We start from the raw sequence: 57,671 nt of genomic DNA, 5'->3' as shown, positions 1-57,671 counted from the left end.
GACCACCTTCGGGCGCCGCACCGTCGCCGTCGGCGGCAACGCCGAGGCCGCCCGGCTCGCCGGCATCGACGTACGCCGTCAGCGACTGTACCTCTACCTGCTGTCCGGACTGTGCTGCGGCATCGCGGCCTTCCTGCTGATCATCCTGTCCGGCTCAGGGCAGAACACCAACGGCAATCTCTACGAACTCGACGCCATCGCGGCCGCGATCATCGGCGGCACCCTGCTCAGCGGGGGGCGCGGCACCATCATCGGCTCCGTGCTCGGCGTCCTGATCTTCACCACGATCACCAACATCTTCGCCCTGAACAACCTGCAGAGCGACGTCCAGCAGATCGCCAAGGGCGCGATCATCGTCGCCGCCGTGCTGGTCCAGCGCCGTACCGCGAGCACGAACTGAGGAAAGGGTTCACCGCCATGCCAGAGCCGACGACTTCTCACAGCCGCTCCACCAGTCGCAGAGGACTGCTCTTCGGGACCGCCGCCGTCTCGGCCGGCGTCCTCCTCGCGGGTTGCACCAGCAACGAGTCCAGTGACGACGAGCCGGCGGCGAACGACCAGCCGGCCGCCGAGGACAAGCCCGGCAAGGAGGTCACCATCGGCTTCGCCGGCCCGCAGGCCGACCACGGCTGGCTCAACGCCATCAACGACAACGCCAAGAAGCGGGCCGGGAAGTACTCCGACGTCACCCTGGAGATCACCGAGGGCTCCAACGACACCGCCCAGCAGATCGGTCAGATCGAGACCCTCATCAACAAGAAGGTCGACGTCCTGGTCGTGCTGCCCGCCGACGGCAAGGCGCTCACCCAGGTCGGCCTCAAGGCGATGCGGGCGGGCATCCCGGTCGTCAACCTCGACCGGATCTTCAACACCCCGCAGGCGTACCGCTGTTGGATCGGCGGCGACAACTACGGCATGGGCCTCAGCGCCGGTCACTACATCGGCGAGAAGCTCAAGGGGAAGTCCGGTGCAAGGGTCATCGAACTGGCCGGCCTGGACAACCTGGAACTCACCAAGCAGCGCACCCAGGGCTTCGACGACGCGCTGAAGAACTACCCCAACGTCCGGAAGGTGGCCCGCCAGGCGGCCGACTTCACGGTCGAGTCCGGGCAGGCCAAGATGGCCCAGCTCCTGCAGGCACAGTCGACGTTCGACGCGCTGTGGAACCACGACGACGACCAGGGCGTGGGGGCGCTGCGCGCCATCGAGCAGGCGGGGCGCGACGACTTCCTGATGGTCGGCGGCGCGGGCGCCCTGTCCGCCTTCCAGGCCATCAAGCAGGACAACGGCGTCCTGAAGGCGACCGTCCTCTACCCGCCGACCATGGCCGCCTCCGCGATCGATCTCGCCCGCGCCCTGGGCCAGACCAAGGGCGTGAGCGGCCTCGCCGAGTACGAGATCCCGGCCTCGATCACGCTCTACTCGGCCGTCGTGGACAAGGACAACGTCGACCAGTACATGTCCACCGGCTTCAAATGAGGCGTCCCGCCGAAGGGGCCCGGTTCCTCGACGGTCCGGGCTGCACCCCCCACCGCGCCACCACGACGAGGAGGACACCGCGTATGGCACAGCCGCAGCAGTCAGCAGGGGCGGAGGAGAACGGGCCGGACAGGGCCGGGGCCCGGAACCCGGCGCCGGCCGGGGCGGAGCGCCTGGAGGGTGCCGAGGCCGGAAAGCCGGCGCTGCGCGTCGGCATGGTCGGTTACGCCTTCATGGGCGCCGCCCACTCCCAGGGCTGGCGTACCGCGGGCCGCGTCTTCGACCTGCCCCGCATCCCGGTCCTGGCCGCGCTGTGCGGACGGGACGCGGTGGCCGTCCGTGCCGCGGCCGACCGGCACGGCTGGGCGTCCACCGAGACCGACTGGCGTGCCCTGATCGCGCGGGACGACATCGATCTCGTCGACATCTGCACCCCCGGCGACAGCCACGCCGAGATCGCCCTCGCCGCCCTGGCCGCCGGCAAGCACGTGCTGTGCGAGAAACCCCTCGCGAACACCGTCGAGGAGGCCGAGGCGATGACCCGCGCGGCGGACATCGCGTATGGGAACGGTCAGTTGGCCATGGTCGGCTTCAACTACCGTCGGTTGCCCGCCACCGCGCTGGCCCGCTCGATGGTCGCCGGCGGCCGCCTCGGCACCCTGCGGCACGTGCGGGTGACGTACCTTCAGGACTGGCTGGTGGACCCTCAGTTCCCGCTGACCTGGCGCCTGCGCAGGGAACTGGCGGGCTCGGGATCACTCGGCGACCTCGGCGCGCACATCGTCGATCTCGCCCAGTACCTGGCGGGGGAACCGCTGGCCGGGGTCTCCGCCCTCACCGAGACCTTCGTACGGGAGCGTCCGCTGCCCGGCGGCCCCGGCAGCGGCCTGTCCGCGACGTCCGCCGTCGGCAGCCGCACCGGTCAGGTCACCGTGGACGACGCCGCCCTGTTCACCGGACGCTTCACCTCCGGCGCCCTCGCCTCCTTCGAGGCCACCCGGTACGCCACCGGCCGAAAGAACGCCCTGCGCATCGAACTCAACGGCGAACACGGCTCACTCGCCTTCGACTTGGAGCGCCTCAACGAACTCGCGTACCACGACGGTACGGAGCCCGCGGCGCACGCCGGCTTCCGCCGCATCCTCGTCACCGAACCCGACCACCCCTACCTGGACGCCTGGTGGCCGCCGGGCCACGGTCTCGGCTACGAGCACACCTTCGTCCACCAGGCCCGCGACCTGGTCCATGCCATCGCCGAGGGCCGCCGGCCCGAACCCTCCTTCGCCGACGGGCTCCAGGTGCAGCGCGTCCTGGCGGCGGTCGAGGAGAGCGCCGAGAAGAACTCCGTCTACACGCCCATAGCGGCCTGAGGAGGCCCCGCGACATGCCGCGCACCTTCACGCTCTTCACCGGCCAGTGGGCCGACCTGCCGCTCGAAGAGGTCTGCCGCCTCGCCCGCGACTTCGGCTACGACGGTCTCGAACTCGCCTGCTGGGGCGACCACTTCGAGGTCGACAAGGCACTCGCCGACCCGTCGTACGTCGACTCGCGTCACCAGCTCCTCGACAAGTACGGCCTCACCTGCCGGGCCGTCTCCAATCACCTCGTCGGCCAGGCGGTCTGTGACGCCATCATCGACGAGAGGCATCAGGCCATCCTGCCCGCCCGCATCTGGGGCGACGGCGACGCGGAGGGCGTACGGCGGCGGGCCGCGGCCGAGATCGCCGACACCGCCCGTGCCGCGGCCGCCTTCGGAGTCGACACCGTCGTCGGTTTCACCGGGTCGTCGATCTGGCACCTGGTCGCCATGTTCCCGCCCGCGCCGGCCTCGATGATCGAGCGCGGCTACGAGGACTTCGCCAGGCGGTGGAATCCGATCCTCGACGTCTTCGACGCGGAAGGTGTGCGGTTCGCGCACGAGGTCCACCCCAGCGAGATTGCATACGACTACTGGACGACTGTATGCGCGCTGGATGCGGTCGACCGTCGACCGGCTTTCGGCCTCAATTTCGACCCGAGCCACTTCGTGTGGCAGGACCTCGACCCGGTCGGCTTCCTCTGGGACTTCCGCGACCGCATCTACCACGTCGACTGCAAAGAGGCCCGCAAGCGGCTCGACGGCCGCAACGGCCGCCTCGGCTCCCACCTTCCCTGGGGCGACCCGCGCCGCGGCTGGGACTTCGTCTCCGCGGGCCACGGAGACGTCCCCTGGGAGGACGTCTTCCGGATGCTGCGCTCCATCGACTACCAGGGCCCCGTCTCCGTGGAGTGGGAGGACGCCGGCATGGACCGGCTGCAGGGCGCACCCGAGGCCCTGGCCCGTCTGAAGGCATACGACTTCGAGCCGCCGTCGGCCTCCTTCGACGCGGCGTTCGGCGGCAACGAGTAGCCGGCCGCGTTGCCCCCGCCATGACTTCCGGGATGACGGCGCATCCCGGCGCACCACACCCGCACGTACAACCGGCCCCATTCTGGAGGCACCCGTGCACGGGAACGACAGCACCACCAGCACCGACAGAATCGAGACCCACAGACGACGCCTGCCGTTCCGCAAGGCGGTCGCCCTGCTCAGCGGGGTGCTGCTGGCTGGTGCGTCCCTCACCCTCACCGCGCCGCAGGCCGGCGCAGCCGTCGCCGGCCCGGGAGCCGCGCCGGCCCCGCCGGCCGCCTCCGCCGCCGAGGACTTCCAGCAGGTCACCCTCGCCAAGGGCGAGCCGGAGGTCGGCGAGCCCATGTCGCTCGCCGTCCTTCCCGACCGCTCGGTCCTGCACACCTCGCGCGACGGCGAACTCCGCCTCACCGACGCGGCGGGCAACACCAAGCTCGCCGGCAAGCTCGACGTCTACTCCCACGACGAAGAGGGCCTCCAAGGCATCGGCGTGGACCCCGACTTCACGAGCAACCGCTTCATCTACCTCTACTACGCGCCCCCGTTGAACACCCCCGCGGGCGACGCCCCCGAGACCGGCACCGCCGCGGACTTCGCGCCCTTCGACGGCGTCAACCGGCTCTCCCGGTTCGTCCTGAACACCGACGGCACCCTCGACGCCGCCAGCGAGAAGAAGATCCTCGACGTCCCGGCCTCGCGCGGCCTGTGCTGCCACGTCGGCGGCGACATCGACTTCGACGCGGCGGGCAACCTGTACCTGTCGACCGGCGACGACACCAACCCGTTCCAGTCGGACGGCTTCACTCCCATCGACGACCGGGACGGCCGCAACCCCGCCTTCGACGCCCGGCGTTCGTCCGGCAACACCAACGACCTGCGCGGCAAGATCCTGCGCATCAAGGTGAACGCCGACGGTTCGTACACGGTCCCCGACGGCAACCTCTTCGCGCCCGGCACCGACAGGACGCGGCCCGAGATCTACGCGATGGGCTTCCGCAACCCGTTCCGCTTCAGCGTCGACAAGAAGACCGGCATCCTCTATGTCGGTGACTACGGCCCCGACGCCGGCACCGCCGACCCGGCCCGCGGACCGGCCGGCCAGGTGGAGTTCGCCCGGGTCCCCGGCCCCGGCAACTTCGGATGGCCGTTCTGTACGGGCGACAATGACCCGTACATCGCATACGACTTCGCGACCGGTGTGTCCGGTGCGCCGTTCGACTGCAGCGCCCCGAAGAACACCTCCCCGCACAACACCGGTCTGACCGACCTGCCGCCCGCCCAGCCGGCCTGGATCCCGTACGACGGCGGATCCGTGCCCGAGTTCGGCACCGGCTCCGAGTCCCCGATGGGCGGGCCGGTCTACGACTACGACGCCTCGCTCGACTCGCCGGTGAAGTTCCCCGAGGCCTACGACGGTGACTTCTTCGCCGGGGAGTTCGGCCGCCGCTGGATCAAGCGGATCACGAGCGACGCCGACGGCACCGTCCAGTCGATCAACGACGTGCCCTGGACCGGTACCCAGATCATGGACATGGCCTTCGGCCCCGACGGCGCGCTGTACGTCCTCGACTACGGCGTCTCCTGGTTCGGCGGCGACGAGCACTCGGCCCTGTACCGCATCGAGAACGCCACCGACGGCCACTCCCCGGTCGCGCAGGCCGCGGCGAGCCGGACCTCGGGCCAGGCGCCGCTGCGGGCGAGCTTCTCCTCCGCGGGCACCTCCGACCAGGACGGCGACGCCCTCACCTACAGCTGGGACTTCGGCGACGGCGCCAAGTCGACGGCGGCCAACCCGACGCACACATACAAGAAGAACGGCACGTACACCGCGACCCTCACCGCCAAGGACCCGAGCGGCCGCACCGGCAGCGCGAGCGTGCAGATCGTCGTCGGCAACACCGCGCCGAAGGTGACCCTCGAACTCCCGCGTGACGGGCAGCTGTTCAGCTTCGGCGACGCGATCCCGTTCAAGGTCCGTGTCACCGACCCCGAGGACGGCAGGAACATCGACTGCTCGAAGGTCAAGGTCACCTTCATCCTCGGTCACGACACCCACGGTCACCCGCTGACCTCCGCCAACGGCTGCACCGGCACCATTCAGACCAGCGCCGACGGCGGCCACGACGAGGACGCCAACATCTTCGGTGTGTTCGACGCCGAGTACACCGACGGCGGGGGCGGCGGCCAGGCCCCGCTCACCACCCACGACCAGAACGTCGTCCAGCCCGAGCACCGCCAGGCCGAGCACTTCGGCGCCGCCTCCGGCGTCTCCGTCGTGGCCAAGGACACCGCTCACGGCGGGAAGACGGTCGGGGACGTGCACAACGGCGACTGGATCTCCTTCACGCCCTACGCCCTCGGCAACGCCGAGAAGATCACGGCCCGCGTGTCCTCGGGCGGCACGGGCGGCACGCTCGAGATCCGCGCCGGATCCGCGAGGGGCACGCTGCTCGGAAAGGCGACCGTGCCGGTGACCGGCGGCTGGGACACCTACCAGGACGTCGGCGCCGACCTGTCCCGCGCCCCGCGCGGCACGACCACCCTGTACCTCGTCTTCAAGGGCAGAGGCACCGGGGCCCTGTACGACGTGGACGACTTCACCTTCACGACCGGCTGAGAGGAGGCGATCGAGATGCGACCAACCAGGCGACTGTGTACCGCGGTTGTCGGCGCGGCGCTGCTCCTCGGCTGCGTCTCCGGGCCCGCCGCCTCGCACTCCGAGGACGACGAACGGGTGCTCGTCTTCTCCAAGACGGCAGGTTTCCGGCACGACTCGATCCCGGACGGCGTGGCGGCGGTCCGACAGCTCGGGCAGGCCGAGGGCTTCGAGGTCGATGCGACGGAGGACGCCGGCGCGTTCACCGCACGCAACCTGCGGCGGTACGACGCGGTCGTGTTCCTGTCCACGACCGGAGACGTCCTCGACGCCACCCAGCAGGCGGCGTTCGAGGGCTACATCCGCCACGGCGGCGGCTACGTCGGTGTGCACGCGGCCGCCGACACCGAGTACGACTGGGAGTTCTACGGCGGCCTCGCCGGCGCCTACTTCCAGTCGCACCCGGCGATCCAGCCCGCGACCGTCACCGTCGAGGACCGCGCGCACCCGGCGACCTCGGACCTGGCGAAGACCTGGGAACGCACCGACGAGTGGTACAACTACCGCTCGAATCCCCGGGAACGGGCCCATGTCCTCGCCTCGCTCGACGAGTCGTCGTACACCGGCGGCACCATGCACGGCGACCACCCGATCGCCTGGTGCCAGACCTATCAGGGCGGCCGCGCCTTCTACACGGGCGGCGGGCACACGAAGGAGTCGTACGCGGATCCCGTATTCCGTAGGCACCTGGCCGGCGGAATCCTGTATGCAACAGGCGAGGTCCAGGCGGACTGTCGACCGGAGACCGGATACCGTCCGCTCTTCGACGGCAGCTCGACGGCCGGCTGGAGCCAGGCCGGACCGGGCTCCTTCACCCCGGGCGACGACGGCACGATCACCTCGTCGGGCGGGATGGGGATGCTCTGGTACGCCGACCGGGCCTTCGGGGCGTACTCGCTGAAGCTCGACTGGAAGATGGCCAGTGAGTCAGGCGACGACAACTCCGGGGTGTTCGTGGGCTTCCCGCCCTCGTCCGACCCCTGGTCGGCGGTGAACAACGGCTACGAGATCCAGATCGACGCCAGCGATGTGCCGGAGAGGACCACCGGCTCCGTCTACGGGTTCCGGTCCGCCGACGTCAAGAAGCGCGACCGCGCGCTGAACCCGCCGGGGGGGTGGAACACGTACGAGATCCGGGTGGAGGGCGAGCGTCTGCGCGTCTGGCTCAACGGCGTGAAGATCAACGACTTCACCAACACCGATCCGGCCCGCAGTCTCAGGGACGGCCACGTCGGCATCCAGAACCACGGAGCCGACGACCGGGTGTCCTTCCGCGACATCCGGATCAAGGAACTGACCGCGAAGTCCCCGGCACCCACGGCTTCGCAGGGCGACTGAGCGGCGGCGGGCGGGGGACGCCGGACCCCCGCCCGCCGCCTTTCCCCCCACCGCGAGCTCCGTACGACCGCCGGCTGTGCGTACGGCTCAGGCCTACGGCTCGGGCCTACGGCTCGGGCCTTCGTACGACGGCTTCGCGCGACGGTTTCGTGCGACCTCGCGCGGCTTCATACGACTTCATCCGGCTTCGTACGGCGTGTTCGATCAAGGAGGCTGCCCATGTCCGCGTCCGTTTCCGCATCGCGCGTCGGTGTATGGCTGATCGGGGCGCGCGGCTCCGTCGCCACCACGGTCGTCGCCGGCTGCGCCGCACTGAGCGCGGGCCTGCACCCACCGAGCGGCCTGGTCACCGAGACACCCGCGTTCGCCGACAGCGGCCTGCCGGCCCTGGGCGACCTGGTCTTCGGCGGTCACGAGACACTCGACTGCCCCCTGCCCAAACGCGCGGAGGCGCTGGCGGCCGACGGTGTCCTGCCGTACGGCCTCCCTGCGGCGATCGAGGCCGAACTGAGCGCCGCGGACCGGGAGATCAGGCCCGGCGGACCCGTCCCGGGCGACACCCGGAGCGAGGACGAGCTGATCACCGCCTTCACCGCGGACATACGGGACTTCGTCCGGCGGCGCTCCCTGGACCGGGCAGTCGTGGTGAACGTCGCCTCCACGGAACCGGCGGCACCCGGCACCGACCTGCCCGCCAGCTCCCTCTACGCGGCGGCGGCCCTGCGCGCGGGCTGCCCGTACGTGAACTTCACCCCGTCGACCGGCCTGCATCACCCGGCGCTGGCGCCGCTCGCCGAGTCGTCGGGGCTCCCGTACGCGGGCCGGGACGGCAAGACCGGCCAGACCCTGCTCCGCTCGGTGCTGGGCCCGATGTTCGCGCAGCGGGCGCTCACCGTGCGGGCCTGGTCCGGGACCAATCTGCTGGGCGGCGGCGACGGCGCCTCCCTCTCCGACCCGGCCGCCGCCGCGGCGAAGAACGCGGGCAAGGAGCGGGTCCTCGCCGACACCCTCGGCGCGGTCCCCGAGGGCGAGGTCCACATCGACGACGTTCCCGTACTCGGCGACTGGAAGACCGCCTGGGACCACATCGCCTTCGACGGTTTCCTCGGCGCCCGCATGATCCTCCAGACCACGTGGCAGGGCTGCGACTCCGCCCTGGCCGCGCCCCTGGTCCTCGACCTGGCCCGCCTGGTCGCCCGCGCCCACGAGCGGGGCCTGTCCGGCCCGCTGGCCGAACTCGGCTTCTACTTCAAGGACCCGGTGGGCACGGGGCCGTCGTCCCTGGGGGAGCAGTACGCGGCACTGGTGGGATTCGGGCATCGGCTGGCGGCCGGGGCGCTGCGATGAACGGCCCCGAGACGCGAGCGGCCTGGGCCGAACTGCTGCGTCTCCCGGCGCTGTTCACCGTTCCGGGCGACGCCCTGGCCGGTGCGGCGGCAGCCGCCCCGCACCCGAACTCCCGCACCCTGCTCGCCGTCTGCTCCTCCCTCTGCCTGTACGAGGCCGGCATGGCCCTCAACGACTGGGCCGACCGGGACGAAGACGCCGCCGAGCGCCCGCACCGGCCCCTGCCCTCCGGCCGCGTCCGCCCCACCGCGGCGCTCGCGGCGGCCTGCGCCCTCACCGGCACCGGCTTGTCCCTGGCCGCGCGCGCCGGCCGCCCCGCTCTTGCCGTCGCGACGACCTTGGCGGCGACCGTCTGGGCGTACGACCTCGCCCTGAAACGCACCGCGGCGGGCCCTGTGGCCATGGCGGCGGCACGCGGCCTGGACCTGCTGCTCGGCGCCACGGCCACGACGAGCGCGCGGGCGTTCGGGCAGGAGCAGACGACGCCGGCCACGGGCACCGCGAGCGGCATCCGCCGGGCCCTTCCGTCCGCCGCCCTCCTCAGCGCACACACCCTCACGGTCACGACCGTGTCGCGCCGGGAGACCCGAGGCGGCGCACCCCTGGTCCCGCTGGCGGCCCTGGCCGCGACCACCGCCCTGACCCGGCTTCTGACACGTCCGTCCGAACAGCCGGGCGTGCCCGGGCCCCCATGGGAAGCCGCCCTGCGCACCGCGCTCGCCGCCGGCTACGCGACGACCGCCGCCCGCCCCTACTTCCACGCCGCTCTCAACCCGTCACCCCCGCTCACCCAACGAGCCGTCAGCGGCGGCATCCGCGCCACGATCCCCTTCCAGGCCGCCCTCTCCGCCCGCTCCGGCGCCCCCGTCACCGCGCTGCTCACGGCCGCCCTGGCGCCGCTCGCCGGGAGATTCGCGAGGAAGGTGAGCGTGACATGAGCCCCGATGCCCTCCGCCCGCCGACCGGCAGGGCCGGCACCCGAACCGCCGGAGACACCCGGCCGCACAGCCCCGCAGCCATGCCCCACCCGCACAGTCCCGCCCTCACCCCCCACCCGTTCGACCCCTCAACCAGCTCGCCCTCCTCCACCCCCCGCCCTCTCCGTTTCGGCTACGGCACCAACGGCCTCGCCGACCTCCGCCTCGACGACGCCCTCGGTCTCCTCGCCGACCTCGGTTACGACGGCGTCGGGCTGACCCTCGACCACATGCACCTCGACCCGTTCGCCCCGGACCTGGCCGCCCGCACACGCCGCCTCGCGCAACGGCTGGACGTGCTCGGGCTGTCGGTCACCGTGGAGACGGGCGCCCGCTATGTGCTCGACGCCCGGCGCAAACACGGCCCGTCCCTGCTGGACCCCGACCCGGACGACCGCGCCCGACGTGTCGGCCTTCTGATCCGCGCGGTCCAGGTGGCCGCCGACCTCGGTGCCCACGCCGTTCACTGCTTCAGCGGGATCACACCGGCGGCCACGGACGCGGACACGGCATGGAAACGTCTGGCCGAGGCACTCGCCCCCGTCCTGGACGCCGCCGCCCGTGCCGGCATCCCCTTGGCCGTCGAACCCGAACCCGGTCACCTCCTCGCCACCCTCGCGGACTTCCACCGGCTCCGCCGTGCCCTTGGCGATCCGCAGCACCTCGGCCTGACCCTCGACATCGGCCACTGCCAGTGCCTGGAGCCCTGGTCTCCCGCCGAGTGCGTACGCGCCGCCGCCCCCTGGCTGCGGCACGTCCAGATCGAGGACATGCGCCGCGGCGTCCATGAACACCTCCCTCTGGGCGACGGGGAGATCGACTTCCCGACGGTGCTCGCCGCCCTGTCCGCGAGCGGCTACCAGGGCCTGACCGTCGTGGAGCTGCCCCGCCACTCCCACGCCGGCCCCCACTTCGCCGAACTGTCCCTCCCGTTCCTCCGTCACGCGGCGGCGCCCTCCCCAGGGAGCACCTCATGACCCACACCGACGCCGACCCGGCGACCCCGGCGGCAGACATCCAGGGCGCCACCCTCGCCCGCACCCCGCCGCCCGACCTGCACAGCCGCGTCGTCGCCGCCCTCGGCGGAGCCGCCCGGGCCTGGCTCGACCAGGCCCTCGACGAGGCCGCCGCACACCCCGGCAGGCACGGGCCCATCTCGGTGTGGGAGCTGCGTCTGGCCGAGGCGGGACGCCGCTGCGGCTCCGCGTACGCCGACGCCGTCCGCGTCCTCATCCTGCACGCGGCCCGTGCCGACACGGACGCGCTCACCCGCGTCTACAGGCAGGGCACCGCCGCCGAACGCCGAGCCGTCCTGCACGCGCTGCCCCACCTGCTGCCCGGTCCGGACGCCCTTCCACTCGTCGAGGACGCCCTGCGCACCAACGACTCCCGCCTCCTCGCCGCCGCGGTCGGCCCGTACGCCGCCCGGCACCTGCCTGCCCAGCACTGGCGCCACGCCGTCCTGAAGTGTCTCTTCACCGGTGTGCCCGTCGATGCGGTGGCCGACCTGGACCGCCGGGCGGACGGAGACGCGGAACTCGCCCGCATGCTCCGCGACTACGCCGCCGAACGCACCGCTGCCGGCCGCCCCGTCCCCGGGGACCTGTACCGCGTCCTGACCCTGACCGACCCCACGGCCGCCCCGCCCGCCGAGAAGGGCGGTCCGGGCGGCGACGGCGAGGAGTTCTGATGCGCATCTTCGACCCCCACATCCACATGACGTCCCGCACCACCGACGACTACGAGGCCATGCGCGCCGCCGGTGTCCGTGCCGTCGTCGAGCCGTCCTTCTGGCTCGGCCAGCCCCGCACCTCACCCGCCTCCTTCCTCGACTACTTCGACTCGCTCCTGGGCTGGGAGCCCTTCCGTGCCGCCCAGTACGGCATCGCCCACCACTGCACGCTCGCCCTCAACCCGAAGGAGGCCAACGACCCGCGCTGCGTGCCCGTCCTCGACGAACTGCCCCGGTATCTCGTCAAGGACCAGGTCGTGGCCGTCGGCGAGATCGGCTACGACTCGATGACCCCCGCCGAGGACACCGCCCTCGCCGCGCAACTGCAGCTCGCCGCCGACCACCGTCTGCCCGCCCTCGTCCACACTCCGCACCGCGACAAGCTCGCCGGTCTGCGCCGCACCCTCGACGTCGTCCGGGAGTCGGCGCTGTCCCCGGAGCGTGTCCTGGTCGACCACCTCAACGAGACGACCGTCGAAGAGGCCAAGGACAGCGGCTGTTGGCTCGGCTTCTCCGTCTACCCGGAGACCAAGATGGACGAGGAGCGGATGGTCGCGATCCTCCACGCGTACGGGCCCGAGCGGGTGCTGGTGAACTCCGCCGCGGACTGGGGCCGCAGCGATCCTCTCAAGACGCGCAGGGTCGGCGACCTGATGCTGGCCGAGGGCTTCACCGAGGACGACGTCGACCGGGTGCTGTGGCGCAACCCCGTCGCCTTCTACGGCCTCAGCGGCCGTCTTAACCTGGAGGTCTCCGCGCCCGACGCCACCCACGAGGGCAACTCCGTACTGCGCGGCGGGGAGTGAGCGATGCGCTTCCGCCACCCCGACGGCTCCACCGTCCACCTCGCCTACTGCACCAACGTCCATCCCGCCGAAACCCTCGACGGAGTCCTCGCCCAGCTCCGGGACCACTGCGAGCCCGTCCGCCGGCGCCTCGGACGCGACCGGCTCGGCATCGGCCTGTGGCTCGCCAAGGACGCCGCCGACGCTCTCGTCACCGACCCGTCCGCCCTGCGCGCGCTGCGCACCGAACTCGACCGGCGCGGCCTCGAGGTCGTCACCCTCAACGGCTTCCCCTACGAGGGCTTCGGCGCCGAAGAGGTCAAGTACCGCGTGTACCGGCCGGACTGGGCCGACCCCGAACGCCTCGACCACACCACGGCCCTGGCCCGGGTCCTGGCAGGCCTCCTCCCCGACGACGTCACCGAGGGCAGCATCTCCACGCTGCCGCTCGTCTGGCGCACCGCTGTGCCCTCCACCGACGGCTCCGTGACGGCGGACGGCACGTCCACGGCAGCGCGTGCCGAGACGGCCCGCACCGCCCTGCTCGCCCTCGCCGGACGACTGGACGCCCTGGCGGAGCTGACCGGCCGCTCCATCCGCGTCGGCCTCGAACCCGAACCCGGCTGCGTCGTCGAGACCACAACCGACGCCCTCGCCCCGCTCACCGCGATCGGACACGACCGCATCGGCATCTGCGTCGACACCTGCCACCTCGCCACCTCCTTCGAAGACCCGCACACCGCCCTGGACGCGCTCGCCCGGGCCGGCATCCCCGTCGTCAAGTCCCAGCTCTCGGCCGCCCTGCACGCCGAACACCCCCATCTCCCCGAGGTCCGTGCGGCCCTGGCCGCCTTCGACGAACCCCGCTTCCTGCACCAGACCCGCACGGCCACCGCCGCAGGCCTGCGCGGCACCGACGACCTCGGCGAGGCCCTCAAGGGCGACACGCTGCCCGACGCGGCCCCCTGGCGTGCCCACTTCCACGTCCCGCTGCACGCGGCCCCCGCCGCACCCCTCACCTCCACGCTCCCCGTCCTGAAGGCCGCCCTGACCCGGCTCGTCGGCGGACCGCACCCGCTCACCCGCCACCTGGAGGTCGAGACCTACACCTGGCAGGCGCTCCCGCCCGAGCTGCGGCCCCGCGGCCGGTCCCAGCTCGCCGAGGGCATCGCCGCCGAACTCACCCTGGCCCGCGACCTGTTGACGGACCTCGGCCTGAAGGAGCTCCCATGAGCACCCACCGGACCACTCAGTGCCCGACCCCCCTCCTCGTCCTCGACGTCGTCGGCCTCACCCCCCGTCTCCTCGACCACATGCCCCACCTCGAGGCGCTCGCCCGGTCCGGATCCCGCGCGCCGCTCGGCACCGTCCTGCCCGCCGTCACCTGCGCCGCCCAGTCCACCTTCCTGACCGGCACCCACCCCGGCGAGCACGGCATCGTCGGCAACGGCTGGTACTTCCGCGAACTCGGCGACGTACTCCTGTGGCGTCAGCACAACGGACTGGTCGCCGGAGACAAACTCTGGGACGCCGCCCGCCGCGCGTACCCCGGCTACACGGTCGCCAACATCTGCTGGTGGTACGCCATGGGCGCCGACACCGACATCACCGTCACCCCCCGTCCCGTCTACTACGCCGACGGCCGCAAGGAACCCGACTGCTACACGCGGCCCGCCGCCCTCCACGACGAACTCACCGAGAAACTCGGCACCTTCCCCCTCTTCCACTTCTGGGGGCCCGGCGCGGACCTGGTCTCCAGCCGCTGGATCATCGACGCGACCCGCCACATCATCCGCACCCGCCACCCCGACCTGACGCTCTGCTACCTCCCCCACCTCGACTACGACCTGCAGCGCTTCGGCCCCGACGACCCGCGCTCCCTGAAGGCGGCCGCCGACCTGGACGCGGCCCTGGCCCCGCTGCTGGACGACGCCCGCGCCGAGGGCCGTACCGTCGTCGCGCTGTCCGAGTACGGCATCACCCGCGTGGACCGGCCCGTCGACATCAACCGCGCCCTGCGCCGCGCAGGGCTGCTGGAGGTCCACACCCAGGACGGCATGGAGTACCTCGACCCGATGGCCTCCCGCGCCTTCGCCGTCGCCGACCACCAGATCGCCCACGTGTACGTCCGCCGGCCCGAAGACCTCGACGCGACCCGGGCCGCCCTCGACGGCCTGCCCGGCATCGGGCAACTGCTGGACGACCAGGGCAAGAAGGCCCACCACCTCGACCATCCGCGCTCCGGCGAGTTCGTCGCCGTCGCGGAGCCGGACGCCTGGTTCACGTACTACTACTGGCTCGACGACGCCCGCGCGCCCGACTTCGCGCAGCTGGTCGAGATCCACCGCAAACCCGGCTACGACCCGGTCGAACTGTTCATGGACCCGCTCGACCCCTACGTGAAGGTGAAGGCGGCCACGGCACTGGCCCGCAAGAAACTCGGCATGCGTTACCGCATGGCGGTCGTGCCGCTGGACCCCTCACCTATTCGCGGCAGCCACGGCCGCCTTCCCGCGAGCGACGACGACGGTCCGCTCCTCATCTGCTCCACCCCCCGCGCTGTCGGCGACCGCGTGGCGGCCACCGACGTGAAAGCACTGCTGCTCCACCTGTCCGGTCTGTCCTGACTGGTCACCAGTGAAGCACTCACCACTGACAACGCCCTCCCACCACGAGGAGTTCCAGATGAGCCGCACACCCCGCACCACCGCGACGAGCAAGGCGCACGACCCGGAACTCACCCACCGCCTCACCAGACGAGGCATGCTCGGCGTGGCCGCCGGAACGACCGCCGCCGCACTGCTCGGCGCCGCGGCGGCCCCCGCCACCGCCGCCACCACCGCCGCGACGGGTACCGCGACCTCCGCCGCGGGCCGGGGCCGCCCCGTCCTGCCGCCCGGGCGGCTCGGGATCCAGCTGTACAGCCTGCGCGACAAGGTCTCCACGCTGGGCTTCGCCCCCGTCTTCGCCGAGCTGGAGAAGTACGGCTACGACGAGGTCGAGTTCGCCGGCTACACCCAGGGCTCGGCCGGTCCGATCACGCTCGCCCAGCTCAAGCGGCTGGCCAGGAACCACGGCCTGAACCCGATCGGCAGCCACGTCGGCTACTACTCCAGCGACCCGAACGCCTACACCTTCGCCCAGAACCTCACCAAGGTCCTCGACGACGCCCAGGCCCTCGGCCTCAAGCACATCGGCACCGCCGCCGGCCCGTTCCGCTACGGCTCCACCGTGGACGCCTGGAAGCGCGCGGCCGAGGACTTCAACACCTACGGTGCGGCGGCCAGGGCACGCGGCATGAAGTTCTACCAGCACAACCACTCCGAGGAGTTCTCCTTCGCCACCGACAACCCCAAGGTCCGGCTGTACGACGTGCTGCTCGCCGAGACCGACCCCGACCTGGTGTTCCTGGAGATGGACATCTTCTGGGCGTACTCGGGCCAGTTCCGCTTCTCGAAGCGGCCCGACGGCACGCCCGCGCCCTTCGAACCCCTCGACTACGTCCTCAAGCAGCCCCACCGTTACCCGCTCTTCCACGTCAAGGACGGTGAGAGCGACCCGGCGAACCAGTACGGCTACCGCATGACCGACGTCGGTGACGGCGACATCGACTACCAGCGGTTCATCTCCGCCGTGACCCGGCTGCGCGGCCAACGGCTCGCCCACCACTGGCAGGCCGAGCACGACAACCCGACCGAGTCCTTCACGTTCGCACGGCGTTCGAGCGCGCATCTGCACTCACTGCGCGAGAAGTGCTGACGGCGCTCGCACCCGCGTGAGGCGGCCCTCCCCGGTCCCGGGGAGGGCCGCCTCACGTGTGCCGCCTCATCCGTCGCTGCCGCGGTGCCGCGCCGTCCGGTGCGACGGGGCCGGCCGTCACGTCACGCCATCTCCTCGCCGAGCGGGTGCGGGTTGGGAGCGACGCGCCGGGCCTGCGGCCTGCCCGGTGCCTTCAGGAAGAGGGCCAGTACGGCGGAGGCCAGACCGATGCAGCCCGCTATGACGAACGCGCCCTCGTAGCCCCACACGTTGACCACGACCGCGCCCATCCCGGATCCCACGAGCCCCGAGATCAGCTTCGAGCTGTAGACCATGCCGTAGTTGGACGCGTTGTTGTTCTCCCCGAAGTAGTCCGCGGTCATCGCCGCGAACAGCGGGAAGATCGCGCCGCCGCCGAAGCCGGAGACCATGGAGCAGAACAGGAAGAACGGCATGCTGCCCATCTGGCCCGAGATCAGCACCCCGAACTGCGCGGTCCCCAGCACCAGACACACGATGATCAGCGTGTTGCGGCGCCCGAACTTGTCCGAGATCCAGCCGATGACTCCGCGCCCGGTGCCGTTGACGATGGCCTTCAGGGACATCGCCGTGGCCACGATCCCGCCCGCGAAGCCCATGTCCTTGCCGAACGGCACCTGGAAGGCGATACCGAAGATGTTGATGCCGGCCGTGCACAGCAGGCAGAACCACATCATCCACAGCACGGGGGTGCGGGCGGCCTCCTTGGGGGTGTACTGCTTGACCGCGGGCGGGTTCTTCTCCAGTGCCCGGCGGATCTTCGGGTCGTCGGTCTGCCGCAGCGGGTCGACGTTCGCGGGCCACCAGTTCTTCGGCGGGTCCTTGAAGAACCAGCCCGCGAACGCGACGACCGCGCAGCAGACGACACCCACCATCACCAGGACGACCTCGTAGTTGCTCAGGTCCATGTACGAGGTGAACAGGAAGACGAAGGGCACCGACCCGTAGGCGAAGCCACCGTTGACCATGCCGGTCTTGCCGCCCTTGCGCTCCGGATACCACTTGCCGACCATGTTCACGCAGGTCGCGTAGACGAGGCCGGCGCCGATGCCGCTGAACATGCCGAAACCGATGTAGGCGACGATCACGTGCGGCGCGAACGCCAGCGAGATGTAGCCGCAGATCGTGCCGAACCCGCCGAGCATCATCGCGTACCGCGCGGGGAGCCTGCCGCTCTCCCGCAGCTGCCCGGCGGGGAAGGCGACGGCGGCCTGGAAGAACACCCAGACGCCCATCAGCCAGAAGATGTGCCCGTTGTCCCACAGGTGGGCCTCGTGCAGGGTGTCCTCGGCGGAGGTGAACGCGTACTCCGAGGAGCTGATGCCCATCATGCCGATCCACGGGAAGAGCACCATGGTCCATCGTGGCCGGCCCATGATGTCCCGGTCGGTCTCGCCGATCCGGTACAGACGGCCGTTGCGGTCCGTCACCTCCCGGTAGGGGACGGAGGTCGAGAAGTCGGTGGTTGTCATGTGTGTCGCACCCCTTGCGTCGAAAGATCTGGCCAGCGCCCCCTGTCCAATGCCTTTCGTGTGCGCACGGGCCCCGGGGCCGGCCGACGCGCACCGTCGCCCGGCCCCCGCACCGGCTCACCTCATGAACCGCCCCCCAACAGTCCCGCCGCCCGTGCCCAGCGGTACTTCGCGCCGAGTACGGCCACCGGCTTCTCGGTCGTGTACGGGTACGCCACGACCCCGCGCTCGTAGAGGTACTGGCAGGCCTCCTCCACCTCGACGTCGCCCGCGAGGGACGCCACCACCGGCTTCTCGATGCCGCGCTCCCGGAACTCGGCCACCACGCGCGCGGTGAGTTCCGCGAAGACCATCGGGGGAGTGACGATGGTGTGCCAGTAGCCGAGGACCAGCGCGTGGACGCGCGGGTCCTTGAGACCCAGCCGGATCGTCGCCTCGTACGTCGACGGCGGCTCGCCCCCGGTGATGTCCACCGGGTTGCCCGCGGCCCCGAAGGGCGGGATGAACGTCCGGAAGGACGCGTCGAGGTCCGGCGGGATCTCCATCAGGGTGAGGCCGTCGTCGGTCACCGCGTCGGACAGCAGCACTCCGCTGCCGCCGGCCCCGGTGATGATCACGACGTTGTCCCCCTGAGGGGTGGGAAGCACCGGCAACGCGCGCGCGTACTCCAGCATGTCGTTCAGCCCGGGCGCCCGGATGACACCGGCCTGCCGCAGGATGTCGTCGTACACGGCGTCGTCGCCCGCCAGCGCCCCGGTGTGCGAGCCGGCGGCCTTCGCGCCGGCCGCGGTACGTCCCGCCTTCAGGACGACGACCGGCTTCTTCGGTACGGTCGCCCGCGCGGCCTCGACGAAGGCGCGCCCGTCCTTGAGGTCCTCCAGGTGCATCGCGATGCACTCGGTGTGCGGGTCCTCGCCGAACCAGGTCAGCAGGTCGTCCTCGTCCAGGTCCGACTTGTTGCCGAGGCCGACGATCGCCGACACGCCCGTCTTGGTGGTCCGGGCGAAGCCCAGGATGGCCATCCCGATGCCACCGGACTGCGAGGTCAGCGCCACCCCGCCCTTGACGTCGTACGGTGTGCAGAACGTGGCGCACAGGTCCTGCCACGTCGAGTAGTAGCCGTAGATGTTCGGCCCGAGCAGCCGGACCCCGTGCCGTTCGCCGATCGCCACGATCTCGTCCTGGAGTTCGTGCTCGCCGGTCTCCGCGAAGCCGGAGGGGATCAGCACGGCGTTCGGGATCTTCTTGCGTCCCACCTCCTCCAGGGCCGTGGCCACGAACTTGGCGGGGATCGCGAAGACCGCCACATCCACCTCACCGGGAACGTCGGTGACACTCTTGTACGCCTTGCGGCCGAGAATGTCATCGGCCCTGGGGTTCACCGGATGGATCTCCCCGGCGAAGCCGCCGTCGATGAGGTTGCGCATCACGGAGTTGCCGATCTTGCCCTGCTCGTTGGAGGCACCGATCACGGCGACCGAACGGGGCTCCATCAGCCGGCGCATGGAGGTGAGGATCTCCTCGCGCGTGTACTTCGGCCGGGGCTTGGGCATCGACTCGGCGAGGATGACCCTGATGTCGGCCGCGACCGCGCTGGTCGGCGTGGCGATCACCGGGTTGAGGTCCACCTCGGCGATCTCCGGGAAGTCCGACACCAGTTGGGACACCCGGCGGATCTGCTCGGCGATCGCCCACCGGTCCACGGCGGGCGCCCCGCGCACCCCGCGCAGGATCTCCGCCGCACGGATGGAGTCCAGCATGGACAGCGCCTCGTCGGCGTCCAGTGGTGCGAGCCGGAACGTGACGTCCTTGAGGACCTCGACCAGCACCCCGCCGAGCCCGAAGGCCACCACCTTCCCGAAGGTCGGGTCGGTCACCGCGCCGACGATGACCTCCTGCCCCTCGGGCAGCAGTTCCTGGATCTGCACGCCCTCGATGCGGGCGTCCGCGCTGTACGCGCGCGCGTTGTCGACGATCGTGTGGAACGCGGCGCGTACGTCGGCCGAGCCCTCGACGCCCACGATCACGCCGCCGGCGTCGGTCTTGTGCAGGAGGTCGGGCGAGACGATCTTCATCACCACGGGCCCGCCGAAGCGCGCCGCGTACGCCACCGCCTCCTCGACGTCCCGCGCCAGCTCCTCACCCGGTACGGCGATCCCGTACGCGTCGGCGATCACCTTGCCCTCGGGCGCGGTCAGCGCCGTCCGGCCCTCGGCCCGCACGGTGTCGAGCAGCGTGCGCACCCTCAGGTGGCGGTCTTCGGCCATCACGTCAGATCACTCCGTTCGACTTGAGCAGGCGCAGTTCCTCGTCGCCGAGACCGAGCTCGCCGACGTAGACCTGTTCGTTGTGCTCGCCCAGCAGCGGTGAACTGCTCACCTCGACGGGGGAGTCGGAGAGCTTCAGCGGGCTGCCCACGGTCACGAACTCGCCCCGCTCGGGGTGCGGCACGGTGACGACCATCTCGTTGGCGACCAGCGACCGGTCCTCGATGATCTCCTTGGTGGACAGGATCGGCCCGCACGGGATGTTGTGCGCGTTGAGCTTCTCCAGCACCTCCCACTTCGGGAGCGTGGCGGACCACTCCTCGATCAGCTGGAACATCTTGCCCAGCTTGGGCAGCCGGGCCTCGGGCGTCGCCCACTCGGGGTCGCCGGCCAGCTCGGGCCGGCCGATAAGCTCGCTGAGCGGCTGCCAGCCGACGGGCTGCACGATGACGTACACGTAGTCGTTCGGCCCGCCCGGCGCACACTTGACGGCCCACCCGGGCTGGCCGCCGCCGGAGGCGTTCCCGGACCGGGGAACCTCGTCGCCGAAGTCGTCGTTGGGATATTCGGCGAGCGGGCCGTGTGCCAGGCGCTGCTGGTCGCGCAGCTTCACCCGGCAGAGGTTGAGCACAGCGTGCTGCATGGCCACATTGACCCGCTGACCGCGCCCGGTGTTCTCCCGCTGGTACAGCGCCGCGAGAATCCCCGCCACGGCGTGGACGCCCGTGCCCGAGTCCCCGATCTGGGCCCCCGTCGCCAGCGGCGGCCCCTCCTCGAACCCGGTGGTCGACATCGACCCGCCCATGGCCTGAGCGACGACCTCGTACGCCTTGAAGTTGGTGTACGGGCCGTCCCCGAACCCCTTGATGGAGGCATAGACGATCCGCGGATTGATCTCCTGGATGCGGTCCCAGGTGAAGCCCATCCGGTCGACCGCGCCCGGTCCGAAGTTCTCGACCATGACGTCCGAGCGCCGGATCAGCTCGGTGAGGATCTCCTTGCCGCGCTCGGTCTTGGTGTTGAGGGTGATGCTCCGCTTGTTGCAGTTGAGCATCGTGAAGTAGAGGGAGTCGACGTCCGGGAGGTCGCGCAACTGCTTGCGCGTGATGTCACCGGTCGGTGCCTCCAGCTTGACGACGTCCGCGCCGAGCCAGGCGAGGAGTTGGGTCGCGGAGGGTCCGGACTGGACGTGCGTCATGTCCAGGACGCGGACGCCCTCGAGTGCCTTGGTGGTCACCTGGGTCACCTCACTTGTACATCGTCTGGTTCATGGTTCCGGGGGCGTACGCGTCCGGGTCGACCCAGACGTTGATGAGCGACGGCTTGCCCGACTCGCGGGCGCGCCGGAGCGCGGGGCCGATGTCGGCGGGGTCGCGGACCTCTTCGCCGTAACCGCCCAGCATCTGGGCGAACTTGTCGTAGTGGACGTCGCCGAGGGTGTTGCCGACCCGCTCGCGTTCCGGGCCGTACTTGGCGGCCTGGCCGTAACGGATCTGGTTCATCGAGGAGTTGTTGCCGACGATGCCGACGAAGGGGAGGTCGTAGCGGACGAGGGTCTCGAAGTCCCAGCCGGTGAGGGAGAACGCCCCGTCGCCGAAGAGGGCGACGACCTCCTTGTCGGGCCGCGCCTGCTTGGCCGCGAGCACGAAGGGGACGCCGACGCCGAGGGTGCCCAGCGGCCCCGGGTCCATCCAGTGGCCCGGCGACTTGGGCTGCACGACCTGCCCGGAGAAGGTGACGATGTCGCCTCCGTCGCCGATGTAGATGGAGTCCTCGGTGAGGAAGTCGTTGATCTCGCTGACCAGCCGGTACGGATGGATGGGCGAGGCGTTTGACTTCAGGCTCGGCAGCCGCTTCTCGATCGCGGTCTGCTCGGCGACCCGCAGCTCGTCGAGCCACTCCTTGCGCTTCGACGCGCCCCCGTTGAGGCGTCCGGAGGCCGCCTCGGTCACCGACTTCAGCACCAGCCCGGCGTCGCCCACGATCCCGAGGTCGATGTCGCGGTTCTTGCCGACGGTCCGGTAGTCGAGGTCGATCTGCACGACGGTCGCGTCCGGTGAGAGCCGCTTGCCGTACCCCATGCGGAAGTCGAAGGGCGTGCCGACGATGACGATGACGTCGGCGTGGGAGAAGGCGTACCGGCGCGACAGCTGGAAGTGGTGCGGGTCGCCGGGTGGGAGGGTGCCGCGGCCGGCGCCGTTCATGTACGCCGGGATGTTGAGCGTCCGTACGAGGTCGATGGCCGACTCGGTGCCGCGTGTCGTCCACATCTGGCTGCCCAGCAGGATCGCCGGTTTCTCGGCGTGCACGAGCAGGTCGGCGAGCTTCTCGATCGCCTCGGGATCACCGGCCGAGCGGGTCGAGGCGCGGTAGCCGCCGGGCTGAGGCACGCGCGCCTTGGCCACCGGCACCTTGGCGTCGAGGACGTCGCGCGGGATCTCCAGGAAGGAGGGACCGGGCGCGCCGTGGTAGCACTCGCGGAACGCCATCGAGACCATGTCCGCCGCGCGTGCCGTGTCCGGCACGGCCGCCGCGAACTTGGTGATCGGCGTCATCATGTCGACGTGCGGCAGGTCCTGCAGGGATCCCATCTTGTGCTGGGTGAGGGCCCCCTGGCCGCCGATCAGCAGCATCGGGGACTCCGCGCGGAAGGCGTTGGCGACGCCGGTGACGGCGTCGGTCGTACCGGGGCCCGCGGTGACGACCGCGCAGCCGGGCTTGCCGGTGATGCGGGCGTAACCGTCGGCGGCGTGGGCGGCTACCTGCTCGTGCCGGACGTCGACGACCTCTATGCCCTCGTCGACGCAGCCGTCGTAGATGTCGATGATGTGGCCGCCGCACAGGGTGTAGATGCGGTCGACCCCCTCGGCCTTCAGCGCCTTGGCAACGAGATGACCACCGGAAATCACGTCCTGGGTGTCGTCGGGCATGGCGAAGTCCTGTCCCTTCGTAGGGGGTTGGAACGCTCTCGCGGTACATTGCATACAGTCGACGAATACTGTATGAAGCTTGTTATCCCGCATCCGGTGGGTGGTGTCCAGGGGGCGTGCGGCACTTTCAGGCAGGAGCCGGAATGGACCTGTACGAGTACCAGGCAAGGGAACTCTTCGAGGAACACGGCATCTTGGTGCCGAGGGCGGAGGTCACCGACTCACCCAAAAAGGCGCGCGAGACCGCCCGCAGGCTGGGCGGTCGCGTCGTGGTGAAAGCCCAGGTGAAGACCGGTGGCCGGGGCAAGGCGGGCGGGGTCGAGCTCGCCGCCGATCCCGCCGCCGCAGAGCTGACCACCCGTCAGATTCTGGGCATGGACATCAAGGGCCACACGGTCCGCAAGGTGATGCTGGCCCAGCCCGTGGACATCGAGAGCGAGTTCTACGTCTCCTACGTCCTCGACCGCGCCGCCGGCCGCTTCCTCGCGATCGCCTCCGCCGAGGGCGGCATGGAGATCGAGGAGATCGCCGCCAGTCGACCGGAGGCGGTCGCCCGTATACACATCGACCCGGCCGAGGGAGTCACCTCGGCGAAGGCGGCCGAGATCGCCGAGGCCGCCGCACTGCCACCGCAGACCGTCGACGTCCTCGTGCGCCTGTGGGAGGTCCTGGTCCGCGAGGACGCCGTCCTCGTCGAGGTCAACCCGCTCGTCCGCACCGGGCAGGGGCAGTTCCTCGCTCTGGACGGCAAGGTCACCCTCGACGACAACGCCCGCTTCCGGCAGGCCCGTTGGGGCGCCGAAGGCGCGGTGCACGACGACCCGCTGGAGGCGGCGGCCGCCGCCAAGGGCCTCAACTACGTCAAGCTCGACGGCGAGGTCGGCATCATCGGCAACGGCGCCGGCCTCGTCATGTCGACCCTCGACGTGGTCGCCGGCTGCGGCGCCCGCCCCGCCAACTTCCTCGACATCGGCGGCGGGGCATCCGCGCAGATCATGGCCGACGGACTGTCGGTCATCCTCTCCGACCCGGCCGTGAGGTCCGTCCTCGTCAACGTCTTCGGCGGGATCACCGCCTGCGACGCCGTCGTCGACGGCATCGTGCGCGCCCTGGACACCGTCCAGCTGACCAAGCCGCTCGTGGTCCGCCTCGACGGCAACAACGCGGCGCGCGGCCGCGCCCTCCTCGACGAGCACGCGCACCCGCTGGTCCAGCAGGCCACGACCATGGACGGCGCCGCGCGCCGCGCAGCCCAACTCGCCACCACAGCCTGAGGAGACGGGACATGGCGATCTATCTCACCAAGGAAAGCAAGGTCCTCGTCCAGGGCATGACCGGCGGCGAGGGCATGAAGCACACCCGGCGCATGCTCGCGGCCGGCACGAACGTCGTCGGCGGAGTCAACCCGCGCAAGGCGGGCCACACCGTGGACTTCGACGACCGTGCGGTCCCCGTCTTCGGGTCGGTCGTCGACGGTATACAGGCGACCGGAGCCGCTGTCACCGTCGTCTTCGTACCCCCCGCCTTCGCCAAGGCGGCCGTCGTCGAGGCCGCCGACGCCGGCATCGGCCTCGCCGTCGTCATCACCGAGGGCATCCCGGTCCACGACTCCGTCGCCTTCACCGCCTACGCGAAGACCAAGGGCACCCGCGTCATCGGCCCGAACTGCCCGGGTCTGATCACCCCCGGCCAGTCCAACGCGGGCATCATCCCCGCCGACATCACCAAGCCGGGCCGGATCGGCCTGGTGTCCAAGTCGGGCACGCTCACCTACCAACTCATGTACGAACTCCGCGACATCGGCTTCTCGACCTGCGTCGGCATCGGCGGCGACCCCGTCGTCGGCACCACCCACATCGACTGCCTCGCCGCCTTCCAGGACGACCCCGACACCGAGACCATCGTCCTCATCGGGGAGATCGGCGGCGACGCCGAGGAGCGCGCGGCCGCCTACATCCGGGAGCACGTCACCAAGCCCGTCGTCGGCTACATCGCCGGCTTCACCGCACCCGAGGGCAAGACGATGGGCCACGCGGGCGCGATCGTGTCCGGTTCCTCCGGCACCGCCCAGGCCAAGAAGGCGGCACTGGAGGCGGCCGGCGTCAGGGTCGGCGGCACCCCCACCGAGACGGCCCGCCTGGTGCTGGCCCAACTGGAGGCGTGACCTCACTCATAGGCGACGCGAGGTCACTTACCGCAAGCGCGGAGCCTCGCTAACGTCCTTCGCAGCCATGCACGAACCCGCCCCCGACTGTGCACCGAGAGCGGAGAACCCCTGATGGCAACCACCCTCACCCTCAAATCAGGCATGTCCTGGACCGACGCCTGGCAACGCTGCCTCGCCGTCGCCCCCGAGGCGTTCCGCGACGACCGCGCCCTCAACCTCTGGGACCGCGCCTGGCGGGCCGACGGCCGGGCACTGCCCGCCACCAGTCCCGTCGACGGCAGTCCGATCGCCGGCCCGCCCCGCCTGGACCGGGCCACCGCCCACCAGGCCGTACGCGCCTCGCTCGACCAGCACCGCGCCTGGCGGCACGTCCCCCTCGACGAACGCCGGGCCCGCGTGGCCGCCACCCTCGACGCCCTCACCCAGCACCGCGAACTGCTCGCCGTGCTGCTCGTCTGGGAGATCGGCAAGCCCTGGCAGCTCGCACAGGCGGACGTCGACCGGGCCATCGACGGCGTGCGCTGGTACGTCGACGGCATCGAGCCGATGCTGGCCGGCCGGGCCCCACTGGACGGCCCGGTGTCGAACGTCGCGAGCTGGAACTACCCGATGAGCGTGCTCGTTCACGCCGTGCTGGTACAGGCCCTGGCAGGCAACGCGGTCATCGCCAAGACCCCGACCGACGGCGGTGTCGCCTGTCTGACGCTGGCCTTCGCGCTGGCCGCCCGCGAGGGAATCCCCCTCACCCTCGTCAGCGGCAGCGGAGGCGAGCTGTCCGAGGCGCTGGTGCGGGCGCCCGAGATCGGCTGCGTCTCCTTCGTCGGCGGCCGCGACACCGGCGCCGCGGTGGCCACGGCCGTCGCCGACCTCGGCAAACGACACATCCTCGAACAGGAGGGACTCAACACCTGGGGCATCTGGAACTGCACGGACTGGGACGCGCTCACGGCAGTCGTGCCGAAACTCTTCGACTACGGCAAACAGCGCTGCACGGCATACCCGCGCTTCGTCGTCCAGCGAGAGCTGTTCGACGAGTTCCTGGCGGCGTACCTCCCGGCGGTCCGTACGCTGCGGGTCGGCCACCCGCTGGCGGTCGAACACGCCGACGACCCGTACCCGCAGCTGGACTTCGGGCCGGTGATCAACGCGGCCAAGGCGAAGGACCTGCACGACCAGGTCACCGAAGCCGTGAACCGCGGGGCCGTCCCACTGCACCGTGGCAAGCCGGCGGACGCGCGGTTCCTGCCCGGCCAGGACACCTCGGCGTACGTCCAGCCGGTCACGCTGCTGAACCCGCCACCGTCCTCCCCGCTGCACCACGCGGAACCGTTCGGACCGGTCGACACCATCGTCCTGGTCGACACCGAGGCGGAGCTGCTGGCCGCGATGAACGCGTCCAACGGCGCTCTGGTGGCCACCCTGTCCACCGACGACCGGGCGACCTTCGACCGACTCGCCCCGCAGATCCGGGCGTTCAAGGTCGGGCACGGCACCCCGCGTTCCCGCGGCGACCGCGACGAGTTGTTCGGCGGGTTCGGCGCGTCCTGGCGGGGCGCGTTCGTCGGCGGCGAGCTGCTGGTGCGTGCCGTGACGCGGGGCCCGGAGGGGGAGCGGCTGCCAGGCAACTTCCCGGAGTACCAGCTCACGCCGTGAGAGCAGGTCGGCCGAGACTGGAGCCGACGCCGACGTGACGAGGCACGCCCGCAGCGCCCCGTCGGTGGCCGACCGGTGACCGGTGACCGGTGGCCTGGTGGTGTCCGCTTCCCGCGGACACCACCAGGCCGGCACCTCGTCGGCCGACGACCGTGCCACACGCTCGGAACAGGAACGGCTGTCTCAGCCGATGCCCTGACGGTCCGGCTGGAGGGCGAAGGCCCGGTCCGCGCCCTCCGGGACACCGCGCTCGACTGCCTGCACGAGCAGTGCCCGGTGGCGCAGCAGCGGCGCCCGCCGCTCCTCGCAGACCAGCAGCGCCAGGTCGTCGAGCCCGGCCAGCAGACGCCGCGTCACCTGCGGAGTGCCGACCGCGCAGCCCCTGATCTCGGTGAACCCCAGATCCACCAGATCGGTCCAACCGGGCACGGGCTGCACGAGGCGCACCGCGCCCCGCCGGTCCCGGTGCAGGGAGGCGTCCAGCGGCCGCCGGGCCAGGGCGGCCAGGAACTGCACGATGCGGTCCAGCGCCTGTACGGCCGTCGTCGGGTCGTTGACCGCCGGGGACAGGGCCCTGAGCGCGATGTCGGACAGCTGGCGCAACCCGAACCCGAGGTCCTGGTGGAAGGTGCGTTCGACACCGACGGAGACGGCGTAGCGCAGCGCGCGGCGCGGCGGCGCCTTGCCGCCGTGCACGGCCAGGACGGGCGTTCCCGGTACGACGAAGTCGCCGGTCCGCGGAATCAGCCGCAGCACGACGTCGTGCTGCCGCGCCACCCGCACCAGCCGGGCGATGTTCACGTCCCGCAGCACCCCGGCCCGCCCCTCGTGGGCGACGCGCGCCGTCTCGGACCCGAGCGCGCCCTGCTGGGCGGGAGCCTCGACCGGCATCAGGGCGGCCACCCGGAACGCCTCCCCGACGATCCGGTCGATCACCTGGCCGATCCGCATCAGCCGCAGCGTCGTGTTCACGTACATCACGAACAGCACCAGACTCAGTCCGACCATCGCGATGGTGAGCAGCGACTGGACGGCGGGGACGGAGGACACCAGGCGGGGGTCGGGTTCGCTCTCGTACGAGGTCAGGACCAGCAGGGTCAGCAGGAAGGTCGAGAGGAAGACGGCGAAGGTCGCCTTGGTGATCCGGCTCCGTACGAAGATCCGCACCACCCGCGGGCTGAACTGCCCGCTCGCCATCTGCACCGCGACCAGGGAGATGCTGAAGACCACACCGATGAAGGTCATCATCGCCGAGCTCACCGTGGTGACGACGATCTTCGCGTCCTCCGCGAACTTCAGCAGCTCCTCGACCGTGTCGTACTCACCCTCGTCCTGAAGGGTTTCGACGAGCCCGGTGTCGATCTCCGCCGCCACCGCCCACACGAGGACGACACACAGCATGGCCGCGGCGGGCGCGAACCAGAAGGTGTCCCGCAGATGCTCCCTGAGCGGCGACAGCGCCCGCGGTCTGCGTCCGGCGGACGGGCCGTGCGTAACCATCCAGTCGCTCATGGTGAGACCTTAGATTCCCGGGTCCGGTCGGCCCGGGAGCGGCGCTCGGACGACGGATATGCAGGTGAAAGGCACTCCGAAAGCTTGGTATTGTTGTCCATGTCGCCGCGGGGAACACCCTCGCCTGGCGGCAGACACCTCGTCCGGGTGGCGGAATGGCAGACGCGCTAGCTTGAGGTGCTAGTGCCCTTTATCGGGCGTGGGGGTTCAAGTCCCCCCTCGGACACCAACGCGGACCCCCGTTCATCGGGGGTCTCTTGCGTTTCCTGGTGCCCCCGCGCGCAGCCCGTCCATGACGAGGTCCAAGAGCCGGGCGGCGCGCCGCTCCCAGTCCCCGCGGGGGTCGATCTGCCAGAGGCCGGCTATGGCGAGAAGGAAGTCGTCCGCGGTGACACCGGGACGTATGGTGCCGGCTTCCTCGCCCGCGCGGAGCAGGAGTTCGGCCGCGGCCGTCACCGGGGCATGGCCGGGTTTCGCTTGCCCGTGCGAGGCGCTCACGGCGTGGCGGAACGCCTCCGCCAGGCCGGCCTTGGCCATCGCGAACCGGGCCAGCCGGTCCATCCACTCCCGCAGCGCACGGTCGGGCGGGCAGTTCCGCAGCAGCTGGCGCGCGGCGTCGGCGACCTGCTGCGTCTCGTAGCGGTAGACCTCCAGGACGAGTGCCTCACGGTTGGGGAAGTTCCGGTAGAAGGTGCCCTGTCCGACGCCCGCCTTCTTCGCGATCGCGCTCAGCGGGGCGTCCGCGGAGCGGGTCAGCTCGGCCAGTGCCACTTCGAGGATGCGCTCGCGATTGCGTTGCGCGTCCGACCGCAGAGGTGGGTCCTTCTGCTGCCCCATTCGCCCTCCTCGTGGTTCGGGCGTCACGGCCGAAACCCGTCCTTGATAAGCGGACAGCTGTCCACTACGTTCGAACGGGAAGCGGACAGCTGTCCATTTGAGCCCACTCTAGCGCCGGTACGCCCGGCCGCCCCACCCCGCGTCCACCCGATCGCGTCTTGTGATGCGGTTGCCTGCCGGAGCCGTCCACTGGCCGTGCTCCGATACGCGAAAGAAGGCTGATCATGGCCCCAGCCCCCTCGTCGACGTACAGCGCCGTCACCCTGAAGATCAACGGAGAGAAGCACGCGCTGTCCGTCGACCACCGCACCACCCTCCTCGACGCCCTGCGCGAGCGCCTCGACCTGACGGGCACCAAGAAGGGCTGCGACCAGGGACAGTGCGGTGCCTGCACGGTCCTGATCGACGGCCGCCGGACGGTGTCCTGCCTGCAACTCGCGGTCGCCGCCGAAGGGCGCGAGGTCACCACCGTCGAAGGTCTCGCCGAGAGCGGACAACTCCACCCGGTGCAACAGGCGTTCCTCGACCTCGACGGCTACCAGTGCGGCTACTGCACGCCCGGTCAGATCTGTTCGGCCGTCGCGGTGATCGAGGAGCACGCGGCGGGCTGGCCGAGCGCCGTCACCGGCGACGTCCGCCCCGAGGCGGGCATGCCGCCGCTGACCGCGGACGAGATCCGGGAGCGGATGAGCGGCAATCTGTGCCGCTGTGGCGCGTACGTGTCGATCGTCCAGGCGGTCGCCCGCGCGGCCGAGGCGCGGCCGGCCGAGGAGGCAGCCGTATGAGGGAGTTCGGATATCAGCGCGCGTTCGACATCTCGGGCGCGGTCGCCCTGCTCGGCGACGATCCCGACGCGCGCTTCCTCGGCGGCGGCACCAACCTCGTCGACCTGATGAAGACCGGCGTCGAGCGGCCCGCCCGCCTCGTCGACGTCCGCGAACTCCCACTGGACGACATCGAGATGACGGCCGACGGCGGCCTGCGCATCGGCGCGACCGTCACCAACAGCGACCTCGCCGCGCACCCCGAAGTCCGCCGCCGCTACCCGGCGTTGACGCAGGCGGTGCTGGCCGGCGCCTCGGGCCAGTTGCGCAACATGGCCACCGTCGGCGGAAACCTGCTCCAGCGCACCCGCTGCGGCTACTTCGCCGACGTGACCAAACCCTGCAACAAGCGCGTGCCCGGCAGCGGTTGCCCCGCCGTCGAGGGCGAGCACCGCAACCACGCGATCCTCGGCGCCTCCGAGCACTGCGTGGCCGTCCACCCTTCCGACATGGGCGTGGCGCTGACGGCCTTCGACGCGGTCGTCCGCTACGAAACGACCGACGGGCCGGGCGAGTTGCCGCTTGCCGACTTCTATCTGCCTGTGCGGGACACCCCGCACCGGGAGACCGCCCTGCCGCCGGGTGCGCTGATCACCGGCGTCACCCTGCCGCCGACGCCGTCAGCCGCCGACTCCCGCTACCGCAAGGTGCGCGAGCGGGCCTCGTACGCCTTCGCCATCGGCTCGGTCGCCGCCGCGCTCGACGTCCAAGGCGGCGTCGTACGCGAGGCGCGCCTCGCCTTCGGGGCGGTCGCGTCCCGGCCGTGGCGGGCCCGGGAGGCCGAACGCGTGCTCACCGGAGCCGCGGCCGACGCCGAGGCCTTCGCCGCCGCCGCGGACGCCGAACTGGCCGCCGCGAAGCCGCTTCGCGACAACGGATACAAGGTGACGCTGATGCGCAACCTCGTGGTGGCCGTCCTGACCGAACTCGCCGAGGAGGCGACCCGATGACGACGTCCACCACCACCGGCAACTTCAAGGGCGCCGTCGGCAGCGCGCACACCCGCGTGGAGGGACGCGACAAGGTCACCGGGGCGGCCCGCTACGCGGGGGAGATCCCGTTCGCCGAACTCGCCCACGGCTGGCTGGTGGTGTCCACCGTCGCCCGCGGCCGGATCCGGTCGGTGGAGGATGCCCCCGTCCTCGCGATGCCGGGCGTGGTCGCCGTCCTGCACCACCACAACGCCCCACGCGTCGACACCGACTACGTCGGCCTGCTGGGCCTCCCGGACCGGACCGCGGCCGTCTTCCAGCACGACCGGGTGCCGCACATGGGCTGGCCGGTCGCCCTGGTGGTCGCCGACACCTCCGAACAGGCCAGGGAAGCCGCCGAATCACTCGTCGTGCACTACGCCCCGGAGCCCCACGACGTCGACTTCGCCGCCGAACACCCGGACGCCTACCCGCTCGACTCCCACGGCCCGGCCGTGGCCGAGAAGGGGGACCTGGAGGCCGAACTCGCCGCGTCCGCCGTCGTCGTGGACGTCGAGTACACCACCCCGGAGGAACACCACAACCCGATGGAGCCGCACGCGGCGACGGCCCGCTGGGACGGCGGCCGCCTCGAAGTCGTCGACTCCAACCAGGGCACCATGTGGGTGGCGAGCGAACTCGCGAAACTGTTCTCGCTCGAGCCGGCCTCGGTGCGGGTGCGGTCCGAACACGTCGGCGGCGGCTTCGGCAGCAAGGGCGTCCGCGCCCACCAGGTCGCCGCCGTGATGGCCGCGACCGCCCTGCAACGGCCCGTGCGGGTTGTGATGACCCGCCGTCAGATGTTCTCGCTCGCCGGCTACCGCAGCCCCACCCGGCAGCACCTCAGGCTCGGTGCCGACGCCGAGGGCCGGCTGCGCGCGCTGGAGCACCGCTGCCTGAGCCTCACCTCGACCGTGCACGAGTTCATCGAGGCGGGCGCGGGACCGGCCCGGACGATGTACGACGCCGACGCCCACCACACCGGCAACCGGGTCGTACGACTCGACGTGCCGACCCCGACCTGGATGCGCGCGCCGGGCGAGGCGCCGGGGTCGTTCGCGCTGGAGTCGGCGCTCGACGAACTCGCCGAGAAGTGCGGCCTGGACCCGATCGAACTGCGCGCCCGCAACGAACCCGACCGCGGCCCGATCTCCCAGCTGCCCTTCAGCGGCCGCAACCTGATGGCCTGCTTCCGCGAGGGCGCCCGCAGGTTCGGCTGGGCGGACCGGGATCCGCGCCCGGGCCTGCGCCGGGACGGGCGCTGGCTGCTGGGCACCGGCACGGCGGCGGCCTCCTTCCCCGCCGGCGCCGCCCCCTCCACGGCCGCCGTGACGGCCGAGGCCGACGGCACCTTCACCGTGCGGGTCAACGCGGCGGACATCGGAACCGGGGCCCGGACCGCACTCACGCTGGTTGCCGCGGACGCGCTGCGGGCGGCGCCGGAGCGGGTCCGGGTGCGCATCGGGGACAGCGACCTCGGGGCCGCGTTCATCGCCGGCGGTTCGATGGGCACCCGTTCCTGGTCGTGGGCGGTCACGGCCGCGGCCGGGGAACTGCGGGAGCGGCTCGCCCTCGGCGCCGCCGTCCCGCCCGAGGGCATCACCGTACGGTCCGACACCACCGAGGCCGTCGGCGCCCTCGCCCGCAAGGAACGGCACTCCTTCGGCGCCCAGTTCGCCGAGGTCGCCGTCGACCCCGCCACCGGCGAGGTACGCGTACGGCGCATGCTCGGCATCTTCGCCGCCGGCCGGATCGTCAACCCGCTCACCGCACGAGGCCAGTTCATCGGCGGAATGACGTGGGGCATCTCCATGGCCCTGCACGAGGAGGCGGTACGCGACCGTGGCACGGGCGGCCACTACGGCGCCGACCTCGCGGGCTACCACGTGGCCGCGCACGCCGACGTCCCGGCCGTCGAGGCGGACTGGGTCGACGACCCCGATCCGGACGACCCGGTCGGCATCAAGGGCATCGGCGAGATCGGCATCGTGGGTGCGGCGGCGGCCGTCGCCAACGCGGTCTGGCACGCGACCGGCGTACGCCACCGCCACCTGCCCATCCGGCCCGACCGCGTCCTGACCGCAGGCCGCCATGCTTGACCTCGCCCCCGAGCTGCACCGCTGGGCCGAGGAGGGCCGCGAGTTCGCCCTCGCCACCGTCGTGGCCGTCGGCGGCAGCGCCCCGCGCGGCCCCGGCGCCGCCCTCGCCGTCGACCGCGAGGGCACGGTCATCGGCTCCGTCTCCGGCGGCTGCGTGGAAGGAGCGGTGTACGACCTGTGCGTGCGGGCACTCGAGGGCGAAGGAGACGGCGAGACGGTCGTCGAACGCTTCGGCCACAGCGACGAGGACGCCTTCGCGGTCGGTCTGACCTGCGGCGGGATCATCGACGTCATGGTCACGCCGATCGCCGCCGAAGCACCGGCCCGTCCCGTGGTGCTGGCGGCGCTGTCCGCCGCGGTCCGGGGCGAGCGCGCGGCTCTCGCCCGCGTGGTCCGCGGCCCGGCCGGCCTCCTGGGCCGGGCGCTGCTCGTGCGGGCTGACGGGGCGTACGGGGGAGTCCCGGGCGGGGCCTACGAGAGCGCACCGGGCACGTCGTACGAAGGCGGACTCGGCGGCGCGCCGGAGCTGGACCGGGCGGCGGCGGCCGAGGCCCGGGCGCTGCTGGAGGCCGGCCGTACCGGCACGGTGGAGCTATCGGAGAACGGCTCGCGCTGCCCCGGCGGCCTGACCCTGCTCGTCGAGTCGAGCGTGCCGCCGCCCCGCATGATCGTCTTCGGCGCGATCGACTTCGCGGCGGCTCTCGTGCGCGCCGGCAAGTTCCTCGGGTATCACGTGACCGTGTGCGACGCCCGCCCCGTCTTCGCCACCCGGGCCCGCTTCCCCGAGGCCGACGGCATCGTCGTCGACTGGCCGCACCGCTACCTGCGGGGCACCGCGACCGACGCGCGCACCGTGCTGTGCGTGCTCACCCACGACGCCAAGTTCGACGTACCGCTGCTGCAGGAGGCCCTGCGGATGCCGGTGGCGTTCGTCGGCGCGATGGGCTCGCGTCGCACGCACGCCGACCGGGAGCGACGCCTGCGCGAAGTCGGCCTGACGGACGGGGAGTTGGCCAGGCTGCGGTCGCCGATCGGTCTCGATCTCGGCGCGCGTACGCCCGAGGAGACAGCCCTGTCCATCGCGGCGGAGATCGTCGCGGCCCGGCGGGGCGGGACGGGCGTGCCGCTGACCGGGTCGGGGACGCCGATACACCCTGACGGGAAAGAGGGGAGCGCGGTGGCGGCCTGAAGGTCGAGCGCGGCGACGGCCGCCCGAAGGTCCGGTGCGGGTTCGAGTGGAAGGGCACCCGAGACGGGCGTACCGTCGAACGGTGACCCGCAGTGGACGCCCAGCGGCCACTGCCCCTCGTGAGGGTGCGACCCCCGAGAGTGCGACATGCCATGACGAGCCCGCAGCCACATCCCTCAGCGCAGACCACCACCCGGGAACCCGGTGGTGGCTCAAACGCGATGGCGTTGCTGGTCCTCGCGTCCTGCCAGCTGATGGTGGTGCTCGACATCACCATCGTGAACATCGCGCTGCCCGACATCCAGAGCTCCCTGGGCTTCTCCACCACCAGCCTGGCCTGGGTGGTCAACGCGTACACCCTCACCTTCGGCGGCCTGCTGCTGCTCGGCGGCCGGGCCGGCGACATCCTCGGCAGACGGCGCGTGTTCGTCTTCGGCGTGCTGCTCTTCGTACTCGCCTCCCTGCTCGGCGGCTTCGCCCAGAACGAGCCCCAACTCCTCGCGGCCCGCGCCCTCCAGGGCGTCGGCGGCGCCATCGCGTCCCCGACCGCCCTCTCCCTGGTCAGTACGACCTTCCGCGAAGGACCCGAACGCAACCGGGCCTTCGGCGTCTTCGCCGCGGTCTCGGCGGGCGGCGGCGCGATCGGGCTGCTCGCCGGCGGAATGCTCGTGGAGTGGCTGAACTGGCGGTGGGTGCTCTTCGTCAACGTCCCGATCGGACTGCTCATCGCCCTCGCCACACCTCGCTATATCAAGGAGTCCGAGCGCCACCCGGGCCACTTCGACCTCACCGGCGCACTGACCTCCACCGTGGGCATGGTCCTGCTGGTGTACGGCTTCATCAGAGCCGCGCAGGAAGGCTGGCGGGACGCTCTCACGCTGGCCTCGTTCGCGGCCGCAATCGTCGTCCTCGTGGCTTTCGTGCTGGTCGAGCGGCGTTCTCGGCAGCCGATCACCCCGCTCCACATGTTCGCCGACCGCAACCGGGCGGGCACCTACGGAATCATGCTCTGCCTCGCCGCCGCGATCTTCGGCATGTTCTTCTTCCTCACGCTCTTCGTGCAGAACGTGCTGGATTTCAGCCCGCTGGCAACCGGCTTCGCCTTCCTGCCGGTCAGCGCGGTCATCGCGATCGGTGCCGGGCTGACCTCGCGCTTCCTGCCCACCTACGGGCCCAAGCCCTTCATGGTCGTGGGCGCCGTCCTCGCCGCCGCGGGACTGGCCTGGCTGACCCTGACCGACGTCCACTCCACCTACGCGGGCAGTGTCCTCGGCCCGATTCTCGTCTTCAGCCTCGGCATGGGCATGGAGTTCGTCGCGCTCACCCTGATGGCGCTGTCCAACGTCTCCGTCCGCGAGACCGGCGCCGCCTCCGGACTCCTCAACGCCACCCAGCAGGTGGGCGGGTCGCTCGGTCTGTCCATCCTGGTCACGATGTTCGGTACGGCCAGCGCCAACGAGGCCGACAAGCAGATCCCCCTCTTCCTGGAACAGGCCACTCCCGCCGAACGCCTGCAATTCCAGCGCACCGGGGAGCTTCCGCCGCCCTTCTCCGACGAGGTCCTCACCGCCGGAGTGTCGGCCGCCTTCGTCGTGGCCGCCATCTTCACCGCGGTCGCCGCGCTCATCGCCGTACTCGTCATCCAGGTCCGGCCCTCCGACCTGGAACGCCTCAAGGGCGGGGCGGGGCCTGGGCCGGTCTGAGGAGGTGGGGCACGCGTGCGGCTCATGCCCGGACGCGGAAAAGGGCGTGCCCCCGTACTCCCCGGTTCCCTACACTCACCACGAACCATGCACCGCCCACCAGTTCGCGGCGCGTGTCATGACGTGAACGACGAGTGAGGGGAGCCGGCCGTGCGTGTGTGCACCGCTGTCGTCGTTCCCCGGCCGCAGTACGACGTGATCCTCGTGTCCTCGCCCGTCCGGTGCCCGCTGCGCGGCCGGTACCGGATGCCCCGGACGAACGACTGACCACGACGCCCGGTTCTGAACTCCGGGCGCATGTACGCCACATCTGACGTTCCGTCAGAAAAGCAGTGCCGTCCGGGAATCGCGCCGCCCTGTCACCGAACCCATTCGAAAGGCCACGGGCCGTGCGCACCAACCTCAACCCCCTCTCCGCCGTCCGCAACCTCGGCATCCTCGCCCACGTCGACGCCGGCAAGACCACCGTCACCGAGCGGATCCTGTACGCCACCGGGACCACGCACAAGCGCGGCGAGGTCCACGACGGCACGACCGTCACCGACTTCGACTCCCAGGAGCGCGATCGCGGGATCACCATCTTCGCCGCGGCGGTGAGCTGCGCCTGGGACGGTCACCGGATCAACCTGATCGACACGCCCGGCCATGTCGACTTCGCCGACGAGGTGGAGCGCTCGCTGCGCGTGCTCGACGGAGCGGTCGCCGTGTTCGACGCCGTCGCGGGCGTCGAGCCGCAGAGCGAGTCGGTGTGGCGGCAGGCGGACCGGCACGGTGTGCCGAGGATCGCGTTCGTCAACAAGCTCGACCGTGCCGGAGCGGATCTCGACACGGCCGTCCAGTCGATCCGGGAACGGCTGCATCAGGCCCCGCTGGTCGTCCAGTTGCCCATCGGGAGCGAGGACGCCTTCACCGGTGTCGTCGATCTGCTGCGGATGCGGGCGCTGACCTGGTCCGACGACGGTGAGACGGTCGAGGAAGGTCCGGTGCCGGAGGGTCTGCGCGAGGAGGCGCTCAGGCGGCGTCGGGCGCTGGAGGAGGCGGTGGCCGAACTGCATCCGGGCGCGCTGGAGGAATTCTGTATGCAGTCGACGGTGGGCGTGCCGTCGGTCGACGGTATGGCGCCGGCCGACGGTATGCGGCCGACCGGCGACCAGCCCGCGCTCGACCTGCCCGCGCTCGACACGCACACGCTCGCCGACGCCCTGCGCGACCTCACCCGTACCGGCGAGGGCGTGGTCGTGCTGTGCGGCTCCGCCTACCGCAACCGCGGGATCGAGCCGTTGCTCGACGCCGTCGTGGCGTACCTGCCGTCGCCGCTCGACGTGCCCGCCGTACGCGGCACGCGCGACGACGGTACGGAACAGGAACGGGCGGCCGACCCGGAGGCGCCCTTCGCGGCACTGGCGTTCAAGGTGACCGCCACCGCGACGGGCCGGCTGACCTATCTGCGGGTGTACTCGGGAACGATCGGAAAGGGAGCCACCGTGATGGACGCGGGCGCGCGGCGCACCGAGCGGATCGGGCGGATCCTGCGGGTGCAGGCCGACCGGCACGCCCGGTTGGAGCAGGCGGTCGCCGGGGACATCGTCGCCGTGGTCGGACTGAAGTCGGCCCGGGCCGGCTCGACGCTGTGTGCGCCGGACGCCCCGCTCGTCCTCGAGCCGCCCGGCGTGGCCGAACCGGTGGTCTCCGTGGCGGTGGAGGCACGCCGGTCCACCGACACGGACCGGCTGGCCACGGCGCTGGCGCGGCTGGCCGAGGAGGACCCGTCGCTGGTGGTCCGGACCGACCCGGAGACCGGTCAGACACTGCTGTCCGGCATGGGCGAGCTGCATCTGGAGGTCGCGGTGGAGAAGGTCCGGCGCGACCAGTCGCTGGAGGTCGCCGTCGGCCGGCCGAGGGTGGCGTACCGGGAGACGATCGCCCGCGGGGTGTCCGGCCTGGTGTACCGGCACGTCAAACAGGACGGAGGAGCAGGGCAGTTCGCTCATGTCGTCCTCGACGTGGAACCGTTGGACCTGGCGAACGGCACGGGCTTCGAGTTCCGGTCCGTCGTCGTGGGCGGGCGGGTGCCGCAGGAGTACGTCCGGGCGGTCGAGGCGGGCTGCCGGGACGCCCTCGCCGAGGGACCGATCGGCGGGCACCCGGTGACCGGGCTGCGCGTCACCCTCACCGACGGGGCGACCCATGTGAAGGACTCCTCGGACACGGCCTTCCGTACGGCAGGCCGGTTCGCGCTCCGGGAAGCCCTGCGCGCCTCGGCGGCGATCCTGCTGGAACCGGTCGTCGAGGTCACGGTCACCGTGCCCGAGGAGGCCGTCGGCACCGTCCTCGGCGACCTCGCCGCACGACGGGGCCGGGTCTCCGGCTCGGCCACGCGCCCGGGGTCGGCGGTCGTCACCGCGACCGTTCCGCTGGCCGAACTGTTCGGCTACGCGACCCGGTTGCGCAGCCGTACCCAGGGCCGCGGCACCTTCACGGCCCGGCCCACCGGATACGCCCCGGCACCGGTCACCGCACCGATGAGGTGACGCGGTGACGAGGTGACGCGGGTACCGCGGTGACCGACAGGCGGCTCCACCCGTACCCAAGGGTGGGGCCGCCCCGGTTCACGGGCACGACACGACAGTTGACGGCACGGCACGGCACGGCACGGCCGGGTTCAGGCCGTCGTACGCCGGCGCGCGGCACCTGGGGCCGTGGTCCCCGCCCCCGGCCGCAACCCGGTTGCCGGGGCGGGGACCCGTTGAAAGGCTCACCCCCATGCCCACCTTCTCCGCGTCCGACGGAACCCGCCTCGCCTACCACGTGTCCGGTGACGGCCCGCCCCTGATCTGTCTGCCCGGCGGCCCGATGCAGGACTCGGTCTACCTGGGCGACCTGGGCGGTCTGACCGCCCACCGCACCCTGATCCGCCTGGACCTGCGGGGCACGGGCCGTTCGGCGAGGCCGGCGGACCCGGCGTCGTACCGCTGCGACCGCCTGGTCGACGACGTGGAGGCGCTCCGCGAAGAGCTGGGCCTGGACCGGATGGACCTCCTCGGCCACTCGGCCGGTGCGAACCTGGCCGTCCTCCATACGGCCCGGCACCCCCACCGCGTCGCCCGCCTCGCGCTGATCACCCCGAGTGTCCACGCCGTCGGCGTAGAGATCACCGCCGAGGACCGTCTGAGCACCGCACGCCTGCGCCGGGACGAACCGTGGTTCACCCCGGCGTACGAGGCCCTGGAAGCGATCACCGCCGGCCGTGCGGCCCCCGGCGACTGGCAGGCCGTCGCCCCCTTCTGGTTCGCCCGCTGGGACGAGGAGGCAAGGGCCGTACGGGAGGCGGAGGAGAGACAGCGCAACGACGAGGCGGCGGCCGTGTACGCCGCCGAGGGCGCGTTCGACCCGGCCGCCACCCGCGCGGCCCTCGCCGGTTTCGCCGCTCCGGTGTTCGTCCTGGCCGGGGAGGTGGACGTGGCGGCACCACCACGCGCCGTGGCGGAGTACGCGGGCCTGTTCCCGAACGCCGAGCCGGTCGTCCAGTCCGGCGCCGCGCACTTCCCGTGGCTGGACGACGCGGGGCGGTTCGTGACGGCAGTGGCGGCCTTCTTTGACGGACTTTCCGTCTAGCGACCCAACAGGGCCGTCCACCATGGGGAATCATGGTCGGATGGACACGGAGGAAGGCGCCACGGGAGCGGCCAAGAACTTCGACCGGGCCGACCTGGCGGAGGTGGTGGCGTCGGCGGAGCAGGACCGTCGGCGGGCGATCGAGGAGTTCCCGCTCTCCGGATGGACCGATCTTCCGGTGGAGCGGTACGCCCTTGGCGCGGGGGAGCAGCGGCCATTCTGCTGGATGCTCGAATACGGGACCGACAACTACGGCAGCATCAGGGGCGGCAGCGCCGCGAAGCACATCATGTACCGCCACCACAGCGGCGAATGGCGACTGCCGGCCCCGTTGCGCAAGCTGGACGTCGACGAGGCCTGGCAACTGGTCCGTACGGAGTTCGAGGCGGCGTTCGAAGCTGCCGAGCGCAAGGACTTCAGCAGGATCGATGACCTCAACACCCTGTCCTTCGGCCAGGCGCTCGTCACCAAGGCTCTGGCCGTCTACTTCCCGGAAGAGTTCCTGCCCATCTACTCCGCCTCCCACGTACGGCACTTCACTCAGCGGCTCGGCGGGACAGCCCACCAGGCATATGGCAACGTCCACACCTGGCAGGCCAATCGCGAACTGCTCGCACTGGTGAGGAGCCGGCCCGAGTTCGACGGCTGGCATCCCGTGGAGGTGATGCGCTTCCTGTACGCGGAGTACGACCCGCGCGCACGCCGCCGCCAGGCGTGGAAGATCGCTCCCGGAGAACGCGCGCGGCTGTGGGAGGAGTGCCGTGAAGGGCGGCACATCCGGGTTGGGTGGGACGAGATCGGCGACCTCGGCCGGTACGAGAGCGACACCGAACTCAAGCAGATGCTGGACAGCGAGCGCCCGGAGTCGGCCGGCGCCAATCTGAGGCACGCCCGTCAACTGCTGGCCCTCCGCGACCTGGAGCCCGGCGACCTGATCGTCGCGAACCGGGGCAAGTCCGAAGTGCTCGCGCTGGGAACGGTCAGCGGCGGCTACGTCTACGACGAGTCGTACGACACCTACCGGCACAAGGTCCCGGTGGAGTGGGACGAGTCCTATGCCCAGACCTTCGACGCACCGGAGAACGCCTGGCAGCAGACTTTCGCCACGGTCTCCGACTCGTTGCTCCGACGCATCGAACAAGGACGTACCGCCGCGGCGGCCCCTCGTTTCGCCTCCGGCGTCGTCTCGGACGAAGTGCCTGCGGCGGTGCAGCAAGTGCTGGACGCGCTGGAACACAAGGGCCAGGTCATTCTCTACGGGCCGTCCGGCACGGGGAAGACCCGGCTGGCGCTGAGCGCGGCACTCGCAATGGCCGGCCGGGCGGATGCCATCGAGGCTCCGGCCGCCGGGAGGTCGGCGGTTCTGGCCAGTCTGCTGCCCGCGCCGCAGAGCGACGACGTGGCGCCGGTGACCTTGGTGACCTTCCATCCCTCCTACGGCTACGAGGACTTCGTCGAGGGATACAAGCCGGAGACCGCCGCTGATCGACCCGGCCTCAATCTCCAACTGCGGGCGGGCGTCTTCCTCCGGATCTGCGAGGCCGCCGAGCGATCGCCCGACCGGCCCTTCCTCCTGATCATCGACGAGATCAACCGGGGTGACCTGCCCCGCATCCTGGGCGAGCTTGTCACCCTGTTGGAGATCGACAAGCGCGCCATCCCCGTCAAGCTGCCGATCAGCGGTCGGCAGATCATGATTCCGCGCAACGTCCGGGTGATCGGCACGATGAACACGGCCGACCGCAGCATCGGCCATTTGGATGTGGCGATCCGACGCCGCTTCAGGTTCATCGAAGTCGCTCCGGATCTCGACGCAGTGGACACTGCGGTCGGTGGGCTCGACCTGGCGGCCTTCCTCGCCGGGCTCAACAGCAGGCTTGTCCGTGAGTTCGGACCGGACCACCAGATCGGCCACGCCTGTCTGCTGCGCGACGACCGCCCCCTGGGGACGGAGGAGGAACTCGCCGCGGTCTTCTACCACGACATCGTTCCGCAGATCGAGGATCACAGCATGGGCCGGGCGGAGCCCATGCAGGCCATTCTCGGAGACCTGATCGACCCGGTGTCCGGTCGCATCGCTCGTATGGGACCACAGGATCTCGCGAACAAGCTCGCGGCCGAGTTCGCCGACTCCGACGATGCCGTCAACGGCTGACCGCATGCCCCCGCTTCCCGACCTCGCCATCGACGAGTACAAGTCCGCCGAGCTGACCGTCGACCAGCTCACCGAGTCCGACCAGCGCAGTCTGCGGTCACTCGCGGACAAGAACCACATCGGGCTGCGGACGACGCGCACGGGCTGGAGTGTCACCGCACGCTCGACGGTCGGTGTACTTGTGCTGGAGCGGGTGCGGTTGATCCTCAGGCCCAAGTTCACGATCCCCGGCCGGCAGTTGATTTCCTGGCTCTGCTACGCCAATGGAGTCCCGGTCCCGCACGAGCCCACGCTCCGGCAGTGGCCGACCGGCAGCTCCGGCTACGTCGACGCCGCGCTTCCCGCGCTGTTGACGGAGTGTCAGGCACTGCTCACTCAAGGGCTGCGACGCAACTACGTACGGATTGACAGGGTGGAGCCGGTGCTGCGCGGGCGCCTCGACGCCATGGCGCAGGCGACCCGTCGCTACGGCTCTGTGGACCAGCTGCACGTGCGGACCTTCGAGCGTGACGTGCATATCTGGGAGAACCTGGTGTGCGGTGCCGCACTGTCCGCCGCGGTGCCGCTGGCAGCAAAGGCCACGCTCGCCCGCGCGCTCAAGGACGCCGCCGCCGAGTTCCCCCGGCCACGGCTCCCGGTCACCGCTCCGCGCATGCTCGCACGAGCCCGCTACACCCGCCTCAACGCCCGGTACCGCCCCGCCCACGCCTGGGCGCGCCTGGTCCTGGGGGGCGGTGGTGTCACCGATCTACTGACCGACCGCGGTCTTCGGGCGGACAGCATGCTGCTCAAGATGGACCGCCTGTGGGAACTCGTGGTGCGGCAGATGGCGGGCCGCGTGGCGGCCGAGTTCGGGGGACGCGCCGTCGGCAGCGGGGGGCAGCACGCCATCAAGACGACCGGCGACATGGCTGTCACCCACAAGCCGTTCAGCCCCGACGTGCTACTGAAGTTCGACACCCCGGAGCCGCGGTTCCTGCCCGTCGACGCCAAGTACATCGCGTACGGCGGCAGAACGGTGAGCGCCCACGACCGGCACCAACTCCTGACCTACATCGCCGGATACACGGCACCTGGCGCACCGCTCGCCGTCATCCTCCACCCCAACCCGGACGGAGCGTCCAGCCGCACCCTGCGCATCGACGGTCCCCTCGGACACCTCGGGGAGATCAGGGTGCTCGGCGTGGACACCCGACTGCCGCCCGACGAGGCGGCCGAGCCGCTACGGCAACTCGTCGCGGAGTTCACCGGCGTGGCGAGGGCCGCCGGCTGAACGGTGACACGGTCAGGGCAGTTGATACAGCCGTTCCGCCTCCCGGACTGCGGGGAGAAGCGCCTCCGCGGCAAGGGCGTTGAGCGCGGACAGCTCGCCGGTGCCGAGGCCAAGGCCGAAGACGAAGGCCTTGGCCTTGTCCGCGAACCGGGTGGCCGGCCGGCTCATGCCTCCGGTGGTGATCACGATGAGTCGCTTCTCGTCTGCGGCAGCCACGCCGTACAGGCGCTGCACCTCGGACGTGGACAGGTCCTTCGCGCGGTGACGCCACTCGATGTGGAAATGGTCGGAGAGGATGGGAGCCTCACCGTCCCCCTCCTCCAGGTCACCGAAGCCGAACATCGAGAGCCGGCCGCGGACGGACTGGACGAGCTGCTGAGGGCTGAGTGAGGGATCTGCCGGCTCAGAGCCGGATGCGTCGGGGCGAGGCGATTCCCACCAGGAATCGGTCACCTCCCACTCCCAGACGCCGCGCCTCACCAGAGCCGCCATGTCGCGGACGGTGAGGTCCGTGGCCGGCACTCCAGGGATCGGCGACACCTCGCCCCGCAGGGTGTAGGCGAGATCAACGCGTTCCCAGTCGGCCGAGCCCCGGCGAAGCACATCGATCATCCAGCCGAGTCGCGGCTTGCGCGAGATGCGGACGTCGGCATCAGGCAGGGCGGCGTCGAGAAAGTGACCTTGACGCTCGTCCGCGATGTCGACCCGAACGCCCTTCTCCGAATCGAACGCGAACCACCTGTTCTCCGCCACGACACGTCGCACACGCACGCCCTGCTCGGCGAGGAGGTCTGCCAGTTCGACCATGTCCGAGCGCTCGCTCTCGCGCCAGCGCCACGGGGAGGGCAGGGGAACACCCGTCAGGTACGCCGACGCGTGGGCATGCAAAGCGTCGACCAGGGCCTCGTCCGGTGTGCCGTTCAAGGGCCAGACGGTCGGCGGCTCTCCGGACATCGGATCGAGGATCGCCCAGGCGAAGGTGTACCCGAACTTTGTGATGCCCAGGGCGACGCCGGCCTCGCCCTGGAGCTTGACCTTCAGGTAGAGCGGCTCATGCGTCGGCAGGTGAGTCCGGTGCTCCAATTCCGGGTGACGATCGACCAGCTGGTTCTCCAAGTGCTGGAAGTGCATGTACTTGGTCAGTGCTGCCACCATGTCGCCGGGCGGGAAAGGCAAGTCGCTGCGCTCCTCGTGGAGTTGGAAGGAGCGACAACGCAACCGCCCCCGGCCGCATGGTACGGAGAGTCACTCTCGTGGATCAACGACTTTGCCGCTACGCGACGACCCCACTCTCGGTGAGGAACGCGCTCGGGCGTCCCTGCCACGACACGTAGAGACTGTCCCGCGCTCGCGTACAGGCCACGAACAACAGGCACCGCTCCGCCATGAGGTCGGCCTCGTACTGGAGCCGGTCCACCTCGGGCGCCGTGAGCGCGCTCGGGTTGGGCAGAGCCGCGTCATGGACGCCGATCACGGCCACACAGCGGAACTCGAGGCCCTTGAACGAGTGCATGGTGCCGATGCGTACGGCATCGGTGTCCGCGGGAGCGTCCGGGCGCAGTCGTACGGCGGACAGGCCTGCAGTCTTCAGACGCGATACGGCCTTGTCGCACACCTTGTTGAAGCGGGCGCTCACCCCGATCTCGGCCGGCGCGATTCCCCGGTCCAGCCAATCCCGCACGCGATCGACGAGCGCGTCGAGTTCTGCCTCCTCCGTGGCGGCACCGTGGAGATCAGGGCTGCCGCCGTGCAGGGCCGAGCGATAGCCGAGAAGTGTCTCGTTCCGCGAGTCGTCGGCCAGCTCCTCGAAGGGGCGGCCGACCAGGAGGGCGGTGGACCAGCTGAGGATCTCGTGTGTGGAGCGGTAGTTCTTGCGCATCTTCGTGGCACGCCCCGTGACAGTGATGCCGACCGCCTTCAACGACACCTTCGAGTCGTAGATGCGCTGATGGGGATCACCGGCGATGAACAGGTCGTCCGGCCGTGACGGGACCGCCGCACGCAACAGCCGCCATTGTGCGGGGTGCAGGTCCTGGGCCTCGTCGACCACGACATGCCGGTAGCGCGGTCCCTCCTGCTCCAGAAGGTCCGCGGCCTCCGAGCAGGTGCCGAGATAGGTGCGCAGGCCGTCGGCGGCCAGCCGGTCCGTGAACTCCTGGACGGTGTGCCAGACCAACGGCCGCTTCGACGCGGCCAACGCGCTGCCTCGCCCGCGCCGCTCACAGGCCTCGTAACTCTCCAGTGTGCGCAGGTCCTGGGCCAGGACCACGTGCTTGTACTCCTGGGCGAGGAACTGCGCCGACCCGGTGAAACCCGTGACCCCGGCCGCCTGCTGCCACCGTGGCTCCTCCTCGCCGCCCCGCAGAGGCCGCCGCGAGGTGGACACGACCCGGCCGGCAAAGGCGTCGACGGTCATGATGTCCACCCGGTCGCGCAGCCCCTCGTCCTCGACGAGAGCGGCGAGGCCTGCGCGCAGGGCCGCGACGAGAGCGTTCGTGTACGTGGTGAGCAGGATGCGTTCGCCGTCGCGCAGGTACCGCAGCAGGTGGCGCACGCGATGCAGGGCGACGACGGTCTTCCCGGTTCCGGGACCGCCGGTGACCTGGGCGGGCCCGGAGTACGAGGCCCGGTAGGCCACCTTGTGCTGCGAAGGGTGGAGGAAGATCCTCCACGCCGCGAACGGCTTGTCCAGCATGTCGCGCAGCTCGTCGGAGTCCGCGACGACCGCAATACGGGTCCGGGTGCGGTGAATGGCCGTCGCATAGTCCGTCGTGTCCACCGGCTCCGGCGAGGGCGTGCCCGCGAGGCTGACGGCCACGACGTCCCGCCACACCTCCTCCACCGTGAACCCGGCAGCCAGGTACTCCAGGACTTCACGCTGATCCTGCGGGAAATACGGCGCGAACACCTCCAGCTGCTCCAGGTTGGTGAGAGCGCGGACCTGATGCAGCGTGGTGTCGTCGATGCCGAGCGCGGTCATGTCCCCGTCGGAGATCTTCGCGAAGAGCCGCTGGTCGGGGGCGGGCGCGATCCGCTCGTAGGCGGGGGTGATCTCTTCGAGGGTGGCGATGTCACGGATCTCGACGGCCTGGGTGACGGTGTTGATGCTCGACTTCTGCTTGACGGCCCAGGCGATCGCCTTGTCGTGAGGCATCACGCGCAGCAGGACGAACGTGTCGCCGCTGTCCGGTGCCAGGACGACACCCCGCGTGCCCTGGTCGATGCGGATGGTGCGGATGTGCGGATCCTTGGCCTGCTTCAGGGACTCCAGTTTCAGACCGGGGTCCTTGAACAGCTGGTCCAGCGTGAGCCGTTCGAACTTCTCCCAGGCCGCGAACACTCCGTCCCGCACCGAGCCTTGGAGCTTGCCGAGCTGAGCGCAGAAGCCGATGTCGAAGGCGAGGTGGGGCATGCGCGGGTCTCTTCCGGGGCGAAGGGGCGGGACGGACGGGATCAGAAGCCGGAGGCAGGGCCGTCCAGGTCGAGGCGGATCACCGCGAGCGCCTCGGCGACCTCGACGGTCAGTTCGTCCTCGGGGCCGTACACGAGGCAGAGGTCGTCATGAAGGGGTTCGAGGAGGTGGCGGGCCTCCTCCGCACGGCCCTGGGCAAGCAGCAGCATGCCGATGTCCCGGCGCAACATGACGGCCTCCTCGCTGACGTCGCTGTCGACGCTCCGTACGACGTCGAGGACGTCCTTCAGGGTCGCGAGCGCGTCGGTGACCTGGCCGAGTTCGGCGCGGCAGCGGGCTGCCTGGGCGCGACAGTCGAGGGCCGCCTTGCTGGTGGGCCCGCTGATCCGGGCGTGCGTGGCGGCGAGGGCCTCGAACTCCGGCAGCGCGGCGCGGAAGTCGCCGCCGAGCAGGCGGCTGACCGCCCGCCGCATCCGCAGCGCGAGGACGACCTTGTTCTCCGAGCCCAGGGCGCGCGCGGCGGGCTCGATCAGCTCGCCGACCACTTCGGCCGCCTGCGCGAACCGGTCCTCCTCCATGAGCGCGTCGTAGTGCTCTCGCACTTCCCGGATCTGCACGCGCAGCGTCTCCGGCAGAGGTGCCGGGGCGGGCGCGTCGGGCACCGCGGCGCCGGGCCGCGCAGCCGCCCCATCCCGCCGGCGGGGCGCGTACGGGCGGCGGAACACGCCCGTCGGGTCGGGCGCCCCGGCAGGTCCCGCCTCATGCGCGGCAGACTCCTCGCCGGCCGCCGGGAGGAAGGGCCGCAGCCGCTCGTACACCTCCTGTACGTCCGCGGGGCGCGCCTCGGGCGCCTTGCGCAGCAGGTGCAGGACGAGTTCCTCCAACTCGGCCGGAACATCGGCGCGCAGCTGCCGTAGCGGTGTCGGCGCCGCGTTGACATGCTGGAACATCACCAGATACTCACTGTCCGCGGTGAACACCAGCCGCCCGCTGAGCAGTTCGTGCAGCACGCACCCCAGCGCGTACAGGTCGGCCTGCGGCGTGACCTGCCCGCCGCGCACCTGCTCGGGAGCCATGTACTGGTACGTCCCGATGGGGCTGCCGGTCGCGGTCAGCTTGGTGACGTCCGTCCGCAGGATCGCCGCGATGCCGAAGTCCAGCACCTTCACGGTCCCGTCCAGCGCCACGATGATGTTGCTCGGCTTCAGGTCGCGGTGGATGACCGGCACGTCGTGCGCGTACGACAGCACGGTGGCGACCTGCGCGGCGACGGCCACGGCCCAGCTGACGGGCAGCGGCCGGTCGGGGTGGATGTAGTTGGTGAGCGGTAGGCCGTCGACGAGCTCCATCACGAGGAACAGATGCTCGTACGTGTCGTCCAGCACCGCGTCGTACACCTGCGGAACGCCCGGATGCTGGATGCGTGCGGTGATCCGGGCCTCCCGCTTGAAGCGTTTGGCGAGCTCCTCGGCGAGGTGCGGGGAGGTGGCCGCCTGCCCCCTGATCACCTTCACCGCGACGGGCCGGTCCAGTATGGCGTCATAACCGCGCCACACGTCGCCCATGCCGCCGTGGCTGAGCTCCCCCAGCAGTTCGTAACGCCCCGCGACCGGCTTCTGCGGCACCCTGCCCCCGTCGAGTGTTCACGCCGGCGTGCGGTGGGTCGGCGCCGGTCCGACTGTTGGGGGACAAGTCTCGCGGGTGCGGCGATCTTCCGTCCAGCTGATGGGCCGTTTACCGGTCAGTGGTCCCCGGAGCGGCAAGGGTGGCCGGGACGGTCAGCTGCGCCCACACCTTCTTCCCAGGGCCGCCCGCGCGAGGGCACCAGCCCCACAGGTCAGCGAGCGCGGCGACGAGGAGCAGGCCGCGGCCGTCGGCCCGGTCGCCGGTGGGATCCGCGGGAGCGAGGGCCGGGAGGCTCTCGCCGCGGGTGTCGGTCACCTCGATGCGTACGGTCGCCCCGCCGGCGGTGAGACGTAGGTGGAAGTCGCGGCCGGGGACGTGTCCGTGCCGGACGGCGTTGGCGCATAGCTCCGCGGTGATGAGGGTGAGCGCGTCGTGTGCGTCGCTGCCGTACGGGATGCCCCATGCGTGGAGGCGCACTCCGCACAGGCGCCGGGCGAGACGTGCTCCGCGCGGAGTGGAACTGAAGGGCATCTCGAAGCTGTGTGTGGGGTTGGTGAGTTGGGCGGTGTGATCGATGGTCGTGTCGGTCGCGGGATTGCTGGTCATGCCTCCACGATGACCTTTGGTGGCGTAGCGTGACGAGAGGTGACGCGCCGTCGCGAGTGAGCTGTACGTGAGGGTGTGGGTCGTGTACGTGCGGTGCGGGTGGAGGTGGTGGCGACCATGCGGGACGACGAGGTGGAGCAGCGGCCGGAGGACGAGCCGGGCTCGGGTGTGGTGGCCGCGTTCGGGCGGCAGTTGAAGCTGTTGAGGGTACGGGCGGGGCTGGATCGGGCGGCGTTCGGGAAGCTCGTGGGGTACGCGGCGGAGTCGATCGCGTCGATCGAGCAGGGGCGGCGGATTCCGCAGCCGCGGTTTATTGACCGGGCTGATGAAGTGCTGGATGCCGGGGGTGTGTTGAAGGCGCTGAAGGAGGTGCTGGCGCGGGCTCAGTATCCGGCGTTCTTCCGGGACATGGCTCGGTTGGAGGCGGAGGCTGTTGAGCTGTGTGCGTATGACACGCACGTGGTCAACGGGCTGCTGCAGACCGAGGAATACACCCGCGCCGTGCTGGCGATGCGACGACCACTGCTGGACGAAGAGACGATCGAGTTGCGCGTCGCAGCCCGCTTGGCGCGGCAGGAGCTCTTCGGCCACTGGCCTGCCCCACTGCTGAGCTTCGTGATGGACGAGTCGGTACTGGGCAAGCCGTTCGGTGGGAAGACGGTCCTGCGGGGGCAACTTGAACAGATCCTCCTCATTGGGCAAAAGCGCAATGTGGAGATCCAGGTGATGCCGTCGGACCTTGAGGACAACGCCGGTGTCGATGGTCCCTTCACTGTGATCACACGCAAGGGCAGCGAGCAGTTCGTGTACACGGAGGTACAGGGGCGGAGCAACCTGCTCACCGATCGAGACGAGACCCGGCTGGCGTCGGCCCGCTATGGGATCATCCGGAGTCAGGCTCTCTCTCCGCGGGAGTCCCTGGATGTTGTCGAGAAGATGCTGGGAGAGCTATGAACACCGAAGCGACCTGGCCCGCCGAGTCTGAACTTGCCTGGTTCAAGAGCAGCTACAGCGGTGCCGAAGGCGGCCAGTGCGTCGAGGTCGCCGCAACCGCCAAGGCAGTCCTGATACGCGACTCGAAGCAAATTGGCGGGCCTGCGCTGGCGATTGGGCCCGGGGCTTGGGCCGAATTCGTGGCGTTGGCCTCCGACAGCTGACGCGTCGCGGAAGCGAGGAGGGTCCCGTCGTATGGCCGAACCGGCTGACGGCGGGACCCTCTTGCGCTGGTCGGGCGCTACACGTCGTCCAGTCCCTCTTCACTGCGGATCATGCGCCACGCGGCGCGCCGTGCGCTGCGGTCGAGGTTCGACTTGAAGCTGCGGTCGGCGCCGAAGTAGCGCTTGCCGAGCGTGTCGATGGTGGAGACGTGGTCCATCATGTAGCCGTTGAACGCCTTGTCGAAGACGACGCCGAAGTTGTCCTCGTCGTTGACGACGGCGGCGGCGCGGACCTTCGGGTCGTTCTTGGCGGCGTTGAAGGCCGGGAGGACGTCCTCCTCGGTGAACTCGGTGCCGAACTTGGCGTTGAACTTGTCGATGAGTTCGGAGAGAAGGGACTTCTCCGCCTCCTTGGCACCGCCCACACCATCACCGAAGCCCTTGAGCTCGGACGGGCCTTCGGGGCTGAGGGAAACGTCGTGTTCGCCGGTCTTCGCGACGCGCAGATGGCTGAGATCGACTTCGCCTATGTCGACGCCACCGTCGGCGCGCCTGGGAAGCCGGTTGAGGAGGTAGCGGCCGTAGAGGTGCAGCCGCTCCAGGTCGGGGTCGTGGTAGGGCACGATCTGCGCGAGGAAGCCGTACTTGCGGACATAGTCGTTGAGGTTCGCGCGGAACTCCTCCGCGGTCTCGACGTCGTCTTCCTCCTCGCTCTCCATGAGCGTGGTGAAGCGGATGACCGCGGGGGAGAGGAGCCGGTACAGCTCGGCGTGCAGCTTCTCCCACTTGGCCTGTGAGCCGCCTGCTTTCTCCTTCGCCTCGAAGTAGGCGGCGGCGAACTCGTCCATGTCCTGCTCGGAGATGACCGGGGCGGACATGACGCGGCTCTGCGCGCTGTAGAGGAGGTTGGGGTCGGAGGGGAGGGTCTCCGCTTCCTCGAAGTACGGGCGGAAGGCGTCCTTTATGTCCTCGGCCTCATTGACGAAGTCCAGGACAGCGAGGTCGGCCTGAGTCTTGCGCTCGGCGGTGCGGTTGAGACGGGACAGGGTCTGGACGGCCGCGATGCCGGTCAGCGTCTTGTTGACGTACATCGTCGTGAGGAGCGGCTGGTCGAAGCCGGTCTGGTACTTCTCGGCGACGACCAGGATCTTGTACTCCTGTTGCCCCTTGCCGCCCGCCTTCACGGCCTTGTCGTCGGCGCGTGTGTACGCGAACGCCTTGGGCAGCGCGCTCTCGGACAGCCCGCCGTTCTCCTTGGTTTCGGTGGTTTCCTCGTCGTCGATGGTGAGGGAACCGGAGAAGGCGACGAGTACGCCCAGGTCCGGGTACTTGGTGTCGTACTCGCGGTCCTTGATGTAGCTCTTGATGGCGCGCGCCATCTGCGCTGCGGAGTGCCGGGTTGCCGTGACGACCATCGATTTCGCGCGCCCGCCGAGCCGGCCGCGGGTGTGGGTCACGAAGTGCTCGACGATCACCATCGCGTGCTGGGAGACGGTGTGCTCGTGCGTGAGCGCGAACCGGGCGAGTAGGCTGTTGGCCTTGGAGGGGTCGACCTCCTTCTCGTCCGGGTTCTGGTTCACCAGCTTCCAGTACGTGTTGTACGTGACGTAGTTGCGCAGCGGGTCGAGGATGAAGCCTTCCTCGATGGCCTGCCGCATGGAGTACGTGTGGAAGGGGCGGTAGACCGCCTTGCCGTTCTCGGTGTCCTCGGTGCCGAAGAGTTCGAGGGTCTTGGCCTTCGGGGTGGCGGTGAAGGCGAAGTAGGAGAGGTTGGCGGCCTGGGAACGCTCGACGGCCTTCGCCTTGAGCTTGTCGTCCAGGGTGACGGTGGTCGTGCCTGCGTCCTCCGAGTCGGAGTCCAGACCGAGGTCCCGCAGGGCGGACTTGACGGCGGTGGCGGCGTCGCCGGACTGGGAGGAGTGGGCCTCGTCGACGACTATCGCGAAGCGGGTGCCCTTGATCTCGGTGGGGTTGCGCTTGATGTAGTCGAGCAACGCCGGGAAGGAGTGCAGGGTGACCGTGACGATCTTGCCGGTGTCGCGGGAGAGGGCACGGGCGAGCTGCTCGCTCTTCGCGCCGTGCTTCTCGTCGATCTTCACGACCAGGCCGTCGGTCTGGGAGAAACTGCCGACTGTCTCCCGGAGTTGGGCGTCCAGGTTACGGCGGTCGGTGATGACGATGACCTTGTCGAAGACGGGTTCGCCGGGCTTGACGCGGTTGTTCGCCAGGGCCTCGGCGTCGAGGAGGCGCGGGTCCGTGTCCGCGTGTAGGTCGCTCAGGCGGTGGGCCAGCCAGCCGATGGTGTTCGACTTGCCGGAGCCGGCGGAGGCCATGACGAGGTAGTTCTGGCCGGCGCCGTGAGTTGCCGCGTGGGCGGTGAGCTTCTTGACCACGTCCCACTGGTGGTAGCGGGGGAAGATCGTGGACTTTGTCGTCCCGCCGCCGGGCGTCTTGTGCTTCTGCTGGTGCGCGAAGCGCTGGAGGAGGTCGAGCCAGTTGTCCCGCTGCCAGACCTGTTCCCAGAGGTATGAGGTGGTGTACGTGCCGTGGGCGGTGGGTGCCGGGTTCCCGGATCCGCCGGGGCGGCCGGGGCCGTTCGAGCCGGTGTTGAAGGGCAGGAACTGGGTGCTCTTGCCGCGGAGTTGGGTCGTGACGAAGACCAGGTCCGGGTCCACGGCGAAGTTCGCGATCACCCGGCGCGTGAAGATCAGCTCGGTCGGGTCACGGTCGGTCCGGTACTGCTCCTTCGCGTGCTCGACGCCCTGGCCCGTGAGCGGGTTCTTCAACTCGGCCGTGGCGACCGGGATTCCGTTCAGGAAGAGGGTGAGGTCGAGGCGGTGGCCCCAGTCGGCCTGCTTGGTGGCGTAGGTGAGTTCGCGGATGACAGTGAGTCGGTTGGCTCGGTAGCCGTCGAGGGCGGTGTCGTCGGCGACGAGGTTCGGCTTGAAGTAGGCGACGCGGAGCAGGACTCCGCGGTCCTTGACGCCGTTCCGGAGGACGTGGAGGAGACCGTCGTCGGCGATGGCCCGGTCAAGGCGTTGGGCGAAGCCTCGCTGGGCCTCGTTGGGGTCGCCGTAGACGGTACGGAGCTTGTGCCATTCGTCGGGCTGTGTCTCGCCGAGGAAGGTGAAGAGCTCGTTGGTGTCCAGGCCGAGGTCGGGCCGGTAGTCCTCGGGGTTTGCCTCGCGCCAGCCGCGCTCCAGGAGGGCGGCAACTATGGCGGAGCCGAAGGCAGACTCGTTGTGCACGGGGCTCATGCCGGAACTCCGTCCGTTACGTTGCGGCCGCTGGCGGTGGAGACGTCGAATTGGCCGGTGACGGCGGCGGTGATGAGGGCTTGGCGGCGCTCTCTCACGAGATTTCTCTGCTGAACCAGTTTCTTGTGGAGGTCTACAATCGGGGCTACACGAGCACCCAACACACTTAGACGATGTGATGCTTCGTTCAGGGCGGGCAACGGAATCGGCACACCACGCAACCTGTCCGCTTTGATACCCAAAGCAGTGGAGCCAGTGGCGCGGAGTTCAAGTTCGCTTTGCCCTTGTGGTGACCGCAAGTACCAATAGAGCCACCTAGGGGAGCAGACGTCAGTATTGGCTCTCAGTACGATGACGCGCTGGGCAAGCGCAATCGACGTATCGTTGACCATGGCGACTTGCCCCAAAGGGGCCTCCGTGGTGAGCAATACGTCACTGACCTCTAGCAAACCCCGACGCATCCAGTCAGTGTAGGCGTCCGCAGCGATATATTCGCGGCTAACGTTGAGGTCGATGAGCCCATCCCGAATGTTCTTGGCCGTAACAAGGGGGATCCCATGATCCGTCTTCGTGGGTGTAGCTCCCCGGTAGTCAATCCATCGGCTAACTGCTCGCCGCAATGGGACAGACGGTGCCTGAGTCGGCTCGTCAAACTCGAAGCAGGCCCAAAGCAGTGCAGACTTGCGCTCATCAAGTACTTCTGTGAGCCTCTTAGAGCGTTTCTCAACTTCTGCTAGCTTTGTCGTCTCGGCATCGAGGAAGTCGGCAATGCGGCGCTGCTCCTCCTGAACCGGAACCTCAAAACGAATGTTCGCGTAACGTTCGGCATTGAAGTTCTGGATTGTTGACGCAACGGCCTCGGCCCGAATCTTGTGCTGAAACGGTGCACTGCGTGCAACATATGCGAGGAAACGGGGTTCTACCTGGGTGCGTGGTCGAAACCTGACCAGATATCCAGCGAAGGTCATCCCTGAGTCTGCTGCGCGTACCAGATATGACTGACCGGGAGGGGTCCCGCTGCGGGACAGGAGAAGGTCGCCATCTTGTAGGGTGAATCTATCCTCTGGGGTGCCGGGGATGTAAACGCCTTCATCCGCCGGCGTCAGAATTCCACTGCTGATATCGGTTGTTCGGAGTAGACGGACACCCGATTGGGCGTAATTCTCTGCTGAGGTGTTGAGGCCGTATTGGCCGGCGTCGATGCAGAGATCCTTGAGGCGGACTGACTTCCAATGCGTCATTCCGTGACCTCCCCCAACAGTCCCTGAATCTCCGCCTCCAGCGCCTTCAACTCCGCGTCGATCTCCGCCAACGGCCGTGGCGGCTCGTACACATAAAAATGCCGGGTGAACGGAATCTCGTATCCCACCTTCGTCTTGCTGTGGTCGATCCAAGCGTCCGGCACATGCGGGTGCACCTCCCGCTTCAGGTACTCCTCGACGTCCTCACCCAGGGGCACGTTTTCGTAGTCCCGAAGCTCCGAGTCCGGTTCGGGCTCGCCCTTGATGCGCTGGATCTCGCCCTCCGGGTCCCGTACCCCGATGGTCTCCCGTACCGCCTTCGCGAACGGGGCCCCCGCCGGCCACAGTCGCCCGGACTCGATGACCGCGTCCTTCAGTGCGACCAGCGCCTCGGACTTCGTCCCCCACGACGAGCCCAACAGCGTAAGCACCGCCGCTACGAACCCGTCGCTCTGCTCCAGCTTCTGCACCGGCTTGGCTGCGGCCAGCGCGGCCAGCGTCTCCTCCGTCACCTCGAACCGCAGCTTCAACGGCCGCTCAACGGTGATCCGCTGGTACCCGAAGTCCGTGTTGGCGAAGACCTTCACCTTGCCGTGGAGCGGATGTTCCGCGTCCTCGGCAACGGTGAGGGCGTCGCCGTACAGCCGGGTCACCGTCGCGATGTGCTCCTTGCCCAGCTCCTTGCGCTTGTCGCCCAAGGACTTGCGCATCTTCTGCCACTGATCGCGCGCGTCCAACAACACGACCTTGCCCTTGTGCTCAGGGCTCTTGCGGTTGGTGAGGATCCAGAAGTACGTGGAGATACCGGTGTTGTAGAAGAGCTGGTCGGGGAGCGCGACGATGGCCTCAAGCCAGTCGTTCTCCAGAATCCAACGGCGGATCTCCGACTCACCGGAGCCAGCCGCGCCCGTGAACAAGGGCGAGCCGTTGAAGACGATCGCGATGCGGGAGCCGCCCTTGCCGTCGACGCCGACCGGCTTCATCTTCGAGATCATGTGCTGGAGGAACAGAAACGAGCCGTCGTTGATACGCGGCAGCCCCGCCCCAAAGCGCCCGGACTCACCCAGCGCCTTGTACTCGTACTCGACTTCCTCCTTCACCTTCTTCCACTCCACGCCGAACGGCGGGTTGGCGAGAAGGTAGTCGAACTTCCGACGCGCGTGCCCGTCGTCGGAGAAGGAGTTGCCGAAGACGATGTTCTCCGGGTCCTGACCCTTGATCATCAGGTCGGACCGGCAGATCGCCCACGACTCGGGGTTGAGCTCCTGCCCGTACACCTCGACGTCGGCATCCGGGTTGTAGGTCTTGATGTGGTCCTCGGCCGCCGACAACATGCCGCCGGTGCCGCACGCCGGGTCCATGACCTTGCGGACCACACCCGGCACGCTCAAGGCGTCCCCGTCCGGCGCGATCAGCAGGTTCACCATCAGCTTGATGACCTCGCGCGGAGTGAAGTGCTCACCAGCGGTCTCGTTGGACTGCTCGGAGAAGCGGCGGATCAACTCCTCGAAGATGTAACCCATGTTGTGGTTGGGCACGACCTCGGGATGCAGGTCCAGGTCGGTGAACCTGCCGATGACCTTGTACAGCAGGCCCGCGGTCTCCAGCTTGCGCACCTGCTGGGCGAAGTCGAAGCGCTCCAGCACGCCGCGCGCGTTGTCCGAGAACGCACCCACGTACACAAGGAGGTTCTTCACCGCGTTCTGCGGGTCGGCGGCGATCTTCTTCAGCGTCAGGTTGGACCTGTTGTAGAAGGAATGACCCGAGGCACGGCGGAGCCAGTCCTCCGGGTTGATGTCGCTGTCCTTGTACTTGGCGACAACGTCCACGACTGCCGCGCGCGTTGGCTCCAATACGCACTCCAGCCGCCGCAACACCGTGAACGGCAAAATCACCTTGCCGTAGTCCGACTGCTTGTAGTCACCGCGCAGGAGGTCGGCGACGGACCACGCATGGTTCGCCAACTCCGTGTGCTTGCTGCTGTTCAAGAGATTCCCCGAGTTCCTTCCGTACCGTCACGCCGCCCCGCGTTCTGCTGCGTGGGTGCGCCCAAGTGTGGTCGATGTGTGAAGCCTTGAGTGGCTAATGGGGCGAATCGTCCCCCAAAGAAGATGCGAGCGAGTCCGCCACCGGGACCAGCTGGCCCCCGGTCAAGCCGCTCGCCAGCAGCCTCGCCGTCTCCTCCGCCAGAATCTGCGCACGACGCCCCTGTACAAGCAACTCGTGCACGCGCCGGAACGCCTCCCCGTACTGCCTCTGCACCCCAAGCGGGAGAAGAGGCACGCGCAGACGCCCCGGGTTCACCTGCAGAACCGTGGTCCCTGTCGACGCGACCGCGATGTTGTCCTCCGCGCTCAGGAAACCGGCCAGACACCACGCGTCGAGGCGTGCCGGATCAGGCCGGAAGAGGTGGATCTGCGGGCCGAGCAGCGCCTCGGCGTCGTTCTCGTCGGCGACCCGCACCTTCGGACCGTTGCCGTCGGCAATCGCCCGTACGAGGACGTCACCCTTCGCGATGAGGGGTGCCGCGACACCGTACAGCTCAACGGAGTCCCCGCTGGGGCCTGCGCCTCGCGCGATGTCCGCGCTCGTCAGTACCGGGCGGGTATCGGAAGACCCCGTATTTTCCGTGCCGGAGTCCGTACCAGGCGCCGTCCGCAGCAGCGTCAGCGCCCCACCACGTACAAGGTCCGACGCCGTAGCCGTGCGCCACCCGGCATTTGACGCGCCCGATGCGAGGCAGTCGCTGCGGTGTGCCGCCTGCTTGAGTGACTCGGCGGATCGAAGGAGATCAGACCGTGCGGCGTCCAGGTCCGCCGAGAGTTCCGCCGGGTCGACGTCCGACAACGAGGCGCGGACCCGGCGGGTCGGGGTCAGGTCGACCAGGTCGTCGAGCAGATCGACCACGGGGATCGCGCGCGCTCTGTCCGGCACGTCGGTGAACGCGCCCGGGTCCCCGACGAACTCCTCCCAGGCCGTCAGCACCTGTTCCGAGAGGTCGGCCCAGTCCATCGCGGCGGGGCGGCTGCCACTCTTCGTCCGTGCCAGCGACAACGCTCCACGTCCGGGCCCAGTCGTCGTGTCGACGAACAGAACCGACTTGCGTTCCGGACCGCCGGGCTCCGGCCGCTGCAGAACCCAGATCTGCAGCCCCACATGCAGCGGCGGTGCCGCTCCCGCGGGAAGGCCCATGACCGCGCGTAG

General features: G+C 70.1%; 42 protein-coding genes and 1 tRNA gene (2 of these 43 cut by a window edge). 29 read left to right on the top strand and 14 right to left on the bottom strand.

Features of this window, described 5'->3' with window-relative positions:
- The 14 genes from ACZ5XS_RS14390 to ACZ5XS_RS14325 all read left to right on the top strand — a co-directional run.
- On the top strand, positions 1-400 hold the end of the coding sequence (locus tag ACZ5XS_RS14390; protein ID WP_468651087.1) for an ABC transporter permease. Its footprint begins 620 nt before the window's first position; the window shows 400 of its 1,020 coding nt (coding positions 621-1,020); its start codon lies beyond the left edge, outside the window; its stop codon occupies positions 398-400.
- Between the two features lie 17 nt (positions 401-417).
- Positions 418-1,479, top strand: a complete 1,062-nt coding sequence (locus ACZ5XS_RS14385; protein WP_468651086.1) for a substrate-binding domain-containing protein — start codon at positions 418-420, stop codon at positions 1,477-1,479.
- An 83-nt stretch (positions 1,480-1,562) separates the two neighbouring features.
- On the top strand, positions 1,563-2,849 hold the full coding sequence (locus tag ACZ5XS_RS14380; protein ID WP_468651084.1) for a Gfo/Idh/MocA family protein: 1,287 nt from the start codon (positions 1,563-1,565) through the stop codon (positions 2,847-2,849).
- Positions 2,850-2,863: 14 nt separating this feature from the next.
- A complete protein-coding gene (locus ACZ5XS_RS14375; RefSeq protein WP_468651082.1) occupies positions 2,864-3,868 on the top strand; it encodes a sugar phosphate isomerase/epimerase family protein in 1,005 nt (334 codons plus the stop codon).
- 94 nt (positions 3,869-3,962) lie between these two features.
- Positions 3,963-6,485, top strand: coding sequence for a PQQ-dependent sugar dehydrogenase (locus tag ACZ5XS_RS14370; RefSeq protein WP_468651080.1), 2,523 nt, complete (start codon positions 3,963-3,965; stop codon positions 6,483-6,485).
- 15 nt (positions 6,486-6,500) lie between these two features.
- A complete protein-coding gene (locus tag ACZ5XS_RS14365; protein WP_468651078.1) occupies positions 6,501-7,862 on the top strand; it encodes a ThuA domain-containing protein in 1,362 nt (453 codons plus the stop codon).
- 219 nt (positions 7,863-8,081) lie between these two features.
- A complete protein-coding gene (locus tag ACZ5XS_RS14360; RefSeq protein WP_468651077.1) occupies positions 8,082-9,209 on the top strand; it encodes an inositol-3-phosphate synthase in 1,128 nt (375 codons plus the stop codon).
- Positions 9,206-10,147 (top strand): SCO3242 family prenyltransferase, encoded by a 942-nt coding sequence (locus ACZ5XS_RS14355; RefSeq protein WP_468651076.1) that lies wholly within the window; start codon positions 9,206-9,208, stop codon positions 10,145-10,147. Before ACZ5XS_RS14360 ends, ACZ5XS_RS14355 begins: the two co-directional genes overlap by 4 nt.
- Positions 10,148-10,227: 80 nt before the next feature.
- Positions 10,228-11,163 carry a sugar phosphate isomerase/epimerase family protein gene (locus tag ACZ5XS_RS14350; RefSeq protein ID WP_468651271.1) on the top strand — a complete coding sequence of 312 codons (936 nt, stop codon included), beginning with the start codon at positions 10,228-10,230 and terminating at the stop codon, positions 11,161-11,163.
- Complete coding sequence (locus ACZ5XS_RS14345; RefSeq protein ID WP_468651074.1) at positions 11,160-11,876, top strand: EboA domain-containing protein; 717 nt, start codon at positions 11,160-11,162, stop codon at positions 11,874-11,876. The genes ACZ5XS_RS14350 and ACZ5XS_RS14345 overlap by 4 nt, the downstream gene beginning before the upstream one ends.
- A complete protein-coding gene (locus ACZ5XS_RS14340; RefSeq protein WP_468651072.1) occupies positions 11,876-12,724 on the top strand; it encodes a TatD family hydrolase in 849 nt (282 codons plus the stop codon). Before ACZ5XS_RS14345 ends, ACZ5XS_RS14340 begins: the two co-directional genes overlap by 1 nt.
- 3 nt (positions 12,725-12,727) lie before the next feature.
- Positions 12,728-13,936 carry a metabolite traffic protein EboE gene (gene eboE, locus ACZ5XS_RS14335; protein ID WP_468651070.1) on the top strand — a complete coding sequence of 403 codons (1,209 nt, stop codon included), beginning with the start codon at positions 12,728-12,730 and terminating at the stop codon, positions 13,934-13,936.
- Complete coding sequence (locus tag ACZ5XS_RS14330; RefSeq protein ID WP_468651068.1) at positions 13,933-15,330, top strand: nucleotide pyrophosphatase/phosphodiesterase family protein; 1,398 nt, start codon at positions 13,933-13,935, stop codon at positions 15,328-15,330. The genes eboE and ACZ5XS_RS14330 overlap by 4 nt, the downstream gene beginning before the upstream one ends.
- A 58-nt stretch (positions 15,331-15,388) precedes the next feature.
- Complete coding sequence (locus ACZ5XS_RS14325; RefSeq protein ID WP_468651066.1) at positions 15,389-16,462, top strand: sugar phosphate isomerase/epimerase family protein; 1,074 nt, start codon at positions 15,389-15,391, stop codon at positions 16,460-16,462.
- Positions 16,463-16,584: 122 nt separating this feature from the next.
- Here the strand turns inward: ACZ5XS_RS14325 and ACZ5XS_RS14320 are convergent, their stop codons facing one another.
- The 4 genes from ACZ5XS_RS14320 to ACZ5XS_RS14305 form a co-directional block, all read right to left on the bottom strand.
- Entirely contained in the window at positions 16,585-17,973 is a 1,389-nt protein-coding gene (locus tag ACZ5XS_RS14320) for an OFA family MFS transporter (protein ID WP_468651064.1), read from the bottom strand.
- Positions 17,974-18,095: 122 nt separating this feature from the next.
- The gene (locus ACZ5XS_RS14315; protein WP_468651062.1) at positions 18,096-20,240 is read right to left on the bottom strand and encodes an acetate--CoA ligase family protein; all 2,145 of its coding nucleotides are present in this window, start codon (positions 20,238-20,240) and stop codon (positions 18,096-18,098) included.
- Between the two features lie 4 nt (positions 20,241-20,244).
- Positions 20,245-21,486, bottom strand: coding sequence for a formyl-CoA transferase (gene frc, locus ACZ5XS_RS14310; protein ID WP_468651060.1), 1,242 nt, complete (start codon positions 21,484-21,486; stop codon positions 20,245-20,247).
- A gap of 1 nt (position 21,487) precedes the next feature.
- Positions 21,488-23,170 (bottom strand): thiamine pyrophosphate-binding protein, encoded by a 1,683-nt coding sequence (locus ACZ5XS_RS14305; protein WP_468651059.1) that lies wholly within the window; start codon positions 23,168-23,170, stop codon positions 21,488-21,490.
- 143 nt (positions 23,171-23,313) lie between these two features.
- On the opposite strand from ACZ5XS_RS14305, the gene sucC reads away from it, so the two are divergent.
- From sucC to ACZ5XS_RS14290, 3 genes are all read left to right on the top strand, one after another.
- The gene (gene sucC / locus ACZ5XS_RS14300) at positions 23,314-24,444 is read left to right on the top strand and encodes an ADP-forming succinate--CoA ligase subunit beta (protein ID WP_468651057.1); all 1,131 of its coding nucleotides are present in this window, start codon (positions 23,314-23,316) and stop codon (positions 24,442-24,444) included.
- Positions 24,445-24,455: 11 nt separating this feature from the next.
- Positions 24,456-25,334, top strand: coding sequence for a succinate--CoA ligase subunit alpha (gene sucD, locus ACZ5XS_RS14295; RefSeq protein WP_468651055.1), 879 nt, complete (start codon positions 24,456-24,458; stop codon positions 25,332-25,334).
- A 114-nt stretch (positions 25,335-25,448) separates the two neighbouring features.
- The gene (locus ACZ5XS_RS14290; RefSeq protein ID WP_468651053.1) at positions 25,449-26,990 is read left to right on the top strand and encodes an aldehyde dehydrogenase family protein; all 1,542 of its coding nucleotides are present in this window, start codon (positions 25,449-25,451) and stop codon (positions 26,988-26,990) included.
- A 183-nt stretch (positions 26,991-27,173) separates the two neighbouring features.
- On the opposite strand, the gene ACZ5XS_RS14285 is transcribed toward ACZ5XS_RS14290, so the two are convergent.
- Positions 27,174-28,502, bottom strand: a complete 1,329-nt coding sequence (locus tag ACZ5XS_RS14285) for a DUF2254 domain-containing protein (RefSeq protein WP_468651051.1) — start codon at positions 28,500-28,502, stop codon at positions 27,174-27,176.
- A gap of 141 nt (positions 28,503-28,643) precedes the next feature.
- Here ACZ5XS_RS14285 and ACZ5XS_RS14280 point away from each other — a divergent pair.
- Positions 28,644-28,731 (top strand) — tRNA-Leu (locus tag ACZ5XS_RS14280).
- Between the two features lie 14 nt (positions 28,732-28,745).
- Here ACZ5XS_RS14280 and ACZ5XS_RS14275 read toward each other — a convergent pair.
- Complete coding sequence (locus tag ACZ5XS_RS14275) at positions 28,746-29,339, bottom strand: TetR/AcrR family transcriptional regulator (RefSeq protein ID WP_468651049.1); 594 nt, start codon at positions 29,337-29,339, stop codon at positions 28,746-28,748.
- Between the two features lie 224 nt (positions 29,340-29,563).
- On the opposite strand from ACZ5XS_RS14275, the gene ACZ5XS_RS14270 reads away from it, so the two are divergent.
- From ACZ5XS_RS14270 to ACZ5XS_RS14230, 9 genes are all read left to right on the top strand, one after another.
- Positions 29,564-30,124: a 2Fe-2S iron-sulfur cluster-binding protein gene (locus ACZ5XS_RS14270; RefSeq protein ID WP_468651048.1), complete on the top strand. Its 561-nt coding sequence runs from the start codon at positions 29,564-29,566 to the stop codon at positions 30,122-30,124.
- Positions 30,121-31,113, top strand: coding sequence for an FAD binding domain-containing protein (locus ACZ5XS_RS14265; RefSeq protein WP_468651046.1), 993 nt, complete (start codon positions 30,121-30,123; stop codon positions 31,111-31,113). The genes ACZ5XS_RS14270 and ACZ5XS_RS14265 overlap by 4 nt, the downstream gene beginning before the upstream one ends.
- Positions 31,110-33,233 (top strand): xanthine dehydrogenase family protein molybdopterin-binding subunit, encoded by a 2,124-nt coding sequence (locus ACZ5XS_RS14260; RefSeq protein WP_468651044.1) that lies wholly within the window; start codon positions 31,110-31,112, stop codon positions 33,231-33,233. Before ACZ5XS_RS14265 ends, ACZ5XS_RS14260 begins: the two co-directional genes overlap by 4 nt.
- Positions 33,226-34,422, top strand: a complete 1,197-nt coding sequence (locus ACZ5XS_RS14255; RefSeq protein ID WP_468651042.1) for an XdhC family protein — start codon at positions 33,226-33,228, stop codon at positions 34,420-34,422. The genes ACZ5XS_RS14260 and ACZ5XS_RS14255 overlap by 8 nt, the downstream gene beginning before the upstream one ends.
- A gap of 221 nt (positions 34,423-34,643) precedes the next feature.
- Positions 34,644-36,125, top strand: a complete 1,482-nt coding sequence (locus ACZ5XS_RS14250) for an MFS transporter (RefSeq protein WP_468651040.1) — start codon at positions 34,644-34,646, stop codon at positions 36,123-36,125.
- 389 nt (positions 36,126-36,514) lie between these two features.
- Positions 36,515-38,656 carry an elongation factor G gene (locus ACZ5XS_RS14245; protein ID WP_468651038.1) on the top strand — a complete coding sequence of 714 codons (2,142 nt, stop codon included), beginning with the start codon at positions 36,515-36,517 and terminating at the stop codon, positions 38,654-38,656.
- A 232-nt stretch (positions 38,657-38,888) separates the two neighbouring features.
- The gene (locus tag ACZ5XS_RS14240) at positions 38,889-39,740 is read left to right on the top strand and encodes an alpha/beta fold hydrolase (RefSeq protein WP_468651036.1); all 852 of its coding nucleotides are present in this window, start codon (positions 38,889-38,891) and stop codon (positions 39,738-39,740) included.
- 40 nt (positions 39,741-39,780) lie between these two features.
- Positions 39,781-41,895 (top strand): McrB family protein, encoded by a 2,115-nt coding sequence (locus tag ACZ5XS_RS14235; RefSeq protein WP_468651034.1) that lies wholly within the window; start codon positions 39,781-39,783, stop codon positions 41,893-41,895.
- Positions 41,896-41,899: 4 nt separating this feature from the next.
- Positions 41,900-43,168 (top strand): McrC family protein, encoded by a 1,269-nt coding sequence (locus ACZ5XS_RS14230; protein ID WP_468651032.1) that lies wholly within the window; start codon positions 41,900-41,902, stop codon positions 43,166-43,168.
- A gap of 12 nt (positions 43,169-43,180) precedes the next feature.
- On the opposite strand, the gene ACZ5XS_RS14225 is transcribed toward ACZ5XS_RS14230, so the two are convergent.
- The 4 genes from ACZ5XS_RS14225 to ACZ5XS_RS14210 all read right to left on the bottom strand — a co-directional run bounded on the left by ACZ5XS_RS14225 (position 43,181) and on the right by ACZ5XS_RS14210 (position 48,812).
- Positions 43,181-44,344: a hypothetical protein gene (locus ACZ5XS_RS14225; RefSeq protein WP_468651030.1), complete on the bottom strand. Its 1,164-nt coding sequence runs from the start codon at positions 44,342-44,344 to the stop codon at positions 43,181-43,183.
- A 97-nt stretch (positions 44,345-44,441) separates the two neighbouring features.
- Positions 44,442-46,580 (bottom strand): UvrD-helicase domain-containing protein, encoded by a 2,139-nt coding sequence (locus ACZ5XS_RS14220; RefSeq protein WP_468651028.1) that lies wholly within the window; start codon positions 46,578-46,580, stop codon positions 44,442-44,444.
- Positions 46,581-46,621: 41 nt separating this feature from the next.
- Positions 46,622-48,205 carry a serine/threonine-protein kinase gene (locus tag ACZ5XS_RS14215; protein ID WP_468651026.1) on the bottom strand — a complete coding sequence of 528 codons (1,584 nt, stop codon included), beginning with the start codon at positions 48,203-48,205 and terminating at the stop codon, positions 46,622-46,624.
- A 109-nt stretch (positions 48,206-48,314) separates the two neighbouring features.
- On the bottom strand, positions 48,315-48,812 hold the full coding sequence (locus tag ACZ5XS_RS14210; protein WP_468651024.1) for an ATP-binding protein: 498 nt from the start codon (positions 48,810-48,812) through the stop codon (positions 48,315-48,317).
- A gap of 117 nt (positions 48,813-48,929) precedes the next feature.
- Here ACZ5XS_RS14210 and ACZ5XS_RS14205 point away from each other — a divergent pair, with 117 nt between their 5' ends.
- Positions 48,930-49,766 carry a helix-turn-helix domain-containing protein gene (locus ACZ5XS_RS14205; RefSeq protein WP_468651023.1) on the top strand — a complete coding sequence of 279 codons (837 nt, stop codon included), beginning with the start codon at positions 48,930-48,932 and terminating at the stop codon, positions 49,764-49,766.
- The gene (locus ACZ5XS_RS14200) at positions 49,763-49,969 is read left to right on the top strand and encodes a DUF397 domain-containing protein (protein WP_468651021.1); all 207 of its coding nucleotides are present in this window, start codon (positions 49,763-49,765) and stop codon (positions 49,967-49,969) included. The genes ACZ5XS_RS14205 and ACZ5XS_RS14200 overlap by 4 nt, the downstream gene beginning before the upstream one ends.
- Positions 49,970-50,046: 77 nt before the next feature.
- On the opposite strand, the gene ACZ5XS_RS14195 is transcribed toward ACZ5XS_RS14200, so the two are convergent.
- The 4 genes from ACZ5XS_RS14195 to ACZ5XS_RS14180 form a co-directional block, all read right to left on the bottom strand.
- Entirely contained in the window at positions 50,047-53,226 is a 3,180-nt protein-coding gene (locus tag ACZ5XS_RS14195) for a type I restriction endonuclease subunit R (protein WP_468651019.1), read from the bottom strand.
- Positions 53,223-54,467: a restriction endonuclease subunit S gene (locus ACZ5XS_RS14190; RefSeq protein WP_468651017.1), complete on the bottom strand. Its 1,245-nt coding sequence runs from the start codon at positions 54,465-54,467 to the stop codon at positions 53,223-53,225. The genes ACZ5XS_RS14195 and ACZ5XS_RS14190 overlap by 4 nt, the downstream gene beginning before the upstream one ends.
- Entirely contained in the window at positions 54,464-56,455 is a 1,992-nt protein-coding gene (locus ACZ5XS_RS14185; protein WP_468651015.1) for a type I restriction-modification system subunit M, read from the bottom strand. Before ACZ5XS_RS14185 ends, ACZ5XS_RS14190 begins: the two co-directional genes overlap by 4 nt.
- A gap of 94 nt (positions 56,456-56,549) precedes the next feature.
- On the bottom strand, positions 56,550-57,671 hold the 3' portion of the coding sequence (locus ACZ5XS_RS14180) for an N-6 DNA methylase (protein WP_468651013.1). It continues 1,038 nt past the right edge of the window; the window shows 1,122 of its 2,160 coding nt (coding positions 1,039-2,160); the start codon falls outside the window, past its right edge; it ends in the stop codon at positions 56,550-56,552.

The organism is Streptomyces sp. NPDC033131 (assembly GCF_055578365.1).
Note: the sequence above shows the minus strand (reverse complement) of the source record. Positions and strands in the feature narration are given on the sequence as shown.

Coding starts and splice junctions, on each gene's coding strand:
- ACZ5XS_RS14385 (WP_468651086.1), top strand. CDS start 418: ATGCCAGAGCCGACGACTTCTCACAGCCGCTCCACCAGTCGCAGAGGA.
- ACZ5XS_RS14380 (WP_468651084.1), top strand. CDS start 1,563: ATGGCACAGCCGCAGCAGTCAGCAGGGGCGGAGGAGAACGGGCCGGAC.
- ACZ5XS_RS14375 (WP_468651082.1), top strand. CDS start 2,864: ATGCCGCGCACCTTCACGCTCTTCACCGGCCAGTGGGCCGACCTGCCG.
- ACZ5XS_RS14365 (WP_468651078.1), top strand. CDS start 6,501: ATGCGACCAACCAGGCGACTGTGTACCGCGGTTGTCGGCGCGGCGCTG.
- ACZ5XS_RS14360 (WP_468651077.1), top strand. CDS start 8,082: ATGTCCGCGTCCGTTTCCGCATCGCGCGTCGGTGTATGGCTGATCGGG.
- ACZ5XS_RS14355 (WP_468651076.1), top strand. CDS start 9,206: ATGAACGGCCCCGAGACGCGAGCGGCCTGGGCCGAACTGCTGCGTCTC.
- ACZ5XS_RS14350 (WP_468651271.1), top strand. CDS start 10,228: ATGCCCCACCCGCACAGTCCCGCCCTCACCCCCCACCCGTTCGACCCC.
- ACZ5XS_RS14345 (WP_468651074.1), top strand. CDS start 11,160: ATGACCCACACCGACGCCGACCCGGCGACCCCGGCGGCAGACATCCAG.
- ACZ5XS_RS14340 (WP_468651072.1), top strand. CDS start 11,876: ATGCGCATCTTCGACCCCCACATCCACATGACGTCCCGCACCACCGAC.
- eboE (WP_468651070.1), top strand. CDS start 12,728: ATGCGCTTCCGCCACCCCGACGGCTCCACCGTCCACCTCGCCTACTGC.
- ACZ5XS_RS14330 (WP_468651068.1), top strand. CDS start 13,933: ATGAGCACCCACCGGACCACTCAGTGCCCGACCCCCCTCCTCGTCCTC.
- ACZ5XS_RS14325 (WP_468651066.1), top strand. CDS start 15,389: ATGAGCCGCACACCCCGCACCACCGCGACGAGCAAGGCGCACGACCCG.
- ACZ5XS_RS14320 (WP_468651064.1), bottom strand. CDS start 17,973: ATGACAACCACCGACTTCTCGACCTCCGTCCCCTACCGGGAGGTGACG.
- ACZ5XS_RS14315 (WP_468651062.1), bottom strand. CDS start 20,240: ATGGCCGAAGACCGCCACCTGAGGGTGCGCACGCTGCTCGACACCGTG.
- ACZ5XS_RS14305 (WP_468651059.1), bottom strand. CDS start 23,170: ATGCCCGACGACACCCAGGACGTGATTTCCGGTGGTCATCTCGTTGCC.
- sucC (WP_468651057.1), top strand. CDS start 23,314: ATGGACCTGTACGAGTACCAGGCAAGGGAACTCTTCGAGGAACACGGC.
- sucD (WP_468651055.1), top strand. CDS start 24,456: ATGGCGATCTATCTCACCAAGGAAAGCAAGGTCCTCGTCCAGGGCATG.
- ACZ5XS_RS14290 (WP_468651053.1), top strand. CDS start 25,449: ATGGCAACCACCCTCACCCTCAAATCAGGCATGTCCTGGACCGACGCC.
- ACZ5XS_RS14285 (WP_468651051.1), bottom strand. CDS start 28,502: ATGAGCGACTGGATGGTTACGCACGGCCCGTCCGCCGGACGCAGACCG.
- ACZ5XS_RS14275 (WP_468651049.1), bottom strand. CDS start 29,339: ATGGGGCAGCAGAAGGACCCACCTCTGCGGTCGGACGCGCAACGCAAT.
- ACZ5XS_RS14270 (WP_468651048.1), top strand. CDS start 29,564: ATGGCCCCAGCCCCCTCGTCGACGTACAGCGCCGTCACCCTGAAGATC.
- ACZ5XS_RS14265 (WP_468651046.1), top strand. CDS start 30,121: ATGAGGGAGTTCGGATATCAGCGCGCGTTCGACATCTCGGGCGCGGTC.
- ACZ5XS_RS14260 (WP_468651044.1), top strand. CDS start 31,110: ATGACGACGTCCACCACCACCGGCAACTTCAAGGGCGCCGTCGGCAGC.
- ACZ5XS_RS14255 (WP_468651042.1), top strand. CDS start 33,226: ATGCTTGACCTCGCCCCCGAGCTGCACCGCTGGGCCGAGGAGGGCCGC.
- ACZ5XS_RS14250 (WP_468651040.1), top strand. CDS start 34,644: ATGGCGTTGCTGGTCCTCGCGTCCTGCCAGCTGATGGTGGTGCTCGAC.
- ACZ5XS_RS14240 (WP_468651036.1), top strand. CDS start 38,889: ATGCCCACCTTCTCCGCGTCCGACGGAACCCGCCTCGCCTACCACGTG.
- ACZ5XS_RS14235 (WP_468651034.1), top strand. CDS start 39,781: ATGGACACGGAGGAAGGCGCCACGGGAGCGGCCAAGAACTTCGACCGG.
- ACZ5XS_RS14230 (WP_468651032.1), top strand. CDS start 41,900: ATGCCCCCGCTTCCCGACCTCGCCATCGACGAGTACAAGTCCGCCGAG.
- ACZ5XS_RS14220 (WP_468651028.1), bottom strand. CDS start 46,580: ATGCCCCACCTCGCCTTCGACATCGGCTTCTGCGCTCAGCTCGGCAAG.
- ACZ5XS_RS14210 (WP_468651024.1), bottom strand. CDS start 48,812: ATGACCAGCAATCCCGCGACCGACACGACCATCGATCACACCGCCCAA.
- ACZ5XS_RS14205 (WP_468651023.1), top strand. CDS start 48,930: ATGCGGGACGACGAGGTGGAGCAGCGGCCGGAGGACGAGCCGGGCTCG.
- ACZ5XS_RS14200 (WP_468651021.1), top strand. CDS start 49,763: ATGAACACCGAAGCGACCTGGCCCGCCGAGTCTGAACTTGCCTGGTTC.
- ACZ5XS_RS14195 (WP_468651019.1), bottom strand. CDS start 53,226: ATGAGCCCCGTGCACAACGAGTCTGCCTTCGGCTCCGCCATAGTTGCC.
- ACZ5XS_RS14190 (WP_468651017.1), bottom strand. CDS start 54,467: ATGACGCATTGGAAGTCAGTCCGCCTCAAGGATCTCTGCATCGACGCC.